Annotated in this window: 52 protein-coding genes, 1 tRNA gene and 3 pseudogenes (1 of these 56 cut by a window edge); 26 read left to right on the top strand and 30 right to left on the bottom strand. The window is 58.1% G+C overall.

The genetic code is table 11. The annotated features are described in order from the left end of the window. Window positions 1-79: 79 nt before the first annotated feature. Complete coding sequence (locus IPM39_23945) at window positions 80-1,063, bottom strand: glycosyltransferase family 2 protein (GenBank protein MBK8989083.1); 984 nt, start codon at window positions 1,061-1,063, stop codon at window positions 80-82. Between the two features lie 186 nt (window positions 1,064-1,249). Between IPM39_23945 and IPM39_23940 the strand changes: the two are divergent. Together IPM39_23940 and IPM39_23935 are read left to right on the top strand one after the other, a co-directional pair. Next, window positions 1,250-2,207, top strand: a pseudogene (locus IPM39_23940) (glycosyltransferase). An 83-nt stretch (window positions 2,208-2,290) separates the two neighbouring features. Next, window positions 2,291-3,079 carry a TIGR00266 family protein gene (locus IPM39_23935; GenBank protein ID MBK8989082.1) on the top strand — a complete coding sequence of 263 codons (789 nt, stop codon included), beginning with the start codon at window positions 2,291-2,293 and terminating at the stop codon, window positions 3,077-3,079. 96 nt (window positions 3,080-3,175) lie between these two features. Here IPM39_23935 and IPM39_23930 read toward each other — a convergent pair whose 3' ends face one another. From IPM39_23930 to IPM39_23910, 5 genes and pseudogenes are all read right to left on the bottom strand, one after another. Further along, window positions 3,176-3,409 carry a hypothetical protein gene (locus tag IPM39_23930; protein MBK8989081.1) on the bottom strand — a complete coding sequence of 78 codons (234 nt, stop codon included), beginning with the start codon at window positions 3,407-3,409 and terminating at the stop codon, window positions 3,176-3,178. Window positions 3,410-3,411: 2 nt separating this feature from the next. Then, a pseudogene (locus tag IPM39_23925) lies at window positions 3,412-3,644 on the bottom strand (hypothetical protein). Window positions 3,645-3,870: 226 nt separating this feature from the next. Further along, a complete protein-coding gene (locus IPM39_23920) occupies window positions 3,871-5,037 on the bottom strand; it encodes a hypothetical protein (GenBank protein MBK8989080.1) in 1,167 nt (388 codons plus the stop codon). Further along, window positions 5,034-6,668, bottom strand: coding sequence for a transglycosylase domain-containing protein (locus IPM39_23915; protein MBK8989079.1), 1,635 nt, complete (start codon window positions 6,666-6,668; stop codon window positions 5,034-5,036). Before IPM39_23915 ends, IPM39_23920 begins: the two co-directional genes overlap by 4 nt. A 283-nt stretch (window positions 6,669-6,951) precedes the next feature. Further along, a complete protein-coding gene (locus tag IPM39_23910; GenBank protein MBK8989078.1) occupies window positions 6,952-8,598 on the bottom strand; it encodes a LysM peptidoglycan-binding domain-containing protein in 1,647 nt (548 codons plus the stop codon). 201 nt (window positions 8,599-8,799) lie between these two features. Here IPM39_23910 and IPM39_23905 point away from each other — a divergent pair, with 201 nt between their 5' ends. Further along, a complete protein-coding gene (locus tag IPM39_23905) occupies window positions 8,800-9,297 on the top strand; it encodes a YbaK/EbsC family protein (GenBank protein ID MBK8989077.1) in 498 nt (165 codons plus the stop codon). A gap of 75 nt (window positions 9,298-9,372) precedes the next feature. Here the strand turns inward: IPM39_23905 and IPM39_23900 are convergent, their stop codons facing one another. Genes IPM39_23900 through IPM39_23885 form a run of 4 tightly spaced genes read right to left on the bottom strand, consistent with a single transcriptional unit; the run spans window position 9,373 to window position 13,254 of the window. Then, on the bottom strand, window positions 9,373-9,612 hold the full coding sequence (locus IPM39_23900; protein MBK8989076.1) for a type II toxin-antitoxin system HicA family toxin: 240 nt from the start codon (window positions 9,610-9,612) through the stop codon (window positions 9,373-9,375). Continuing rightward, window positions 9,609-9,815 carry a 2-oxoisovalerate dehydrogenase gene (locus IPM39_23895; protein MBK8989075.1) on the bottom strand — a complete coding sequence of 69 codons (207 nt, stop codon included), beginning with the start codon at window positions 9,813-9,815 and terminating at the stop codon, window positions 9,609-9,611. The genes IPM39_23900 and IPM39_23895 overlap by 4 nt, the downstream gene beginning before the upstream one ends. 43 nt (window positions 9,816-9,858) lie before the next feature. Continuing rightward, window positions 9,859-12,900, bottom strand: a complete 3,042-nt coding sequence (locus IPM39_23890; GenBank protein ID MBK8989074.1) for a transglycosylase domain-containing protein — start codon at window positions 12,898-12,900, stop codon at window positions 9,859-9,861. 9 nt (window positions 12,901-12,909) lie between these two features. Further along, window positions 12,910-13,254 carry a DUF2442 domain-containing protein gene (locus IPM39_23885; GenBank protein MBK8989073.1) on the bottom strand — a complete coding sequence of 115 codons (345 nt, stop codon included), beginning with the start codon at window positions 13,252-13,254 and terminating at the stop codon, window positions 12,910-12,912. A gap of 188 nt (window positions 13,255-13,442) precedes the next feature. On the opposite strand from IPM39_23885, the gene IPM39_23880 reads away from it, so the two are divergent. The 7 genes from IPM39_23880 to IPM39_23850 all read left to right on the top strand — a co-directional run bounded on the left by IPM39_23880 (window position 13,443) and on the right by IPM39_23850 (window position 18,657). After that, the gene (locus IPM39_23880; protein MBK8989072.1) at window positions 13,443-14,306 is read left to right on the top strand and encodes a 3-keto-5-aminohexanoate cleavage protein; all 864 of its coding nucleotides are present in this window, start codon (window positions 13,443-13,445) and stop codon (window positions 14,304-14,306) included. A gap of 139 nt (window positions 14,307-14,445) precedes the next feature. Continuing rightward, complete coding sequence (metF, locus tag IPM39_23875) at window positions 14,446-15,321, top strand: methylenetetrahydrofolate reductase [NAD(P)H] (protein MBK8989071.1); 876 nt, start codon at window positions 14,446-14,448, stop codon at window positions 15,319-15,321. 13 nt (window positions 15,322-15,334) lie between these two features. Further along, window positions 15,335-15,532 (top strand): hypothetical protein, encoded by a 198-nt coding sequence (locus tag IPM39_23870; protein MBK8989070.1) that lies wholly within the window; start codon window positions 15,335-15,337, stop codon window positions 15,530-15,532. Between the two features lie 90 nt (window positions 15,533-15,622). Continuing rightward, the gene (locus IPM39_23865; protein ID MBK8989069.1) at window positions 15,623-15,991 is read left to right on the top strand and encodes a hypothetical protein; all 369 of its coding nucleotides are present in this window, start codon (window positions 15,623-15,625) and stop codon (window positions 15,989-15,991) included. Window positions 15,992-16,006: 15 nt separating this feature from the next. Next, complete coding sequence (locus tag IPM39_23860) at window positions 16,007-16,489, top strand: hypothetical protein (protein ID MBK8989068.1); 483 nt, start codon at window positions 16,007-16,009, stop codon at window positions 16,487-16,489. 269 nt (window positions 16,490-16,758) lie between these two features. Next, window positions 16,759-18,372, top strand: coding sequence for a methylcrotonoyl-CoA carboxylase (locus tag IPM39_23855; GenBank protein ID MBK8989067.1), 1,614 nt, complete (start codon window positions 16,759-16,761; stop codon window positions 18,370-18,372). A 138-nt stretch (window positions 18,373-18,510) separates the two neighbouring features. Beyond that, window positions 18,511-18,657: a hypothetical protein gene (locus tag IPM39_23850; GenBank protein ID MBK8989066.1), complete on the top strand. Its 147-nt coding sequence runs from the start codon at window positions 18,511-18,513 to the stop codon at window positions 18,655-18,657. Window positions 18,658-18,812: 155 nt separating this feature from the next. On the opposite strand, the gene IPM39_23845 is transcribed toward IPM39_23850, so the two are convergent. The 5 genes from IPM39_23845 to IPM39_23825 form a co-directional block, all read right to left on the bottom strand. Next, entirely contained in the window at window positions 18,813-19,070 is a 258-nt protein-coding gene (locus IPM39_23845; GenBank protein ID MBK8989065.1) for a hypothetical protein, read from the bottom strand. Continuing rightward, window positions 19,060-19,341 (bottom strand): BrnT family toxin, encoded by a 282-nt coding sequence (locus IPM39_23840; protein MBK8989064.1) that lies wholly within the window; start codon window positions 19,339-19,341, stop codon window positions 19,060-19,062. The genes IPM39_23845 and IPM39_23840 overlap by 11 nt, the downstream gene beginning before the upstream one ends. A 156-nt stretch (window positions 19,342-19,497) precedes the next feature. Next, a complete protein-coding gene (locus tag IPM39_23835) occupies window positions 19,498-19,734 on the bottom strand; it encodes a pentapeptide repeat-containing protein (GenBank protein MBK8989063.1) in 237 nt (78 codons plus the stop codon). After that, window positions 19,735-20,733 (bottom strand): ISKra4 family transposase, encoded by a 999-nt coding sequence (locus IPM39_23830; protein ID MBK8989062.1) that lies wholly within the window; start codon window positions 20,731-20,733, stop codon window positions 19,735-19,737. Between the two features lie 454 nt (window positions 20,734-21,187). Beyond that, window positions 21,188-21,595 carry a pentapeptide repeat-containing protein gene (locus IPM39_23825; protein ID MBK8989061.1) on the bottom strand — a complete coding sequence of 136 codons (408 nt, stop codon included), beginning with the start codon at window positions 21,593-21,595 and terminating at the stop codon, window positions 21,188-21,190. A 227-nt stretch (window positions 21,596-21,822) separates the two neighbouring features. On the opposite strand from IPM39_23825, the gene IPM39_23820 reads away from it, so the two are divergent. The 8 genes from IPM39_23820 (at window position 21,823) to IPM39_23785 (ending at window position 29,302) form a co-directional block, all read left to right on the top strand. After that, the gene (locus IPM39_23820; protein MBK8989060.1) at window positions 21,823-22,839 is read left to right on the top strand and encodes a TIGR03617 family F420-dependent LLM class oxidoreductase; all 1,017 of its coding nucleotides are present in this window, start codon (window positions 21,823-21,825) and stop codon (window positions 22,837-22,839) included. Window positions 22,840-22,947: 108 nt separating this feature from the next. Then, window positions 22,948-23,325, top strand: a complete 378-nt coding sequence (mscL, locus tag IPM39_23815; protein ID MBK8989059.1) for a large-conductance mechanosensitive channel protein MscL — start codon at window positions 22,948-22,950, stop codon at window positions 23,323-23,325. Window positions 23,326-23,432: 107 nt separating this feature from the next. Continuing rightward, the gene (locus IPM39_23810) at window positions 23,433-24,596 is read left to right on the top strand and encodes an acyl-CoA dehydrogenase family protein (GenBank protein MBK8989058.1); all 1,164 of its coding nucleotides are present in this window, start codon (window positions 23,433-23,435) and stop codon (window positions 24,594-24,596) included. Window positions 24,597-24,667: 71 nt separating this feature from the next. Further along, on the top strand, window positions 24,668-25,459 hold the full coding sequence (locus tag IPM39_23805; protein MBK8989057.1) for an enoyl-CoA hydratase/isomerase family protein: 792 nt from the start codon (window positions 24,668-24,670) through the stop codon (window positions 25,457-25,459). A gap of 85 nt (window positions 25,460-25,544) precedes the next feature. Further along, the gene (locus IPM39_23800; protein ID MBK8989056.1) at window positions 25,545-26,507 is read left to right on the top strand and encodes a phosphotransferase; all 963 of its coding nucleotides are present in this window, start codon (window positions 25,545-25,547) and stop codon (window positions 26,505-26,507) included. Window positions 26,508-26,534: 27 nt separating this feature from the next. After that, window positions 26,535-26,804, top strand: a complete 270-nt coding sequence (locus IPM39_23795; GenBank protein MBK8989055.1) for a hypothetical protein — start codon at window positions 26,535-26,537, stop codon at window positions 26,802-26,804. Next, entirely contained in the window at window positions 26,791-27,177 is a 387-nt protein-coding gene (locus IPM39_23790) for a PIN domain-containing protein (protein MBK8989054.1), read from the top strand. Before IPM39_23795 ends, IPM39_23790 begins: the two co-directional genes overlap by 14 nt. A gap of 106 nt (window positions 27,178-27,283) precedes the next feature. Next, a complete protein-coding gene (locus tag IPM39_23785; GenBank protein MBK8989053.1) occupies window positions 27,284-29,302 on the top strand; it encodes an acetyl-CoA carboxylase biotin carboxylase subunit in 2,019 nt (672 codons plus the stop codon). A 16-nt stretch (window positions 29,303-29,318) separates the two neighbouring features. Here the strand turns inward: IPM39_23785 and IPM39_23780 are convergent, their stop codons facing one another. The 10 genes and pseudogenes from IPM39_23780 to IPM39_23735 all read right to left on the bottom strand — a co-directional run bounded on the left by IPM39_23780 (window position 29,319) and on the right by IPM39_23735 (window position 45,267). Then, window positions 29,319-29,690, bottom strand: a complete 372-nt coding sequence (locus tag IPM39_23780; protein MBK8989052.1) for a helix-turn-helix transcriptional regulator — start codon at window positions 29,688-29,690, stop codon at window positions 29,319-29,321. A gap of 2 nt (window positions 29,691-29,692) precedes the next feature. Further along, window positions 29,693-29,944, bottom strand: coding sequence for a type II toxin-antitoxin system RelE/ParE family toxin (locus tag IPM39_23775; GenBank protein MBK8989051.1), 252 nt, complete (start codon window positions 29,942-29,944; stop codon window positions 29,693-29,695). Window positions 29,945-30,166: 222 nt separating this feature from the next. Next, a complete protein-coding gene (locus IPM39_23770; GenBank protein MBK8989050.1) occupies window positions 30,167-30,667 on the bottom strand; it encodes a biotin/lipoyl-binding protein in 501 nt (166 codons plus the stop codon). Between the two features lie 41 nt (window positions 30,668-30,708). After that, entirely contained in the window at window positions 30,709-32,187 is a 1,479-nt protein-coding gene (locus IPM39_23765; protein ID MBK8989049.1) for a biotin carboxylase, read from the bottom strand. Between the two features lie 82 nt (window positions 32,188-32,269). After that, a complete protein-coding gene (locus IPM39_23760; protein MBK8989048.1) occupies window positions 32,270-33,805 on the bottom strand; it encodes an acyl-CoA carboxylase subunit beta in 1,536 nt (511 codons plus the stop codon). Between the two features lie 74 nt (window positions 33,806-33,879). After that, a complete protein-coding gene (locus IPM39_23755; protein ID MBK8989047.1) occupies window positions 33,880-34,644 on the bottom strand; it encodes a 4'-phosphopantetheinyl transferase superfamily protein in 765 nt (254 codons plus the stop codon). 87 nt (window positions 34,645-34,731) lie between these two features. Further along, on the bottom strand, window positions 34,732-38,199 hold the full coding sequence (locus tag IPM39_23750; protein MBK8989046.1) for an SDR family NAD(P)-dependent oxidoreductase: 3,468 nt from the start codon (window positions 38,197-38,199) through the stop codon (window positions 34,732-34,734). Between the two features lie 26 nt (window positions 38,200-38,225). Then, a pseudogene (locus IPM39_23745) lies at window positions 38,226-40,699 on the bottom strand (hypothetical protein). Between the two features lie 68 nt (window positions 40,700-40,767). After that, window positions 40,768-43,575, bottom strand: a complete 2,808-nt coding sequence (locus tag IPM39_23740; protein MBK8989045.1) for a type I polyketide synthase — start codon at window positions 43,573-43,575, stop codon at window positions 40,768-40,770. Between the two features lie 51 nt (window positions 43,576-43,626). Beyond that, window positions 43,627-45,267 (bottom strand): acyl-CoA dehydrogenase family protein, encoded by a 1,641-nt coding sequence (locus tag IPM39_23735; protein MBK8989044.1) that lies wholly within the window; start codon window positions 45,265-45,267, stop codon window positions 43,627-43,629. A 165-nt stretch (window positions 45,268-45,432) separates the two neighbouring features. Here IPM39_23735 and IPM39_23730 point away from each other — a divergent pair, with 165 nt between their 5' ends. Next, window positions 45,433-45,642, top strand: coding sequence for a hypothetical protein (locus IPM39_23730; protein MBK8989043.1), 210 nt, complete (start codon window positions 45,433-45,435; stop codon window positions 45,640-45,642). Between the two features lie 23 nt (window positions 45,643-45,665). Here the strand turns inward: IPM39_23730 and IPM39_23725 are convergent. From IPM39_23725 to IPM39_23705, 5 genes are all read right to left on the bottom strand, one after another. Further along, window positions 45,666-45,737: transfer RNA gene (locus IPM39_23725), tRNA-Arg, on the bottom strand. A 105-nt stretch (window positions 45,738-45,842) separates the two neighbouring features. After that, on the bottom strand, window positions 45,843-46,817 hold the full coding sequence (locus tag IPM39_23720) for an electron transfer flavoprotein subunit alpha/FixB family protein (GenBank protein MBK8989042.1): 975 nt from the start codon (window positions 46,815-46,817) through the stop codon (window positions 45,843-45,845). Then, a complete protein-coding gene (locus tag IPM39_23715; protein ID MBK8989041.1) occupies window positions 46,814-47,602 on the bottom strand; it encodes an electron transfer flavoprotein subunit beta/FixA family protein in 789 nt (262 codons plus the stop codon). Before IPM39_23715 ends, IPM39_23720 begins: the two co-directional genes overlap by 4 nt. Window positions 47,603-47,683: 81 nt before the next feature. Further along, entirely contained in the window at window positions 47,684-48,208 is a 525-nt protein-coding gene (locus IPM39_23710; protein ID MBK8989040.1) for a hypothetical protein, read from the bottom strand. Between the two features lie 49 nt (window positions 48,209-48,257). Continuing rightward, window positions 48,258-49,487 carry an acyl-CoA dehydrogenase family protein gene (locus IPM39_23705; GenBank protein MBK8989039.1) on the bottom strand — a complete coding sequence of 410 codons (1,230 nt, stop codon included), beginning with the start codon at window positions 49,485-49,487 and terminating at the stop codon, window positions 48,258-48,260. A gap of 841 nt (window positions 49,488-50,328) precedes the next feature. On the opposite strand from IPM39_23705, the gene IPM39_23700 reads away from it, so the two are divergent. The 7 genes from IPM39_23700 to IPM39_23670 form a co-directional block, all read left to right on the top strand. Next, entirely contained in the window at window positions 50,329-51,120 is a 792-nt protein-coding gene (locus IPM39_23700) for a TrmB family transcriptional regulator (protein MBK8989038.1), read from the top strand. A gap of 60 nt (window positions 51,121-51,180) precedes the next feature. After that, the gene (cadA, locus tag IPM39_23695) at window positions 51,181-53,175 is read left to right on the top strand and encodes a cadmium-translocating P-type ATPase (protein ID MBK8989037.1); all 1,995 of its coding nucleotides are present in this window, start codon (window positions 51,181-51,183) and stop codon (window positions 53,173-53,175) included. A 50-nt stretch (window positions 53,176-53,225) separates the two neighbouring features. Continuing rightward, window positions 53,226-54,074: a ribokinase gene (locus tag IPM39_23690; GenBank protein MBK8989036.1), complete on the top strand. Its 849-nt coding sequence runs from the start codon at window positions 53,226-53,228 to the stop codon at window positions 54,072-54,074. Window positions 54,075-54,095: 21 nt separating this feature from the next. Continuing rightward, on the top strand, window positions 54,096-54,881 hold the full coding sequence (locus IPM39_23685) for a ParA family protein (protein MBK8989035.1): 786 nt from the start codon (window positions 54,096-54,098) through the stop codon (window positions 54,879-54,881). Next, window positions 54,878-55,732 (top strand): ParB/RepB/Spo0J family partition protein, encoded by an 855-nt coding sequence (locus IPM39_23680; GenBank protein ID MBK8989034.1) that lies wholly within the window; start codon window positions 54,878-54,880, stop codon window positions 55,730-55,732. The genes IPM39_23685 and IPM39_23680 overlap by 4 nt, the downstream gene beginning before the upstream one ends. Before the next feature lie 63 nt (window positions 55,733-55,795). After that, entirely contained in the window at window positions 55,796-56,767 is a 972-nt protein-coding gene (locus tag IPM39_23675) for a hypothetical protein (protein MBK8989033.1), read from the top strand. Between the two features lie 154 nt (window positions 56,768-56,921). Continuing rightward, a protein-coding gene (locus IPM39_23670; protein ID MBK8989032.1) for an aminopeptidase P family protein crosses the window boundary here: on the top strand, window positions 56,922-57,660 show its 5' portion. The gene runs 452 nt beyond the window's last position; 739 of the gene's 1,191 nt are visible here — the first part of the coding sequence; the start codon lies at window positions 56,922-56,924; its stop codon lies off the right edge, out of view.

Here is a 57,660-nt window from a genome sequence, read left to right as displayed (position 1 = left end):
AGCAGCAGCGCTCCCGCCAGGAACGCCAACAGGGGCAGCCATCTCCCAGTCTCCCAGTCTCCCAGTCTCCCAGTCTTCTTCAACCTCGCCCCAACACTGTCTGCACGGTGTAAACGGGTTTGTCTTGTGTTTCGTAATAAGTGCGCACCATCAGTTCGGCCAGCAGACCCATCACCAGGAACTGCGTCCCCAGGATAACAAAGAGGATAGAGAGGAGCAGCAGCGGCCGTTCGCCAATTTCCATCGCCCGAAACCCGGCCCAACCGCCGGTCAGCCCGGCCCACAGCTTCAACGCAACCAGATAAAACAGCCCCAGCCCACCGATGCTGCCCAGCGGGATGCCCAGCGCGCCAAAAAAGTGCATCGGCCGGTCGCCGTAGCGGCGCAAAAACAGGATGGTAAAGAGGTCCAGCAGCACGCGAAAGGTGCGCGAGAGGCCATATTTAGCCTTACCGGCCACCCGGGGGCGATGGTTGACGGGCACTTCGGCCATGGTAAACCCGGCAAAATGGACCATTTCGGGGATGAAGCGATGCAGTTCGCCGTACAAGTGCAGTTCCGCGGCCACCTCAGCGCGGAACAGACGCAAAGAGCAGCCGCGGTCGTGCAGCGGCACCTTGGAAAAACGGGCGATGAGGCGGTTGGCAATGTAGGAAGGCACTTTGCGCAGCAAGAAGGCGTCCTGGCGATTTTGCCGCCAGCCGTTGACTACGTCGTACCCTTCGTCTAGTTTTGCCAGCAGGCGGGGGATGTCGGCCGGGTCGTTTTGCCGGTCGGCGTCCAGGGTGAGAATCAGCCGTCCCTGGGCGTAGGCGAATCCGGCGGCGAAAGCGGCCGTTTGCCCGTGATTACGACGAAAACGGACGACGACCACCCGCTCGTTTTCGGCGGTCAAAAGCTTCAGCGCGTCAAAACTGCCGTCGCTGCTGCCGTCGTCCACAAACACCACTTCATAATCCAGGGGCAGATCGGCTAAGGCGGCGCTGATTTCGGCTAGCAACGGCCGTACATTCTCCACCTCATTGTACACAGGTATAACTAGACTCAGCTCTTTAGTAGCCATAACTGCCTGATTCTAACACGCGCAAAAGCAAAGCAAAAACCAGAACCCTCGCCGCCACTTGGGGTTAAACAAAGAGAGTGTAAAATATAACGTGGTGCGTCATAGGATTTCGGATTTCGGATTTCGGATTTTGGAGTTGGTTATCCAACTACCAGATGATTCAACTAACAGACTACTCGACTAATAATGAACATTTCAGTTATTTGCACAGTAAAGAACGAAGGGGAGGCGATACGGCCGTTGCTCGACTCGCTCATCCACCAATCCCGCCCAGCCGACGAAGTGGTGATTTGTGATGGCGGCTCCAGCGACAACACCCTGGAAATCGTGGCTGAGTATAAAAACCTGGCTGCCGCTGAAGCTCATCGTCGCCCCCGGAGCCAACATCAGCGAAGGGCGCAACCGGGCCATCGCCACCGCCGCCGGGCCGATCATCGCCGCCACCGATGCCGGTGTTGTCCTCTCGCCTTATTGGTTGGAAGACCTGTGCCGCCCCATTCTGGAGCAGCGCGCGCCGGTGGTCAGTGGTTGGTTCGAGGCGGATCCCTTCACCGATTTTGAAGTGGTGATGGGGGCAACTGTCTTGCCACAGCGCAAAGATGTAGACCCGGCCAATTTTCTGCCTTCCAGCCGCTCGGTGGCCTTCCTAAAAAGCGCCTGGGCGGAGGTGGGCGGCTACCCGGAATGGCTGGATTACAGCGAAGATTTGATTTTTGACATGGCCCTGCGCGAGAAATATGGCGCGTTTCCGTTGGCGGATACGGCCGTTGCCTATTTCCGCCCCCGCAGCAGCCTGCGCGCCTTCTTCCGCCAATACTACAATTACGCCCGCGGCGATGGCAAAGCCAACCTCTGGGGCAAACGCCACCTCGTCCGTTATGCCACCTATCTGATTGGCCTGCCGTTTGTCCTCGGCCTCATCTGGCGCGAAAAGCGGGCCGGTTGGCTGCTGCTGCTGTTGGGGACCGGCGTCTACACCCGCCGCCCTGCCGAACGCCTGTGGACAGATACCTGGGGTTGGCGGCCGCCTGCGCGCCTGCGCGCCTTCGCCCTCATCCCCATCATCCGCCTGGTGGGCGACGCAGCCAAGATGCTCGGCTACCCGGTGGGTTTGTGGTGGCGGCTGCGCCAAAACAAAGCATGAAACCGATGACCAAAACATGCGTACAGAAGTGGGAACGGCCGTATACCATCATAATCCCTACTTAAGTCATAACAAGGAGCAACATGAAAAGTCACGTTGTAGATTTTAAGATTTTTGGCGATGATTTGCAGTTTGTCGAAATTGAATTGGACCCCCAGGAAACAGTGATCGCCGAAGCCGGGGCGATGATGTACATGGAAGATGGCGTCACGTTTGAAGCTAAAATGGGGGATGGTTCCAACCCTGGGCGCGGCTTTTTTGGCGCACTGGGCAGCGCCGCTAAACGGGCTGTCACCGGTGAATCGCTGTTTTTGACGCACTTCACCAACAATGGCCAGGGCAAAAGGCACGTCGCCTTTAGTTCGCCCTACCCCGGCAAAATTATGGCGATTGACCTGGACGAAGCCAACGGCGAGTTGATTTGTCAGAAGGATGCCTTTCTGGCGGCGGCGTTGGGCACAGAAATCAGCATCGCCTTTACCAAACGGTTGGGCGCGGGCTTTTTTGGCGGCGAAGGGTTTATTTTGCAGCGGCTGGTGGGTGATGGCCTGGTTTTCATCCACGCCGGCGGCACGATTGTCGAGAAGCGGCTGAATAACGAAAAGCTGATGGTGGATACGGGTTGTATCGTGGCCTTTGAGAAGACCATCAACTATGACATTCAGCGCGCCGGTAATTTAAAGTCTATGGTTTTTGGCGGCGAGGGGCTGTTCCTGGCGACGCTGCAAGGGACGGGGCGCGTGTGGGTGCAGTCGCTGCCGTTCTCGCGGTTGGCGGACCGGGTGCTGGCCCATGCGCCAGCGGCCGGCGGCCGGCAGACGGAGGAAGGCTCGGTGTTGGGCCGGACGTTTACGGATTTGTTGCAGAAGTAGGGCGTTTTGGGAAATTAACGCAGAAGCGCGCGGCGGCGCAGAGAGAGTTTCTCTGGGCTGCCGCGCTTTTTGTTTGGGTGGAACGGCCGTGAACCACTACACAACCGGCGCGGCAAAAACTGCGCGAACGGTATTGGGTGACAGTGTGACCGGGGTAAAGAAACTATCAGGATACAGGTAGTCTTCACCCGAATCATCAATGAGGCGCAAGTAACCATCTTGCGCCGCGTTTTCGTCTGGTAAGACTTGATAAATTTTGCGCAACTGCAAGTCATCAGCGCCATCGTTTTGGATGCAGATGACGTAGTTGTGTTTCTCTTGTTGTGCCATAATCAATCCAAATAGCGTTTGATTTTTAGCAATCGTTTGCCAATTCCATGCGCTTCATACCAATGAACTTCACGCGCCTTAGTTGCCCATTCGCCAACAGAACGTGAGCAGTGCCTTTCATTTTTCGCCAATTGCCAGCGCCATATCGTGTATTTAAAGTTTCACGATCGCGAATACCTGTGCCTTTTGCAATGACTTCTATGTTGGTTACTTCACCAAGGATTTCAAAATACATTGATTGCAGCGCTTGGCAGAGATGAAGACCTTATTGCACAGGTTCAGGCAACATCTTCATTGCCCTATTTATTATCAGTAGATCGAACTGATTTGGGAGCGCAGGCGTCTCGCCTGCCAATGCGGGCAAGATGCCCGCGCTCCGTTTCGATCTACTGATTATACATGAGAATCCGGAAAACGGCCGTGACTGTGAACGAATGTCCTTCATAAGCTCAGCATGACAGTTACTGCACCACCACCTGAATCGTGTGCGGCTCGCCGACGTAGTTGCTGTCTTGCACCACGATGAGGCGCAGCCAGTAACTGCCAGGGGCCAGCCCCTCCGCGTGCAGCATTTCCAGTGTGCCATTGACCACCGGCGTGTTATGCGTCTCGCCCAGCGTCAGCCAGTTGACGTTGTCGCCATCCGGCACACCCAACTCGATTTTGTAAAACTGCACCACGCCCGGGTCGAAATCGGCAGTGCCCAGAATGGGCAAAATGCCGTTCACCACAGCGCCGTTGGCCGGGCTGGTGATGCGCCAGACGGCCGTTACATTCGGGTCACGCGCTGCCAGCAATAGATCATCGGTACACACGGCCGTTGGCAAAATCGCCAGATTATTCGCCTGCGCCCACTCGTGGGCCGCCTTCAGGCTTTCCGGGTTACGCGGCGGCGTCAGGAAGACTTGCGGCAGGGCATTGGGCGGCAGTTGGGCGGCGTCCGACCCTGCGCCAATCTGGCAGAAAATCTGCGGCGGTGGCTGTTTGTTGTCCGCGCCATCGCTGACCTGAAAGGCTTCTGGCGGCAAAGGCGGTAGGGGGACGGCGGGCATCCGCAGCACGGCCGTTTCCAATTCCTCCCAGCGCACTACATTCGGATCAACCGTCGGCTCTATAACCGGATTTTGCGCCACCAGGAACCACTCCTCGCCGCTGCGTTGGCAGTCTACCATGCCCGGCGCGACGGAGGCGATAGCGCATAACGGCCGTTTCTCCAACCCAGATGGCGGCGTAAACTGCGTCGGGGCGGGCACGCCATTCACGTTTAGCGCCTCCAACAAGGCATAGTCGGCGTACACCGCTTGCATGAAGTCGCCCCACAACGGGGCCGCGCCCGTCAGACCGCTGATGTTGAGCATGGGGCTGTTATCGGTGTTGCCCGTCCAGACGCCGACCACCAGGCCGGGCGTGTAGCCCATCGTCCAATTGTCGCGGTAATCATTGGTGGTGCCGGTTTTGGCGGCGGCCGGGAAGGGCAGCGCCAGCGGGTTCTGGCTGCCCATCGCCGCGACGCGCGCCGCGTCGTCGTCCAAAATGTCGCTGATGAGGAAGGCGACGCGGGGATCCAGCACGGCGGCGGCTGCTGGCGGCTGATATTCGTACAACACCTCGCCACTGCTTTTGGTCACGCGCAGCACGGCCGTTGGCGGTACTTTGCTGCCACCGTTGGCAAAATAGCATACGCGCCGGTTAGCTCCAGCGGCGTCACTTCGCCGCCGCCCAGCGTCAGCGCCAGACCGTAATTGGAACTGTCGCCGGTCCAACTGCTGATGCCCATTTGCTGCGCGAATTCGATGAAGTGGGGCACGCCGATGTCTTGCAAGGCCAGCACGGCGGGCACGTTGTAGCTGTTGGCGAGGGCGGCTCGCAGACGCACGGGACCGTGGAAACGGCCGTCATAATTCAGCGGCGTGTAGCTGCTGCCATCAAACTGGGGGTACTCTACGGCCACATCCCACAGTATATCGGCGGCCGTCCAGGCTGGTTCGCCGCCATCGGGCAGGGGCGACAGGGCGGCGGCGTAAGTGAGTGGTTTGATGGAACTGCCAGGCTGCTGCGGCGAGAGGGTGACATTGACACGGCCGTCAATGTCATCATCGTGATAATCCACGCTGCCCAACATTGCCAGGATTTCGCCGGTGGCTGGTTTCAGGGCGACCAGGGCGGCATTGTTGAGATTGTGCTGGGGGCCAACGGCGTCCACGTGCTGCCGCGCCAACTGCTCGGCCAGCCGTTGGTAACGCAAATCGAGCGTCGTGGTCACTTGCAGGCCGCCGTTGGCGACCGCTTCCGCGCCAAACTGTTCCTCCAGCAGCTGCCGGGCGTAAACGGCAAAATGGGGCGCGTTCAGACTGACTTCTTGCGGCGCGAAGGTGAGCGGTTCCCGGTAGGCGTCTTCGGCCTGAGTTTGGTTGATGACGCCATCGCCGACCATGAGGTTGAGGATGAGCCACTGCCGCTCTTTGGCCCCTTCCAGGTTGGTGAATGGGTCCAACTCCACCGGGCTTTGTGGCAGCCCGGCCAACAGCGTCGCCTCGCCGATTGTCAGGCTGGCGGCCGCTTTGCCGAAGTAGGTTTGGGCGGCGGCTTCTGCGCCGTAGGCCAGGTTGCCGTAGTAGATTTCGTTGAGGTACATCGCCAAAATCTCATCCTTGCTGTATTTCTGGTCCATGATCCAGGCCAGGATGATCTCTTTGGCTTTGCGGTTGTAGGAAACGGCCGTGCGCTCGTCGTAATCAAACACGATGTGGCGGACGATTTGTTGGGTGATGGTGCTGCCGCCAACGGGACGGCCGTCGGGGTTTTTGTAGTTGGCAATCAGAGCGGCAGCCAAAGCGGGGATGTCCAGCCCGGTGTTTTGGTAAAACGAGTCATCTTCCACCGAAATGGTGGCGGCAATCAGCGCCGGGGGCATTTGCGTCAGCGGGATTTCTGTCCGTTTCCCTTCGCCAAAAAATTCCCACAGCAGGGCGCCATTGCGGTCGAAGATGCGCGTCGTCTCAAATATGTCGCGCTCACGGGCAGTGTCTAACTTGGCAATGCCTGCCTCAATTTCGCGTGAGAGATTGCTGTAGACCAGTGTCCCGGCCACCACAATGCCGCCAAAGACAAGGACGGCCAGCAGCAAAACAGACACAATCGCCGCCTGACCCAAACAGCCCAGGCAGCCCCTTTTTTTACGCGGCGGCGCTGGTGGGGTATAGGGCGCTGCTGGTCGAAATTCGACAGGTCCGGTGGGCTGATCATCACGATATGTCATTGTTGTTTCCCTCAAAAATCAAATTGATTGTTATGCGTCAGGCGTGAAACGTTTGGGCAGCGGCGCTTGTTCCCCCTTTCTCTCCCGTTATAGGAACGAGATTTGTCCAATCTTCCTTACTTAGTTTACCTCCTCAGGCGGGTTTAAACTTGGCGGTTGGCTGACGCCATCCGCACGCAAAGGACACGGGAATGAAAAACGCGCCCGAAGGCGCGTGTTCCGTGTTCCGTGTCCCGTGTTCCGTTACCGAACACGGAATACTGGATACTGATTACTGAAATCCTCACCCACGACGCAGCAAATAGACCCCCGCCCCAGCGAGCAGCACCAGGAAGGCGGCGATGATGAGAATAATGCCGCTCATGTTAGCCAGGAAACCGCCGGATTGCTCGGCCGCGGCGTTGGTTGTATCAGCGGCGGCGGGTACGGCCGTTGCTTCGCTTGTGGTCAGGCTGGCGTCGGCTATCGCGTCGGCTGTTGTTGGTGGTGCGGTGGTCAGGCCAAAGCTGACCGGGATGATCACGCCATCCGTTACGGCGACCGCCCAACTTTCCGGTGTCGTGGTCTGATAGCCGGCCGGCGGGTATGCCTGTACCTGATAGGTTTCGTTGTTCAGGTTCTCGAAGCAGTAGAGCGGGTTGACGCCATCGGTGACGTAAGAGGCGACGTTTTTGCCGCCCTGGAAGACGCTGATGGCCACGTTGGACATCAAGGGCTCGGCGTCGAGATCGCGCTGGCCGTCGCTGTTGGCGTCTTCAAAGGCAGTCACGCAGATACCGTTGGCGGTATTGGCGTTGCTGACGGTGTTGAGGGCGGTGTCGCTGGTAACGGCCGTCTCTTCCGGTTCGGCCGTCGCTTCAGCGGCTTCCGCTTCTGCGGTTGGCTCCTCTTCTACCGGTTCTGGGGTGGGTGTGGGCGGCGTCTGGTTAGGCGGCACGATGATGAGTTCGTCGCCAGGGTTGATGAAGGTAGGGTTGTTGTTGAGGTCTTGAATGGCCTTCACCGCCGCTTCGGCCGAGAGTCCCATGACTCCGGCGTATTGGATCGCCAATCCCCAAAAAGAATCGCCACTTTGCACGGTGTGGACCACAGCGCCATCGGCGCGGGGGGTGGGTGTGGGCGGCGGCGTGGCTGTTGGCCCGGCCGGCTGCGCCACAGCCGCGCTGCCAGACGTTGTCCCGCCAGAAGCGGGCGGCGCAGTGACGGAATTGTCGCGTTCATCTAATGCCAGCATCGCCAGTCCATCCATGAAAAAGCCGTTGTTGATGTACGGGTCTTTAGAGGCCATCTCAATCCAGATGGTCATGTTCGGGCTGGTGGCGGTGAAATCGTGCAGGAAAACGGGGTACGCCTGATAAAAAGGCTGAATGTTGCCGGCCGTCCACCAGCCGCTGTATTGGATGGCCGACTCGTTGCGCCAGCCCGCGCCAACGGCGCTGGTCCCAATGCGTACCTGGCCGGAGTCCAGTTTACCAGGCGCTTGTTTGCCACCCTCATAAGATTCAACAATATCTATGAAAATGGGGATCGCCAGACGGTAGCGGCGGCCAACTTCCAGGCCAGAAACGTCTTGCGACAACCCGGCATACAGCGGCGCCCAACCTTTGAAGATCTTTAGCGCGTAAGAGCCATCACGAAAAAACAGGGTTTGTTCGTTAAGCGGGGCGTCTTTGATGTTCCAGACGACGGTCTCTGGGCGGGCGGCGTTGCCATTGGAACCGGCAAACGGCTGTCCATCCAGCCAGTGCATTCGCCAGCCGTTGGGGACGGTGATTTCAGAGATGCCGTCCTGGTTGTAGTGTCCGCCTTCAAAACCGGGATTGGTGAGTAGGTTGGTTTGCTGCGCGGCGGCCTGGGAAGACGGCCGTACCGCAGCGGCGACCACCAGGACAAACAGGGCGCTAAACAGCGCCAAATAGCTACGTTTCATCTTTTATTACCTCCACGGGATACGGTTGCTGCCTTTCCCGTTCTTGCCTCTTCTCTCATGCCTTACTACTTACTGCAGCCTATCACGAGCAACTTACAAAAATATAGCGCAATGCGTCATTGCGCTAGAGACAGGCACGGATTGTAACATAGCGCTCATGAAACAACAATTGGGCGGACGGCCGTTGAGTTGGCGGCCCTGTTGATGATCGGTACAATGGCTTTCATGGACAACATCCCTCCCGTCTCGCACGCCCTGGCCGCGCTGGGCATTCCCCATCGTGTGTTTCGTCATCCCGGCCCAGTGGCGTCGTTGGAGCAAGCCGCCGCCGAGCGCGGGCAAGAGCCAGGCCAGATCATCCGCAGCCTTGTGTTTCGCCTGTCGGCGGAGAGTTTTGTGATGGTGCTGATGGCCGGTCCGCAGCAAATTGATTGGAAAACGCTGCGCCGCTACCTGGGCGAAAAGCGGCTGACGACGGCCAGCGAAGAAGAAGTGATGCGTGTCACCGGTTATGAACGGGGCGCGGTGGCTCCCTTTGGCTTGCCCCAACCGCTGCGCATCCTGGCCGACGCCAGCATTTATGCTTACGAAGAAATGTCTATTGGCTCCGGCGAGCGGGGTGTGACGGTGATATTAGGACGAGACGATTTGCGTCGGGCGTTGGGGGACGTGGAGATGGTGAAATTTGGGGATGGGTAGGTGCGGGCACGGCCGTGCCGCCTCCCATTTTCCCACCACTACTGCGCCAACTTCGCACTCGCCAGCCGATTCAGGTCACAACAAAGCGTCAAGCAATTCATCTCTGCTCATATCCAAATGCTGCGCCACGTCGCGCAAAATGGCATTCAGGGTTCCGATGCGCAATGGACGATGGCGCGGGATGGTAATGTGATGTTCACCATTGCGCGTGGTGGTCAGGCGAATATGGCTGCCTACTTGCCGGGTAATCTCATAATCGAACGGCCGTAACAACTTCGCCAGTTTATCTCCATCCAGATCGCGCGGCAGGTTCACGCCGGAATAACCTCGTCCCGAACCATGTGCAGACGAATCAGTTTGGGGCGGTCTGCCGGTTCAAAGTGGCAGCTAACAGCTTCCTGAATCATGCTTTTCAGTTCATCCCAGCTATCGGCGTCTGTAAAAATCGAATGATCCAACGCCCGCGCTGTATAGCCCCCGTCCACATCTTCTTCGACGAGAAAGATAATTTCGGTCATCAGTCACTTTCCTTCAACAAGTCTGGCAACATTATAGCAGATGTCAGCGCGCCACCAGACAGACGGGCACGGCCGTTGCCTCCCCCCTGTTCCCCGCCGCATCAAAAGCTACCACCCGGAATGTATGGCAGCCGGGGCCGGGAATGGCCCATTTCTTGGTGAAGGGCGGCACGGTGCTGATGGCAAACGGCGCCTCCGCGCCGCCCACGTAAAACTCCACCCGGTCTACCGATAAATCGTCGCTCACCTGCGCCTGCACAATCACCCATTCCTCGTCGGTGAAGATTTGTTGATTGGGCAGAGGGAAGAGGATTTCGGCCGTCGGCGGCTCGTTGTCTATGGTCACATGCACGCTGGTTTCGGCGAAGCTGCCATCGTCCCGCACAACGGTCAGCAGCAAGGTGTAGAGGCCGCTCAGGTCGCTGGTGTCCCACACGCCTAACACATCATCGTTCTTCGGTTCGGTCACGGTGTCGGCGATGGTTTGCAGCGCGGTGGGCGTCAGGCCGGGGAAATAGGCCAGCCGGTAATGGGCAAAATCGTCGCTGCGGGCGGTGCCGGTGATGGTGAGCCGGCCGGTAACATAAGCGAAGCTGGCCGGGCTGCTAATGGCGACATCGCGGGTGGGCACGGCCGTATCCACAATCGTGTCATACTCCGTTGGCGGCTGCTCGATCTCATTCTCGCGCACCCAGTCGGCCGCTGCTTCCGGGTAGACGCGGTAAACGCGATTTTCTATCAGCTCCGGCGGCGTGTACAGCGTCGCCAGCCGCCCCGTCTCCCGGTTCACGGCAAACTCCTGGTAGATATTGTCGTAGACCGTCGGCTGCGTGCCGGCAATGAACAGTTCAGACACAGTGGGGCACAAACGGGTGGGCAGCAGGCCAGAGATATTGCACACGGCCATTTCCACAAAGCCCGACGGCCGTTGCCAGATTTCCACCGCCTCCCCTTGCAGCGCCCAACTCATCAACGCCCGCCAGATAGGCGCCGCCCCCTTGCTGCCCGGCAAATTGCTCATCGGCGAATTGTCCGTATTACCCACCCAAACGCCCGTCACCAACTGCGGCGTGTACCCCACCGCCCAACCATCGCGGTAATCGTTGGTTGTGCCGGTTTTCACGGCCGCCGGGCGATTGTCTGGCAGTTCCAGGGCGTTGGGGCAGCCAAAACCGGCGCAGCGCGCCCGTCGGTCGGAGAGAATATCGTTCATCAGATAGGCCAACTGCGGCGTCAGGATTTCGCGGCGCTGCGGCTGATTGTATTCGTACAGCACATTGCCCTGCCGGTCCTCCACGCGCAAAATCAGCACCGGGTCCAGCGTGCGATAGCCCAGCCGTTGTTCGGCTTCCGGGCGCGGCTGGCCGACCATGACGCCCATGTTGTCCATCACCGAATAGGCGTATACCATGTCCAGCAGCGTCACTTCACCGCCGCCCAATGTCAGCGACAGGCCGTAGGCGTTGGCCCCTTTGTCCAGGGTGGTAATGCCCAGGTTGTGGGCGGTGCGGATCACTTTATCCACGCCGACCCAACTGGTGGCCTGCACGGCCGGCACGTTGTAACTGTTGCCCAACGCTTCGCGCAGGCGGATGGGGCCGTGGAACTGACGGTCGTAGTTTTGCGGCACGTAGGGCACACCGTTGTAGGGCGTGCCAAAATCAGTCTCCACGTCCAGCATCATTGTCGCCGCGGTGTAGCCCTGGCTGAGGGCTGTCAGATAGGTGAACGGTTTGAAGGCGCTGCCCGGTTGGCGCAGGCCGTCTACGGCCACGTTAAACGAGCCATCAATGCTGGCGTCCCAATAATTACGGCTGCCAACCATCGCCTTGATTTCGGCCGTGCGCGGGTCCATCATCACGACGGCCACGTTGTTGACTTTGTGGTCCACGCCCACATCGGCGGTGTTGAGGGGCAGCAAATAGCTCAACGCCGGGCAGTTGTCCCGCTCGTCGGCGGGCAGACCGCCGCCCAAATCGCCCGATAAGCGGCCGACTTGCGCCCGCGCCACACATTCCGCCTGCCGCTGCATGGTTAAATCCAGGGTGGTGTAAACGCGCAGTCCACCGCCCAATACCAACGCCGGGCCAAACATCGCTTCCAACTGCTGCCGCACCTCCAGGGCAAAATGGGGGGCGATGATGTCGAAGCGCGCTTCCGGCGCTTCGACCAACTGCAGCGGCGCCAGTTTGGCCGCCGCCGCTTCTTCGCTGCTGATGTAGCCTTCGCGGGCCAGGGCGTCTAGCACCACTTCTTGCCGCGTTTTGGCGGCGACGGGGTTATTGATGGGGTTGAGGGCGGGCGATTGGGGAATGGCGGCGAGCATGGCTGCTTCGGGCAGGGTAAGCTGCGCGGCCGTTTTGGCGAAGTAAACCCGCGCCGCCGCCTCGATGCCGTAGGCCAGGTTGCCGTAGAAGTTGGTATTCAGATACCACTCCAACACTTGTTCTTTGGTGTAGGTGTTGGCGGCGCGATGGGCCAGCAGCAGTTCTTCTATCTTGCGTTGGTAATCGTCCAGGCTTACTTGGTCGCCCACCGTGCGGCGCTCTGGCTCGATGAGGTTGTTTTTGACAACTTGTTGGGTGATGGAGGAGCCACCCTGCACGCCGCCGCCTTCGAGCACATATTCGTAGAAAGCGCGGCCAATGCCTTGCAAGTCGTAGCCGGGATTGGTCCAGAAGGTTTTGTCTTCGATGGCGATGGTGGCGTCTACCAGGGCTTGCGGCGTCTGGTCCAGCTTGATCCACTGCCGGTCGCCGCCAAGAGGGTCTATGATCTCATAGATGAGGATGAGGTCGCGGGTTCCACCAGCTTTTTCGTCGCCCCAGGCGTAGATTTTGCTGGTCTCGAAGGTGTCGCTTTGGGTTTGGCCCAGGGCTTCCAGTTGGGTGAAGTCGGGCAGGTCTTGGGTGAAGTAAGCGTAGACGGCCGTTGCCGCCCCCACCGTACCCACCAAACCAAACATCATCACCAACAAACCAACCAACAGCAGCAAACCGGCTGTCTTCAAGACAGCCTGCCCGCTGCGCTGCCGCCGCCGCTGCCGCCGGGCGCGCCAATGAATGACCTGGGTTGTTTTAGGCATGGATGTAACTTACCGCTTATCTATTAACCAAAAAAAGCAATAATAATAGCCAGCGGGTCTTTTAACAAGCTTATCTAACCAGCGCTGTAAAGACCGCTGGCTTTCCCCAGAACGCCGCCCCAAAAGCAGCCCTTCAATGCTGATGTCCTCATCCAGAAGCGGCCAATGAATGCCGACCCCATCACCGATCCATTCCCAGTTTTGCCGTTCTTGAGCCGTGCCGTGCCACAAACGCGGATACCAGATGAGAGGAATGGAAAGGGAACGGCCGTCCACCAAATCAACCGTCAAAAAATCTTCGCTGATTGACACATTGGAGGCTTTTACTTGTAGTTCAGCCACTAAAGTATTCATCCCATCTCCTGCCTTGTCTTGGCATATCATCGGCTATTATACACGACAGTAAAAAGCAACGGCCGTTCCACCCCAAAATCTTATAAACAGGCCGCATCGCAATCATAGCCAGCGCCACCAAAACGTGAAATAATAGAAATGTAGCTCATTCACCATCCATAATTCATAATTCCCCAGGGAGGTAGCCCATGACCGATAAAGTAATCATCACCGCCGCCCTTACCGGCGTTTTAGCCACCCGGCAGCAGTCGCCATACATCCCATACACGCCTGACGAAATCGCCGCTGAAGCCCGCCGCTGTGTCGAGGCGGGCGCGAGCATCGTCCACATCCACGCCCGACAGGACAATGGGATGCCGGCGTATGACGTGGAGACGTATGCCCGCATTGACGAAGCGGTTAAGGCGCAGTGCCCCGACGTTATCATCAACTATTCCACCGGGGCCATCGGCCTGGAGCGGGAGACGCGCGTCCACCAGGTGCGCGCCCTGAAGCCAGACATGGCTGCCCTGAACATGGGTTCGATGAATTACGCCATTTACTCGCGTAAAGCGAAGGTGTTTTATCATGACCATGTTTTTGCCAATCCGTTTAAGGACATCCAATATTTTCTGGAGGCGATGAACGAGGCGGGCACACGGCCGGAGATGGAATGTTTTGATACGGGCCACATCAACAATGCACGGCCGTTGATTGACATGGGGGTCTTGCAGCCGCCGTATCAGTTCAGCCTGGTGATGGGCGTGCTGGGTGGCATCCCCGCCAGCACGAAGAATTTGCTGCATCAGGTGGAGCAGCTGCCGGACAATTCGTTCTGGCAGGTGATTGGCATTGGCGCGAAGCAGTGGGCGCTGGTGGCGGCGGCGCTGACGTTGGGCGGCAACGTGCGCGTGGGGCTGGAAGATAATCTATACCTGCCCAATGGCGAATTGGCAAAATCGAGCGCGGAAGGGGTGGAAACGGCCGTTACCCTCGCCCACCTCACCGGCGTGCCCATCGCCACCATCGCCGAAGCGCGGGCAACTTTGCAGCTGCCGGTAAAAGCGGGTTGAACGGCGATAAGCAGTAAACGACAAAAGTCTCTGAGATGTTTGTCGTTTTGTTGTACAAATGGGCACGGCCGTTTCTGTTATAATCACCTCAGACCATTGGCAGCGCCAGAATAAACGGTCCCCACAAGAGGTTGTTACCATGAATGCGATGCAAAAATTAGACGCGCACCTGCCCACCCTTTCTTGCGAATACTTTCCGCCGCGCAATCCGGCCGGCTGGAGCGCCCTGTACGCCACGCTGTCCAGCGCCCACGACATCGGCCTCGATTTCGTCTCCGTCACCTATGGCGCGGGCGGCTCTACCCGGCAAAAAACAGTCAGCCTGGTGGAACGTATCCAGAGCGAACTACATATAGACACCATGGCCCACCTGACCTGCGCCGGTCATTCCCGCGCCGAGCTGGAAGCGATTCTGAATGAATTGCAGGTGGCCGGGATTCCGGCGGTGATGGCTCTGCGCGGCGACCCGCCCCGTGGCAGCCAGGACTTTGTGCAGCATCCCGATGGCTTCCGCCACGCCAGCGACCTGATTGACTTTATGCAGCGCCGCTACACCTTCAAAATTGGCTGCGCCTGTTACCCGGAAGGGCATACAGAATCGGCCAGCGTGCAGCAAGACATTACCTATTTGAAGCTGAAGCAGGACTGCGGCGCCGATTTTGCCGTGACGCAGTTGTTTTTCGACAACGACTATTTTTTCCGCTTCCGCGATGATGCCCGCCGCGCCGGTGTGACCATTCCGATTATCGCCGGGCTGATGCCGGTGACATCTACCGCCCAGTTTGACCGCTTTAAATCGTTGAGCGGCTGCACCATTCCCGACCGGTTGGTTGAGTTTCTTCAGGTGGACAGCAGTGAAGAGGTGGTGCAGCGCGGGATTGAGTATGGGCTGGCGCAGTCTGAAGAACTGCTGAACGGCGGCGTGGACGGCATTCATCTGTACACGCTGAACAAATCCCACTCGTCGGCGGCGATTATTGCCGGGCTGAGGGAGAACGGCCGTTTAAGCCTTTAGCGCCAAAATATTCATGGACCCACAACATGACGAAGCGAATCCTGTCGTTTTGTTAACCGGTAATGTCTGGCACATTGTTGAACACAGTCGGCGCTCGGCGGCGGGGTTGTGCGGGCAGGCCATCCATGAGCGCCGCGCCCATGCCCGGCTGAAGCAGGTGGGCGAGGCGAATGTATGCGCCCGCTGTTTGCAGTTGTTTAAGGGAGAGTAGACGGCGGTTTGGTTAGTTTGCCAGTTTGTGGGTTGGACTTCCAACAACCTATCAAACTATCAAACCAACCAACATTCTTCGGGGGATAACATGAGCAAACACAGCACCGCAATTCGCATTGTGCGCTGGGCAGCGCGTATTGGGAGTTTGCTGAGTCTGGCTTTTATCGGGATGTTCGTCGTTGGGGAACTGTTTAACCCGACAGGCCCGATGCCGACGCCGACGGAATGGCTGGGTCTGGCTTTTTTCCCGATGGGCGTGCTGATTGGACTTGGGTCAGGCTGGTGGCATGAAGGCGTGGGCGGTGCAACGGCCGTTCTCAGCCTCATCGCTTTCTACGTGTGGAATTGGGTCGTCAGCGGCAGCCTGGCGGGTGGTCCTTTTTTCTTGCTGCTGACAACCCCGGCGTTTTTATACCTGTTTGTCTGGCAGCAGACGCGCTGGCAGACTGAAAACTAGAGACTGGAGTAACTTGTGACCCGTCAACGCGCTACGGCCGTTTCCTGGCAAATCAAACCGATGCCCGCCGCTCATAAAGAGCTGGCGCTGACGGGCGGCTATTCAGCCGAAGAATATGACCGCATCCGTTGGGGGTTTATCCCGCAGGAGCAGCAGGACAAGTGGTTTATTTATCTGGAAGGCGACTGGCTGCATTTTCATCGCAGTTGGACGGGTTCGTGCATTTTCCAATTGCAACTCTTGCCCGTAGACGGGCATTATGAAGCCGCCAAAGCCATTGTGAACCGCGACCCGGCGCAGTACCGCACGACCGACGATGAGCAAGACGCGCGGCTTATCGCGCATCTGATTGATGATTTGCTCTTGGGGCGTTTTTCTGTCTTGCCGCTGCCGGACCACCTTTCGCCGGAAGACCAGCAGCGTTACCAGAAGGATGTGACGGGCAAACGAGGGTTGGGCGGGTTGAGATTAGATGTGCGGAACGGCCGTAAGCCGTAAGCCGTGTTCCGTGTGCGACATTCCGAAATCCGGCGTGGTTCAAGATTGTGAAAATGTCCTTTACAAATGAGACGTGTCATGCTGAGCGGAGTCTGCGGAGCGAAGCATCCCCTTTGACTTGCGCGACCAAAGCAGGGGGGGATTCTTCGCTCCGAAGACTCCGCTCAGAATGACAATTCGCAGACTAATTTGTAAAGGACAACTTTGGCTTTTTGAACCATGCCCGAAATCCGAAATCCCAAATCCGAAATCTCTGGAGGAGCCTTATCATGACCAGACTTGATTCACATCTCAATACCCGCAGCGAAGAATACACCGCCAACCACGCCGCCATGCAGAAATTGGTAGACCAACTCAACCAACGCCTGGCCGTCATTCGCGCCGGGGGCGGGCCACGCGGCGCAGACAAATTCCGCGAACTGGGCAAACTGCTGCCCCGCGAACGGCTGGAACTGCTGCTCGACCCCGGCACACCCTTTCTAGAACTCTCCCCCCTGGCCGCCTACGGCATGTACAACGATGAATCGCCCGCCGCCTCCAACATTATCGGCATCGGCGTCGTCAGCGGCGTAGAGAGCATGATCTTCGTTAACGACGCCACGGTCAAAGGCGGGGCCGTCTACCCCATGACCCTGCACAAAACCCTGCGCGGCCAAACCATCGCCGAAGAAAACCGCCTGCCCTCCATCGCCCTCGTCGAATCGGCCGGGGCCAATCTGCTGCATCAGGACGAAATTTTTATTCTCGGCGGGCGCAGCTTCGCCAATCAGGCGCGCATGTCGGCGCAGCGCATCTCACAAATCTCCCTGGTCTTTGGCAGTTCCACCGCGGGCGGCGCTTACGTGCCGGGCATGAGCGATTACGTGGTGATGGTGCGCAAACAGGCCACCGTTTATCTCGGCGGCCCGCCATTGGTTAAAATGGCGACCGGTGAAGTGGTGGACGATGAAACGCTTGGCGGGGCCGACATGCACGCCCAGATTTCCGGCGTCAGCGACTACACCGCCGAAAACGACGCCGACGCCCTGCGCATCGGCCGGCTCATCATGCAGCAGCTGCAGCAGCCCAAACCAACACCCAACCTGGCCCGCCGCCAATCCCCCGAACCCCCCGCCTACGATCCCGACGAATTACTCGGCGTCATCCCCGCCGACGCCAAAATCCCCTACGACATCCGCGAAGTCATCGCCCGCATCGTGGACGGTTCACGCTTCCTGGAGTTCAAGCGGGATTATGGCACGTCGCTGGTGGTCGGCCACGCCGCCATTAACGGCTGGCCGGTGGGCCTTATCGCCAACAACGGCATTCTCTTCTCTGAGGAGGCCAACAAAGCGGCGCAGTTCATCCAATTGTGCAATCAACAGCGCACACCCCTCATCTACTTACAAAACATCACCGGCTTCATGGTGGGCACAAAGTATGAACGCGAAGGCATCATTAAACATGGCAGCAAGATGATCAACGCCGTCGCCACCTCCACCGTGCCGCAGTTTACGGTCATCGTCGGCGGCTCGTATGGCGCGGGCAACTATGCCATGTGCGGCCGCGCCTATGACCCCCGCTTCCTCTGGACCTGGCCGAACAGCCGTATCGCCGTCATGGGCGGCGAACAGGCGGCGGGCGTGCTCGCCATCGTGCAAGAGGAACGGGCGCGCAAGAAAGGCGTGGAACCGGACCAGAACGCCATCCAGATGATGCAGATGATGACGCGCCAGAAATTTGAGCAGGAATCGTCGCCCTATTACGCCACAGCCCGCCTCTGGGACGACGGCATCATTGATCCGCGTGATACGCGGCAGGCGCTCAGCGTGGGCCTGTCGGTCGCCAACAATGTGGATTATGTGACCCCCGGCCAGCCGCATTATGGGGTGTTTCGGATGTAGAGAGATTGGAGATTAGAGATTGGAGATGGCGCCATCTCCAATCTCCAATCTCCTCCCTCTTCCCACATGACGAATGGCATAGGTTGGGTTACAATTGGCGCGTCTTTGTGAAAACCAGATCAACCGGAAGGGATAACCATGGAAGAGGAAGAAGGGCAGGACCAATCCATTAACTACGTACTGGCGTTTATCATGCTCTTTGCGGTGGTATTGTCGTGCGGTGTGTTGTCGTTTTTGTTTGTATTAATTTCAGGTATTTTGGGATTGACGTTGGGCGGCGGGTAACGGCCGTTGTTCCCCACATCATGATTGGTATTTGCAACCCTCTGCATGGCAGGGGGTTTTTTGTTTGGCATCTCTCATGAAATGAAACGCTGCCACCGGATGGTACGCCATGTACTGGCAACGATGGCGCTGCAACTGTAATCAAGAAGGTGGGTTTAGAAGGGAACGGCCGTTAACTTCTCTTGAATCCACAAATTAACCAAAGTCTCGACAGAAACGCCGTTGGCTTGCGCTCGTTGTTCCAGCTCTTTTGCCAAAGCCGCAGCAACCGCAACAACAGTGATATGGTCATCTGGTGAGTATTCAAACTCAACGATACGAGTAGTGTGATCTGCCACGCTTGCCACATCCCAATACGCGGAAGCTTCCGTAACTGTCATATCTTCAGGAATGTTTTGTCTTTTATCGGCCATACTGTTTGCGTTCCTTCTTATCCATATCACGAGCGCTAATAATCAGTGCCTTCCACCCTGCTTTCCGTATAAAGATCACTGTCACATATCGTCCTGAATCTGTTTGACCATAGGCAGAATACACGTTTTCTCCATCAACCTTGCCACGCTCCAAATAACGATATTCTGGCGTGTTTTTGAAAACCTCTTCAACTTCTTCGGGCTGTATATTGTGCTTCCAGTCGAGTTTCTCAATAATGGCTTTCAGCCAGATAAGCCCCGTTATTCTTATGGTCATAATTTCATTATAACAGATATACAGTTGGGCATCCTAGCACCAGTTTTCAGTCATCAGTCATCAGTTTTCAGTGGGCGCTACCTCTGGCGAACGCCCACTGAAAACTGGATACTGGCTTCTGGACATTGATACTAGCCCGATTTTTACGTCTTACTCCCGCAGCACAATATCCAATCCCTTCAGCAAGGCCACCGCCTCCGGCAAAGAGAACTTCGTCTTCTTCAACCAGTTTTGCTTCACGTCTATGGCGTAATGAGTCGCGTCGTTAAAATCGGCCTGCGTCAGGTCGCAGTTCACAAAGCGGCTGCCGCTTAAATCCGCGCCGGTAAAGACCGCGCCGGTCAGGTCAACGTCGGTGAAGTCCGCTTCTCTAACGATGGGGCGCATCTACGACTTGGGGGAGGCCAAAGCAGAAGGGAAAAAAGCATCAAAACGGCCGTTAACCCAATACAAACGCAAATGAAGCAAATGGTTGAAGCCGTCTTCGCTCCAGCGCATGCCGACACCCTTGAATCGTTGCTGAATCAACCACTTGCAGGTACTTTCAACCAGGCCGCTGCCAATGGGTAATCCAGCCTGCTTTAATTTGTCGTACTGGATGTGCTCCCGGTGTTTATCGAGATAATTGTACAGTTTGGTCAAGGCTTGTTGCGCGGATTCTGGCAAACCGGGTACGGCGAGAGCTGCCTGAATATCGGCCAAAACCGCGTCTTGCTGACCATGTCGCAAGCGGTGGCGGGCCTGATGGAACCACGTTTTGGCCTGACTTGTGCGGCCATCCAGCCACACCTTGACCCCGGACCAAAGATTTTGGGTTGCGTGGTAGAAATCTAAAACCCCAGTGGCCGAGGCGCTAAAGCGTTCGGCAAACAAACGCCAAAAGCCCCGCCCGCCATCGCTTAACCAGACAACGCGGGGCGCTCCCTTGATGTCTTGTTTGCGCGCTTCCAGCCACATCCGCTCGGATAAGTCGTCCACATCACCCAAAACAGCCGTCACGCGGTGGTGATGCAAGCGGCTCATCGTCTGGCCCGCGCGGGTGATATGCTTGCCTAAACGGGCAAAGATGGCGACCTTGATTTCGCGCCATACTGTTTTGCCCGCCGCTGTCTTGGCTTGGGGGCGAAAGGGAACCATCACCCCGTCAGCGCCCATCAGGAGAGTTTCCGCGGCAAGGGTCGCGCTCAACGCTTCCGCCTCTGGCTCATTCCCCAGTTTCAACGCCGCTAACTCGGCCACCAAATGGTTCATCATCTCTTCTCCAGTCACCTGAACCCACTCCCAGATACTTTGCGGCGTGACGATGACCTGGCTCAATTCTTTTAACAACATGGCTGCGGTTTCAAAGGGCACAAAAATGGCTGTCAAGCAAGCTATCCGCCGCAAACCATCATCGCTTTTTGATTGGGCTTTAATCCCAGCGCCTCATCCAATGGCGCTACCTGACCAATGGCACATCGCTTAGGACAGCGTCCCAGTCGGCGCTGCCAGCGAATGAGACCAATGATGCTCTTGACTTCCCGAGGGGCAAAGCCTTTGCTCTGCAACTTCCGGCCACATATTTGACAATGACCCCACTCTGTTGGGGCTTGGGCTCTGCTATTCAAGGTTTCTTCCACCAGACTCACTGCCAGAATGCGCGATAATTGCCAGGCGAGCAGGATCATTAGAGCGTGGCTGCATCGCCCATCTCATCAACTATTTTTGGCATTCTGGTTTCGCTTCACGTATAGTTTCCATTAAACACGACATTGTTCTAGGCGATCCTTTCGGGTTTGTGATGATTCTTCGAAAGTTTAACCTAAAAATAATGTCGTGTTAGTTTCCTCCCCTAAGTTCTTTATGCGCCCCTAACGATGCACTCGGTCATGCGCAGTTGCGGCAGTTTGAGGCCGCTGAAGAAGCTGTAGCTGAGCGTACAGGCGTGGAAGGAGAACGGCCGTTTCAGACCAAATTTCGCCCACCGCGCCAGCGTCCAATCAATGCCCACCAGCTTACACGCGGCAAAGTGCGTCCCGGCAAAGCTCGTGTTCGGTACTTTCGCCAGGCTCAAGTCGCACCGTTCAAAGGCACAATCGTCAAAAACACACTCACGGAAAACCACTTCACGGAACACGCCATCACGAAAACGGCAAGACACAAACGTTTTGCCGCAAATTTCCTGGCCCTCATAATGGAACCCGCTAAAGGTTTCGTCGGTGTACTCGGCAGCCGCCGCGTCTGTTAGTGTTGGACGATGATCATTCATCCCTAAATTGTGCGCCAGATTGGGCTAATCTTCAAGGTCGCATCATCTAAGCCGCTCTGCCAATGCAGCCAAATTCCCACAAACACTCGTTCGACAAATGAAAAAAACTCTATTACACTAATCACTCGAAGTGGCCATTGGTCACACGCCGGTCTTTCATCTAGGGAATCGGATCCATCCGCAGTCCGAAATCCACAATCCGAAATATTTCATTGAGGAGGCATAGGTTGAAATTCGACGTCACCTTACTGTCATTTGAGTTGAGCCAGATGGCGGCCTACACGCAAGCGGCCGAATCGTTGGGCTTCGACGGCTTCTGGCTGGCCGAAACCAAAGGCGATCCCTTCCTGGGTCTGACATTGGCCGCCGAACATTCGCAGCAGATGAGCCTGGGTACGGCCATTGCGGTGGCCTTCCCGCGCAGTCCAGCGACAACGGCTTATATCGCCTGGGATCTGGCGCGGTTTAGTAACGGCCGTTTCATCCTCGGCCTCGGTTCGCAAGTGAAGGCCCACAACGTGCTGCGCTATGGCGTGAAGTGGGAAAAGCCCATCAAGAAGATGCGCGAAACCATTCGCGCCATTCGCACCCTCTGGGACTGCTGGCAAAACGACAAACCGCTGGACTACGTGGGCGAGTTCTTCAAATTGCAGCTCATGACGCCCTTTTTCAACCCTGGCCCCATCGCCCACCCGAACATTCCCATCTACGTCTCGGCCGTTAACGAACAAATGCTGCAACTGGCCGGGGAAGAGTGTGATGGGGTGCATCTGCACGCCTTACACAGCGTGCGTTACATTGAAGAATTTGCCCTGCCGCACATTGAAGCGGGCCTGACGAAACGGGGGAAAGGGCGAGAGGAATTTGGGGTGGTAACGGCCGTGTTCGCCATCCCCACCGACGATCCCACCTACGCCGCCTGGGCCGCAGCCTACGCCAGACAGCAAATCTCCTTTTACCTCAGCACGCCCGCCTACCGCGTCGTCGCCGACCTGCACGGCTGGCAAGACGTAGCCACCCAACTCAGCCAGATGGCCCGCAGCAATCAGTGGGCCGCCATGCCCACCCTCATCAACGACGACATCCTGGACACCCTGGCCGTCACCGGAACCTGGGCGGAACTGCCCGGCGTCATCCGGCGCAAATACGGCAATCTACTCGACCGCGTCGGCTACTACCTGCCCTTCACCCCCGGCGAAAACGACGCCGGCTGGCAGGCCACCATCGCCGGCTTCAAAAAATAGAGTTGTCAAATCTCTAAGATTTGACAACTCTACGCCGTTTCATTCGTGGTGGCTGGTTAGCCACGCCTGATGCAGTCTCCTTTTACTATAAATTTTTACGGAGGAACGATGTTAAAAGAATTCAAGACATTTATTAGCAAAGGCAACGTGATTGACCTGGCCGTGGCCGTCATTTTGGGCGGCGCATTTGGCGCCATCGTCAAATCATTGGTAGACGACCTGATTATGCCGCTCATCGGCATTCTGTTAGGTGGCGTCAACTTCTCGGCTCTCACCATTCAAGTTGGCGATGCCGTGCTCACCTATGGCAACTTCATCCAGGCCATCATCAACTTCCTGGTCATCGCTTTCGCCCTTTTCCTCATCATCCGCGCCGCCAACAAAGCCAAAAAGAAAGAAGAAGCCGCCCCCGCCGCCCCACCGGCCCCCTCCGCCGAAGAAAAACTGTTGGCCGAAATCCGCGATTTACTGAAAGAAAAGAAGTAGTTGGTTGGTTGGTTGGTAGACAAACTAACCAACTAACCAACCCAACCAACCACTTCCCACTTCACCATTCACAATTCATACTTCACCCGGGAGTCCCTATGTCATCTATTTATTTTAACGCCGAACACGATGCGTTCCGCCAGATGGTGCGCAAATTTGTCGAGACCGAAATCAACCCCCACATCGAAGAATGGGAAACGGCCGGTATCTTCCCTGCCCACGAGTTGTTCAAAAAAATGGGCAGTCTGGGACTGCTCGGCCTCACCTATCCAGAAGAATATGGCGGCGGCGAGGTGGATTACTGGTATCAAACGATCCTCTTGGAGGAAATTGGCCGAGCCGATGCCGCCGGGCCGCCGTTGGGCATTGCGGTACATACCGACATGGCCACCCCCGCCCTGGCCGAGAATGGCTCCGACGCCTTAAAGCGCGAATTTTTGGCTCCGGCCATCGCTGGCGATCTGGTTTCAGCGGTAGCCATCAGCGAACCAGGCGCCGGTTCCGACGTCGCGGCCATCAAAACCTGGGCGCGGCGCGATGGCGGCGATTACCTGATCAACGGCTCCAAAATGTGGATCACCAACGGTACGCAGGCCGATTTTCTCTGCCTGCTGGCCCGTACCAGCGACGAGAGAGGCTTTCGCGGCATGTCGCTCTTTATCGTGCCTACCGCTTTGCCCGGCTTCAGCGTCAGCAAGAAGCTGGATAAATTAGGCCACCGCAGCAGCGACACCGGCATTCTGGCCTTCGACGACGTGCGTGTGCCGGAAGCGTATCGGATTGGGCCGGAAGGCATGGGCTTTATCTTACAAATGCGCCAGTTCCAGCGCGAACGGCTGGCGGGGTCGCTCATGGGCGTCAGCGGCATGGAAAAGATGATCCGCCAGACCATCGCCTACTGCCGCGAGCGGGAAACGTTCGGCCAGCCGCTCATTGACAACCAGTACATCCACTTCCGCATCGCCGAATTGCTGACAGAAGTCGAGGCGCTGCGCCAGCTTGCCTACCACTGCGTGCGCCTCTACATCGCCGGGGAAGACGTGACCAAAGAGGTCTCGATGGCAAAACTGAAAGGCGGCCGTCTCTCCCGCGAGGTGGCCGATAGCTGCCTGCAATTCCACGGCGGCATGGGCTACGTGGAAGAATACCCGATGGCCCGCTACTTCCGCGACGCCCGCCTCATGTCCATCGGCGGCGGCGCAGACGAAATCATGCTGGGCATCATCGCCAAGTATGAGGATATGTTGCCGCGCCGTAAGAAGAGCAGTTGATAGTTGATAGTTGTTAGTGGATAGTCCACTTCTTCACTAACAACTCCCAACTCCCAACTAACAACTAAACCATGTACGAAACCCTGGAAATTACGCAAACAGGCAGTGTGGCCTTTGTGAACTTAAATCGGCCGGAGGCGCGGAATGCGATGAACCGGCAGATGGTGCAGGATTTATTCGATTATTTCGCGTCTATCCGTGAGGATCGGGCGGTGCGGGTGGTGGTGATTGGGGCCAACGGCCGTATCTTTTGCGCCGGTGGTGACATCAAAGAGATGCAGGCCGGCTTCACCGAGGATGAGGCGACGCAGGTGGCCTACGTGGGGGTATTTGATGAGATGCTTATGGCCGTTGCCACCGCCCCGCAAGTCACCATCGCCAAAATCCACGGCAGCGTGCTGGGTGGCGGCGTCGGTCTCATCTGCGTCACCGACATCGCCATTGCCGTCGCCGACGCCAGCCTGGGGCTGCCCGAAGTGCGCCTGGGACTCGTCCCGGCCGTCATTTCGCCCTATGTGGTGGCGCGGGTGGGGTTGGCGCGGGCGCGCCAGCTTATGCTCACCGGCGCGCGCCTGAGTGGCGTTGAAGCCGCCGCCGTTGGCCTCGTGACGACGGCCGTGCAACCTGATACACTAGACGAAGCCGTGCGGGAACAGGTCAACGCGGTCCTCCAGGCATCACCGCAAGCCCTGGCTGCCTGCAAAGCGCTGCTCTTTACCGTTAGCGAAAAACCCCCGGCGGAAACGGCCGTCGCCCGCGTCCAACTGCTCCACCACCTGCGCACCAGCCCGGAAGGACAGGAAGGGATGCTGGCTTTTATGAAGAAACGGCCGTCGAACTGGGTGGAGAGAATTGAGGAATAGTAATCAGTAATCAGTGTTCAGTACCCAGTATTCAGTCTGAACACTGAACACTGGATACTGACAACTGACAATCGGAGGAACCCAAGTGTCACACATTCGCGTCGTTCGTTCATTTGTCGCCGGACCGGCCCTGGCCGAACTCATTAACCAGGAATACGACTTAGGTGGCGTGGCCGCCTGTAAACTGTTCAGCAAAATGCTGCGTACCCAGGACAACGATCATTACAAAGTGATGGTCGGCGACCGTAAATACGTTGTCCGTGTCTACCAGTTAGGCGACCACCTGCGCCGTCAGGAATCGGATTATGAATATGAACTGGACTGGCTGAACTTCCTGAGAGAAGAAGGACTGCCAGTGTCTTACCCGATTCGGCGGCGAGACGGCCGTTTCCTGGGCAGCCTCAACGCCCCCGAAGGCCAGCGCTACTACGCCCTTTTCAGCTTTGCCCCCGGCGCGCCGATGAAGATGGACAACGAAGAACAGCTCTTTACTTTAGGCGCCCATATGGCAAAAATCCATGTTGTCTCCAATAAATACCACTCGCCTTACGAACGGCAGAAAATGGACCTGGACTTCCTGGTAGATCGTCCCATCGCCCGCATCAAACGCGCCTGGGACAACAACCAAGACCAGGCGGATGATCTCGATTTGCTCATCACTTCCGCTGAAGAAGCGCGGCAAGAAATTGTGGACATCATCAACAATCCCGAACACACAGCCGATGGCTGGGGGCCAATTGGCGGTGATTTCCACAGCACCAACACCTTCTTCACCGACGATATGTCGCCCACGTTCTTTAACTTCGACCTGTGCGGCCCTGGCTGGCGCGCCTACGACATCGCCGCCTTCTTGCAAAACACCGACCTGATCAACATCTCCGAGAGCCTGACGGATGCTTTTTTTGGCGGGTATTATTCGCAACGGCCGTTATCCAACAACGAACACGCCGCCATCTCACCCCTGCTCACCATCCGCCGTGTCTGGCTCATCGGCACCTTCGCCCGCAACGACGTGCCCGTGGGCTACTCGTTCATCGCCCCGGCGTAACGCCATCTGGCGCACCTGGAGGAGTATATGACTACCGTAAAAATCAGAAAAAAGCAGATTCTAGAGGCTTTGGAGAACCTGAACGAGAGCCGTTGGGAAGAAGTGCTGGACTTTATCGGCTACTTACAAACAAGACCGATTACCTCTACTTTGCCAGTCCTGGCTGACGACTTGCTGCACTCTGAATTAATCGGCGTCTGGGAAGAGCGTGAAGACATCCAAGACAGCCTGACGTTTGCCCGTGATTTACGACGACAGGCCGAGCATAGAAACTATCCTGGTCATGCTGCTACTTGATACCGATGTCATGATTGACTTGATGCGCCGTTATCACCCGGCCCTCGCCTGGTTGCAGGAAGCGGCCGTCGTACCGATTGCCTTGCCCGGGCTTGTCGCCATGGAATTGATCCAGGGTTGTCGCCGTCGTGATGAGCAACAGCGAATAGAGAATGGCCTGCGCCAGTATCCACTTTATTGGCCGACCCAAACCGATTGCGCTCGCGCCCTGGCTGATTTTTCCAATTTCCGTTTGAGCAACGGTTTGGGGCTTTTGGATGCGCTGATTGCTGAAACGGCCATTGGTCTGGACGTTCCATTAGTTACCTTCAACGAAAAACATTACCGGATCATTTCTAATTTGCAAACCATCCAGCCATACAATCGGCTTTAAACCGTTGTTTGGTAGTTGGCTGGATTCCAACTAACCAACCAATCAATTTCTCCAAAGAAGCTTATCAGTTATCTGCAAAGCAACTTTGTCATTCAAGGGGGAATCCATGATTACATCCATTCTCATCGCCAATCGCGGCGAAATCGCCTGCCGCATTATCCGCACGTGCCGCCAATTGGGCATTCGCACCATCGCCGTCTATTCCGACGCCGATGAGGGGGCGCGTCACGTCCGGCTGGCCGACGAGGCCGTCCACATCGGCGCGGCCCCGGCCGGCGAATCCTACCTGGCGATGGACAAAATCATCGCCGCCGCCCACCGCGCCCAGGCTGACGCCATCCACCCCGGCTTTGGCTTCCTGGCCGAAAACGCGGCTTTCGCCCAGGCCGTCGCCGACGCCGGACTGATCTTCATCGGCCCGTCCCCGGCGGCGATGGCGGCGATGGGCAACAAGCGGGCGGCCAAAGAGCTGGTAACGGCCGCAGGCGTACCGACTGTCCCCGGGTATGGCGGCGCTGATCAGTCCGACGGCCGTTTACAACAAGAAGCAGCGCGCATTGGCTACCCGATATTGGTGAAGGCAGCGGCCGGCGGCGGCGGCAAAGGGATGCGCGCCGTGGCCGACCCGGCTCATCTGGACGACGCCCTGGCTTCCGCCCGGCGCGAAGCGCAGCAGGCGTTTGGCTCCGATGAACTGCTGCTGGAAAAGCTGCTGGTACAGCCGCGCCATATCGAATTTCAGGTGATGGGCGATACACACGGCAATGTTGTCCATCTGGGCGAGCGGGAATGTTCCATCCAACGCCGCCATCAAAAAGTCATTGAGGAGACGCCCTCCCCGGCCCTCACGCCAGAACTGCGGGAAAGGATGGGGGCAACGGCCGTTGCTGCCGCCCAATCCGTCCAGTACACCAACGCCGGGACGGTGGAAATGCTGCTAGACGCCGCGGGCAATTTCTACTTTTTGGAGATGAACACCCGCCTGCAAGTGGAGCATCCCGTCACCGAAATGGTCACCGGGCTGGATTTGGTAGAATGGCAGATTAAAGTGGCCGAAGGCCAGCCGCTGCCGCTGACGCAGGCGAAAATCACGCTGCGCGGCCACGCCATCGAAGCCCGCGTCTACGCCGAAAACCCGGCCAACGACTTTCTGCCGGTAACGGGTGAAATTTTGCTCTGGCGCGAGCCAACTGGCGATGGCGTGCGTGTGGACAGCGGCCTGCTGCCGCAGGACGCTGTCTCCATCCATTACGACCCGATGCTGGCGAAGGTGATTGCGCATGGAGAGGATCGGGCAGCGGCCGTGCGCCGCCTGCTCCGCGCCCTGGAAACCACCACCCTACTGGGTCTGACAACCAATCTCCCCTTTCTGCAAGACATTTTGCGCCACCCCGCCTTCCAATCCGGCGATCTACACACCGGCTTCATCGGCCAACATCTGGCGGAGTGGCAGCCGCCCACTGGCGATGTGGAATTGGCCCTGCTGGCGGCCGCCAGCGCCCAAACCCTTCGCCAGCCACAAACCGTCACCAGCACGACGTTCTGGCGCAACAATCCCAATGCGCCGCAGCGTTATCGGTATACCGTGAACCGTGATCCATTGGTCGTGAACCGTGAAGTGGTTGAGGTGCAGCTTATGCCGCAGCCGCGGCAGGCGAATCGTTTCCAGGCCAAAATCCACATGGGCGACTCTTCTACGGATTACGAATTACGGATGACGGCTTACGGAATACAGAATTCGGAACACGATATGCTGACGCTAACGGTCAACGGCCGTCGCCAAACCCTCCCCCTCATCCTCACCGCCAGCCGGGTCTGGGTACACACCCGCACCGGGGTGGTGGATTTAGAAATCGTGCCCTTGCTGCCCAAACCCCACCCTTCGGCCGAGGCCGGCGGTTCGCTGCGCGCGCCGATGCCCGGCTCGGTGTTGGCTGTGCTGGTGCGGGTGGGCGACCGGGTGACGGAGGGGCAGCCGTTGATGAAGTTGGAAGCGATGAAGATGGAACACACCATCCGCACCGCCGCCGATGGCATTGTCGAGGCGATTTATTTCCGCCCCGGTGACACGGTGGAGGCGGAGGCGCAGTTGTTGAAGATTCGGGACGTGGGCGAAGGGGAGTAAGAGGGGAGAACGGCCGTTACGACACAATGTCTTCTAAGTCTACACGCAGGGCTGTGGCAATCTGCAACAACACATCCACCGAACCAGTCCGCTGGCCGGTTTCGATTTGCGATAAGTAAGATTTGCTGATACCGGCGGCGACGGCCAATTGTTGTTGCGTCAGGCCACGATATTCACGCCACACTTTCGTTGGGTTGGCTCCCTCCAAAATGGCGAAAGTAATTTCCCCTGGAATCAATTCTTCGCCCTGAGCGATAGCTCTTTTGGCCGCATCATAGTCGAGAATATCTTGCAGCATCTGCGCATCTTCTACTAACTGCAAGTAGGTTTCATAGGGCAACACCGCCCACTCCGGTTCTTCGTTTTTCTGAATGATTTGCACAGTCATTCCTACACACTCCCACGAGGTCCGATTTTTAACACCAGGACGACCAACTCGTCGTCTATTACATCGTAAATCACTCGCCAGTCGCCTACCCGGAGGCGATACCCCTCTCTATTCTGCAATTTAGTGACGTTGTTGTGGTTGGCGTAGGGGTTTTTCGCCAGCAACGACAGCTTTTCAGCAAGAAGCTGTGCTGCCGGGCGAGGCAGCTTTCTTAAGGTTTTGTCAGCCTGCTTTGTGAAAACAATGCGGTACACGAGACTGTGTTAGCATAACGGGAACGAAATTTCAAATGGCCGATTGCAAAATGCAAACCGCAATCGGCCATTTGCAAACCACAAGCTGATCTTGATATGGAATGACGGCTAAAAGCAAAACGTCACGGCCGTTCCCAAACGGCCGTGACGCCTGCATCGTCGCCAAAAAGTTACCCGCCCAAAGGCGGAAATAACAACCAACAGAATACGGTATACGGCCGTTTACCCAATCTCCACCAATACCTGCTCGCGCAATACCGTCTGATTTATCTCCACTGGCAGCGCCGTAACCACCCCGGCGCGTGGGGCGCGAATCTCATTTTCCATCTTCATCGCTTCCAGAATGAGCAGCGGTTCACCCACTTCCACGTTTTGTCCTTTGCTCACCATGACGCGGGTGATCAGGCCGGGGATGGGCGCTTTGACACGGCCGTCGCTGCTGCCAACCGGCGGCACGGCTGCGCCAACCATATCGCGCACTTCCAGTGTGTGCAAACCACCATAGGCTTTAATCCAGTCCAGTTTAGGGTGGAAAGTTACTTCATACGGACGGCCGTCTACCACCATCCACTCCATCTCCAAAAACGCCGCTGCTAATTCTGGAATGCGCACCGTAACCGGCTGCCCATTCACCTTCAGCGTAAACGTCTCTTCGTTTTGCGGAAATACACTGGCTTCAATTTCATACATCTGATCGTCAATCGTGACGGCTAATTTATGCATCAAACCCTCTCTTCCAGGCAGCAGCTCATAGCTAACAGCTATTACTCTGGCAATCTCCGGCTGTCCTGATGCCAGGCGTTTAAGGCGCGTGGCGGCACACTGGGGCGGAACATCTGGTTGCGCCGCACATACAACATGGCCGCAATCACCGCCAGGTCGCTAAAGTAAGATTCGCGCTGTGGTTCACAGGTGAATTCGGTGGTAAGTAGATTTGTGTCATAACGGCCGTGTGCAAACGCCTCCGAACACAACACATGCTGCAACAGCGGCAGATTGGTGGGTGTGCCCACCAACTGGAAATCTTCCACTGCCCGCCGCACCCGCGCCAGACATTGTTCCCGGTCTTCACCCCAAACTGTCAGTTTGGCGATCAACGAATCATACTTGGCCGGGACATCACATTCTGAATACACGTAGGTATCCACCCGCACTTCAGGGCCGCCCGGCAGCCGTACCCGCCGCATCTGGCCAGGGCTGGGCAGCCGCCGCCAGGGGTCCTCGGCATGAATCCGGCACAAAATCGCCCATCCGTCCAGCCGCACATCGGCTTGCGTCTGTCCCAACGGCTCGCCGGCCGCAATGCGAATTTGTTCACGCACCAGGTCCAGACGTGTCACCATCTCCGTCAGTGGATGTTCCACCTGAATACGCGCTTTAATCTCGGTAAAATAAAAGTTCCCGTCGCCATCCACCAGAAACTCCACCGTGCCGGCGTTTTCATAATGGAACAGCCGGGCAATGCCAACGGCCGCTGCCCAGATTCTTTCGCGCAAAGCCTGTGTCAGGCAGGGCGCCGGGGCTTCCTCCACCACTTTGCGGCTGCTGTATTGCAGCGAGCCTTCCCGCTCGCCCAGGTGGATAATGTTGCCTTGTTTGTCAGCCAAAATCTGCACGCCAATCTGGTGCGCGGGCAAGATCGCCTTCTCCAGATAGACGCGCCGGTTGCCATACAGCGCCTGCGACTCCATTTGCGCCCGCTCCACCGTTGCTTCCAAATAAAGGGGGCTTTTTAACAGCCGCTCGGCCAACCCACGCCCGCCGCTGCACGATTTCACCACCAGCGGATAACCAATCATCTCCGCGGCTACTTCTAGCGCCTTAAAATCTCCTTCATCGAAGGAGACGGGCGCGTAATCTACCACCGGGAAACCGGCAGCGCGCGCTTTGGCCAGGGCTTCAATTTTATTGCGCAGGGTGTGCAAAACGGCCGTACCCGGCCCCACAAACACAATCCCCGCCGCCCCACACGCCGCCACAAAATCTGGCTCTTCCGCCAGATAGCCATAACCAGGGTGGATTGCCTCAGCTCCAACCTCCTGGGCAATACGCAAAATTGCTTCCTGATCCAAAAATCCCCTGGGCGAATCCAATAACACACATTCGTCAGCAATACGCACATGCCGCGAACCCTGGTCTGGCGCCTCATACAACGCAATGGCATACAAACCCATCTCGCGGCAGGTCATAATAATCCGGGTCGCAATTTCGCCACGATTGGCGATCAAAATCTTCTTGAACATACATGCTCCTCGTTGGTCGGTTGGTTAGTTTGCGGGCTAACCAACTATCAACTCCCAACTCCCAACTATCCACTCCCCACCACTACATCGGCGAAATCCCGTGCTTCCGCGGCACATGCCGTTCGCGTTTAGACAAAGAGACTTCCAGAGCGCGGATCAAGATGCGTCGGGTGTCTTTTGGCTCGATCACCTCGTCAATCAGACCCCGCGACGCGGCGACGTAAGGATTGTTGAAATTGCGTTCGTAGTTGTCTACCAATTTCTCTCGTTCCGCTTTGGAATCCTGCGCCGCCTTCAGTTCGCGCCGGAAAAGGATGTTCACCGCCCCTTCCGCGCCCATCACAGCGATCTCGGCATTGGGCCAGGCGTAGAGCAAATCGCCGCGCAGCCCTTTGCTGCTCATCACGCAGTATGCGCCACCATAACTTTTACGCAAAATAACCATCAGCTTGGGCACAGTCGCCTCGCTGTAAGCGTAAATCATGCGCGCCCCATTGCGGATGATGCCGCCATACTCCTGATCGGTACCGGGCAAGAAGCCGGGCACATCTTGCAGTGTCAGGATTGGGATATTGTAAGCGTCGCAAATGCGAATGAAGTGGGCCGTCTTAATGGAGGCCTTGATGTCTATGCAGCCCGCCAGAACCATCGGCTGATTGGCGACGATGCCGATCACCCAGCCATTGAGCCGGGCAAAACCAACCACCATATTCTCAGCCCACAACTGATGGACTTCAAAAAATGCGCCATCATCTACAATACTATGAATGACTTGATGCACGTCATACGGTTTATGGGGATCGGTCGGGACGATGGTTTCCAGTTCCGGGCAGCGCCGGTTGGGATCATCTACCGGCGGGATGTAGGGCGGGTCTTCTTTGTTGTTGGAGGGCAAATAGCTGAGAAGCTGCCGTGTGCGGTTCAGGCAGGCGCGATCATCGGGGGTAAGAAAGTGGCAAACGCCGCTTTCGTGGCTGTGGATCAGGCCGCCGCCCAGGTCTTCCAGGCTGACGTTCTCTTGCATGACTGATTTGACCACGTCTGGGCCGGTGATGAACATGAAGCTGTTTTGGGTCATGAACACAAAATCGGTGAGCGCAGGGGAGTAAACAGCGCCACCAGCGCACGGCCCCATGATGAGGGAGAGTTGGGGAATCACGCCAGAGGCTTCGCAGTTGGCGTCGAAGATACGGGCGTAGCCGCCGAGGCTGTCCACGCCTTCCTGGATGCGCGCGCCGCCGGAATCGTTGAGGGCGATGAAGGGTGCGCCATATTGCAGCGCCATGCGCATCGCTTTGACGATTTTGTTGGCGTGCATTTCACCCAACGACCCACCCATGACGGAGACATCTTGGGCGGCGATGAAGACGTGACGGCCGTTTATCAACCCGAAACCGGTCACCACGCCATCGCCATAGCGGGACTCTTTTCCGCCCAGATAGGTCTCAAACCGGGGCAGCACCAACGAATCTATCTCCTCAAACGTGCCGGGGTCAAACAACAGGTCAATGCGTTCGCGGGCCGTCAGTCGCCCTTTGCTGTGCTGCCGTTCAGCTTCTTCCTCTGTGCCCAGAGCTATCGTCTTCCGCTGACGCAAATCCTGTAGATAATCATCCATTTCTCGAACCATAATAGCTGCTCCTCTCGTTTGGAGTTGTTAACAGATTTGTTTGTTGGCCGGCGTTCAGCCAACTATCCACCCTCTTCCTCGACCACCAATGTCAACACAAAATTTTCCCAGGTGCGCCACCAACCGCTGAACTGGGGAGCCGGTTGGGGCAAACGGCCGTTATCGCAGCGCACCACAAACGGCGTCCAGGCAGACGGCCGTTGCGCCACCGGTTCAATCAGACATTCCACAGAACAGGTGTCCACCGTCAACCCCAGGTGCAGCGCTTTTAAGACCGCTTCTTTGGCGCTCCACACGGCCGTTACCAACACATCACGCATCGCTTCATCGGCCGCCTGGGCCACCAGCGCCTGCTCCGCCGCCGTGAAATAATCGGCCACAAACACCGGCGAGCGCTGCTCCACCCACTCAATATCCGCGCCAATGGGCCAATGCGGCCGTTCCACCACCGCGCAAAACGCATGACCATGCGCATGGCTGATAGACAAAGTCAAAAACGCCTGCAGATTGTCAATAGACGACTGCCCGTTGTCGGTGGACCATTGACCATTAACCATTGACAATTGACCATTAACAACCGGGTCGCCCTTGCTGCCGTTGCGTATTTCAATCGCTGGCAGCGCCAACGTCTGCGCCAGATGCTCCTGGACAATGCTCTGAATCAGGCGCTTGGCCGTCCAGCGGCCCAACAGCCAGTCCCGCCGCCGCTTCTCCGTCTTCAGCGTCGCCAACTTGGCCTGCTCGCCAGGATGCAGCACGCCGCCTAACGGCGCGCCAACCTGGAAGTCTGGTGAATGATCTGAAGATTGGACCAGCCAATGAATCATGAGAATTGTGAAGTTTGAATTATGATGTTTGTATTGTGAATTGTCTGATACTTCACAATTCACAATTCTTCATTCACAATTCACAATTTAGCCGGGTCTGGCGACGGTGCGGTACTGCCGCAGAGCCACGTAGACCTGACCAGTTTCGTCCACCACCTGCACATCGAAATGTTCGCCATCGGCCGTGTTTAGCAGAGCATACAACCGCCGTCCGGCCGCTTCTTCCGGCTGGCGATAGGCAGTGACAGAGGCAAAGCCGAGCGGGAAGCCCATCGCGTTTTGCGTTTCCAGGTTCCACAGCGCCGCCAGTTGGAAGCACAACTCCACCAGGCGCGGGGCCAGCAGCGTTTTGGCGTCGGCTGGATGGGTGTTGGGCGGCAGATTGTCGGCCATCAGGCCAACGGCCGTCATCCCCTCCACCTTGGCCCCGGCCAACACCTGATAGGCCGGTCCGTGGAAGAACACTTTGTAAATCTCGCTCGCCGTTGTCGGCAAACTGCCCACCGCTGGCGGCGTAAAGGTGATGGCGGGCGTCGTCGGCGCGGCCGTCGCCAGCCAGACGTTGGCGGCAAAGTGCTGCTGTTCGCGCTGCGGCAAGCCTTCCCGCGCCGGTGGCGTAATCGAGCGCAAGGTAGTCGCGGCCACCAGTTGCCCGTCACCGGCCGGGCTGATGATGGCGTTCAGGTGCAGTGTGCGCGGCTCGTTGCGGAAGAACTTAAACGCGCCAGACATCTGTTCATCGGTAACGGCCGTTACTGCATACCCCGGAACCAACACCGTCGCCAACTCAGCCAGCGCTTCCGTGGCCATCACGCCGGGCAGCCAGGGCGTGCCCTCGTCTGGCGCATGGTCAAACAAAAATGGCTGCACCGCCGGGTCCAGCGTCGTCTCCACCTGCAACCCGCCATACAACTTCGCCGCTTTCACCTCACCAATCATCAGTAACTCTGCGCCTTTGCGCCTCTGCGTTAAAAACTCTTCTGCCTTCGCCAAATCCAGGCCGCCCGTCTCGTCATACTCGGCGGCCATCATACCCAGCGCGCCGCCCACGACAATCTCACCCCTGAAGGCACCGGCCACCAGTTCGCGGCGCACGGTTGGCACGCCCGCCTCTGGCGGCAGCATGTCTATCCCGGCCATTGCCATAATCTTGGGCAGCGAGCCGCGCGAAGCCATGCCGATGCCGCCCCAGGCCGTCCAATCTATGGCGATGCCTTTGGTGTCTGGCCGGGTGGTACGCAGGCTGCTGGTAAGCTTGCACAACAGGTCGTTGGCGGCGCTGTAGTCGGTCTGGCCGTTGTTGCCAAAGCGGCCGGCCACCGAGCTAAAGACCACCGTCGCGCCGATGGGCAGCCCTTTGGCGGCGTTCAGCAAGCTAAAGAAGCCATCGGCTTTGATGTCGTAGACCAGGTTGAATTGTTCGGCCGGTTTGTCCGGCAGAATTTTGCTGATTTCGATGCCGCCGGCGTGGACCAGCACGTCTATACGGCCGTATCGCTGGCGCACATCTTCAATCACGGCCGTTACCGCCGCCCCATCCAGCAAATTCACGCTGTGATAATGGGCCGCACCGCCGGCCGCTTCTACCGTTTCGATGGTTCGCAGCGCTGCCTCGTCCCGCTCGATGGTCATCAGTTTTTTCTCGATGGCCGCCGGTGTGGGGCGCTCCCCGGCCGCTTTCATTTCCTCAATCAACTCCTGCTTCAACGCCTCTTTATCGCTGCGGAACAGGGCGATACGCCGGTCGTCCCGACGTGGTTCGGCCACCAAATCCAGCAGGTAAAACGCGCCGCCGCTGTTGGCCGCCAGATCGGCGATGATTTCACTGGTAATGCCGCCGGCCGCGCCCGTCACCACAAACACGGTGTCGCGGCCCAGGGCCAGACCCGTTGAACCGTCGGCCGCCGGTTTTTCCACAAATGTCACCGTGAAACGCTGATCGTCCACGTAGCCCACTTCCACCACGCCAGGGTCGCTCAGGGTTTCGGCGATGAGCAGGTCGGCCGGCTGCGCCGTTTTGCGGCTGGCTTCAAAGTCCACAGCCTTCACCAACACGTCGGGGCGTTCTCGTTTGTAGGCTTTGCTGAAGCCGGTCACGCCGCCGCCCAACGGAGCCGACGCGCCTTCCGGCCCGTAGCCATGCAGCCCGCCCATGCGCGTCGCCGCCACCAGGAAGGTCCCCGGCGCGTTGACTGCTTCGTAGAGGGCGCGCATGGTGGCGTAGAGATTCTTGACGCGCACGCGGTTTAACTCGCGCCACGTCGCCAGGTCCATCTCGTCGATGGCCGGTTCTGCGTCCAGCGCGGGCAGCCAATAGACGCCCTGCACCGGCCCCTCGGCCAGCCAGATTGCCAACTGCTTTTCTACCAGGTCGGTCGCTTTGTTGGCTTCCAGGCTCAGCACCGTGACGCCTAATTTGCGCAGACGGCCGGTGAGGGATTTGCCGACGCCGCCTTCGTCGCTGGCGACCATGACCCGGCTGGTTTCATCTAACACCACGCCGGTGGCTTTGCACAGGGCGAGCGACGGCCGTAACACGGCCGTTGCCACCCGGCGCGGCATCATGTCGGCGTCTTCCAGGCGGTAGGCGGATGTGGGGGCGAGGGGATGGGCAACCTGCGGTTGCTGCGGTGGGGGGGTGACAAGGGCTTGCGCCGCTGGCGGCTGGCTAACAACTTCCGGCTGAGAGCCAACAGCCAAATCCGGCCGCATTTCGCGCACAAACTCGATCACCCGTTCCAGGGTGTTGTAAGCCCGCAGGTTCAGGTCGTCGCGGCGCGGGATGTCGAAGGTTTGGCGGATAGCAGCGAAGGTTTCCGCCTGTTTCACCGTGTCAATGCCCAGGTCGGCTTCCATGTCCAGGTCCAGTTCCAGCATGTCTTCCGGGTAGCCAGTTTGCTCGGCCACCAGGGCGAGGACCTGGCTGGCGATGGAATTGGCAGAGGGGGAGAGCGGGAGAGCGGGCGAGGGGGAGACGGGGGCGCTTGCTGCTGGCGATCCGCTGCTCGCTGCTGGCGATTCGCTGCTTGCTGCCAAATCCGGTCGCATTTCGCGGACGAAGCCTACCACCTTTTCCAGGGTGTTGTAGGCGCGCAGGTTCAGGTCGCTGCGCGCCGGGATGGCAAAGGTTTCCCGAATGGCGGCAAAAGTTTCCGCCTGTTTCACCGTGTCAATGCCCAGGTCGGCTTCCATGTCCAGGTCCATCTCCAGCATGTCTTCCGGGTAGCCCGTTTGCTCGGCCACCAGGGCGAGGACCTGGCTGGCGATGGAATCAGCAGAGGAAGAGGGGGAGAGCGGGAGAGCGGGCGAGGGGGAGACGGGGGCGCTTGCTACTGGCGACTCGCTGCTCGCTGCTGGCGATTCGCTGCTTGCTGCCAAATCCGGCCGCATTTCGCGGACGAAGCCCACCACCTTTTCCAGGGTGTTGTAGGCGCGCAGGTTCAAATCGCTGCGCGCCGGGATGCTAAACTCTTCGCGGATGGCGGCGAAGGTTTCGGCCTGCTTCACGGTGTCGATGCCCAGGTCGGCTTCCAGGTCCAGGTCAAGCTCCAGCATGTCCTCCGGGTAGCCGGTTTGCTCGGCTACCAGGGAGAGACCTGGCTGGTAATGGAATCTGTGGAAGGAGACTGGGAGACTGGGAGACTGGGAGAGGGGGAGACGGCCGTACTCCCTGCGGGCGGCTGGTTCACAGTTTCCAGCTGAGAGCTAACAGCCAAATCCGGCCGCATTTCCTTCACGAAGCCGACGACTTTTTCCAGGGTGTTGTAAGACCGCAGATTCAAATCGCTGCGCGCCGGGATGCTAAACTCTTCACGGATGGCAGCAAAGGTTTCCGCCTGCTTCACCGTGTCAATACCCAGGTCGGCTTCCATGTCCAGGTCCAGGTCCAGCATGTCTTCGGGGTAGCCGGTTTGCGCGGCTACCAGCGAGAGGACCTGGCTGGTGATGGAATCCGTGGAAGGAGACTGGGAGACTGGGAGACTGGGAGAGGGGGAGACGGCCGTACTCACCACTGGCTGCTGGCTGCTGGCTATTGGTTTCACCGGTTCGGGGGCGGGTTCGATTTTGGGTGTGGGCAGGGGTGCGGGTGGCTCCACTTTGGCAGCCGCTGCGGACGGGGCATTGGCGGGGGCGGGCGGTTGGCGACGGGGGGCGCCGGGGCAGTTGGCGTCAGCGCCATACGCGCCGGGGCCTGTGCGGTGGCCGCGCCGTCGCCGGCCAGGGCGCGCAGCGTGGGACCTGTGCCCACCTGCCAGCGGTTGGCGGCCGGTGAGCGCGGCGGCGCGCCATCGGCCTTGATGCGCAGTACCCGCTGCACCACTTCTGTCTCGGCTGTATCGTAGCCGCTGATGTCGGCCAGCCAGCGCTGGTAGAGCGGCTTGTTGTCGGTGCGGTCCAGGCCGCCGGGGATGCGCCGCGTCAGGGTCATGGCGATTTGCGAGCCAAAACCGGCCGCCAGATGGATGGCGTACTGCACCGGATAGCGGCCGCCACGGCTTAAATTCAACGGTCCCAGGTCGGGGTCTACCACTTTAAAGTTGGGCACAGGCGGCACAATGCCATATTCCAAAATTTTGACGGCGATTACGTCTTCCACACCCACGCCCATCGGGTGGCCGGTGAAGCCTTTGGTATTCGCCATGATGATTTCGTTGGCTGCGTCGCCAAAGGTTTGGCGCAGGGCCGTTACTTCGGCGGCAGCGCTGCCGCCACGGGCCGGGGTGTATGTTTCGTGGGACATGAAGACGGTTTGCGGAGCCATGGCGTAACGGTTCAGGCCAAAGCGGCGCTCGGCGGCCGTCACCAGATTGTTCATGACCAGGGAGATGTGGTCTACATCCAGCCGGGTTCCGTGGAAGGCGCTGTTGCTGGTTTCGCTGCTGAGCAGTTCCACAATGCCGCGCATCCCGCGCTCGCGCACGGCGTCTTCGCTTTCCACCACCAGGGCGCAGGCGCCCATGCCCAGGATGGTGCCGTGGCGGCGCAGATCGAAGGGCAGGGCCGCCTCTTCTACCCGATCCTGGGTGGTGGCTGCGCCGACGGCCAGGAAACCGGCGCCCACCCACTCCATCAGGTTATCGCCGGTGACATTATCCGCCCCCAAGACGATGACGCGGCGGCAACGGCCGTTGCGAATCCAATCCTCGGCCATGGCCACGCCCTGCGCTGTGCTGGCGCAGGCCGCATTGACGTGGGTGTTGGGGCCGCGCGCGCCAATGTATTGGGCGAACTGGCTGTGCCCCATCGCCAAAATGCGGAACAAAAAGCGGCGGTCAAAGACATAGGGTTCCCGCTCTAACTCGGCGCGTAATTCGCCGATGCGCCGGTTGATTTCGGCCATCGTGCCGCCGTCGGTGGTGTAGCGGCGCAAATCTTCTAAGGCTTCCAACTGGCTGCGCCGGTTCATAAACGTGTAATAGCGCGTCATTTCGTCGGCAAAACGGTCGCCGCCGGGGAAGGCGCTGGCAAAAATCACGCCGGTTTCGTCGCGCAGGGCTTCTGGCAGCTTCCAATCCAGCGGCAGATACTTGCCGGTGGTGGTTTTTTTGTAGGTCATCGCCAGGGGGATACCCGCTTCGCGCAAGGCATCCAGCCCGGCAGCCATTGCCAATTGGCTGGTGATGTCCAGCGCCTCGATCAGCTTGCCATCTACGCCATATTCCGCTTCCAGGTCGAAGCTGCCCGGGCGGCCGGCCAGTTTAATCACTTCCGACGGGTCGTCTATGGTGGCAAAGCTGCCAGAGCCATCGGCCGCTTTGACAATGCGGGTGATGCGCTTGTTGACCATCATCTTCCGGAAACGTTCCGGGATGAGGTCTACGAACTGCTCGCCTTGCAGGATGCGCAGGGCGTTGTCGGGGTCCATCACCGCTTTTTCGGCGCCGGGCAGCCCCAATCCCGTGCCGCTGATGATAACCGAACCGGTAGGCACGGCGTTGCGGTCGTAGACGGTGTTGGTTGATTGGCTGGTTTGTTGGAGAGCCTGGGCCAAAAGCTGGCCCAAGGCTTCCAGATTGGCTGGCGGATTGCCGGCCGGTGTGCCGTTTTGATTCATGTCCTCTTTCCTGCCTTCTGGCGCTGCCGCCGGTTCACTCTTCACTGTCAACTCCCCACTACCAACTATCAACTCCCCCCTTTCACTGCCACCTGCCCACCATACCCGGCGGCATACAAGCCGCAGAGCGCCTGGTTAAACGTTGGCAGCGTGCCTTGTTTGGGGTGATTGGTCATCAGAGCGAGGACATCTTCTTTGTCGCCAAAAATGTCGTTGACGAAGCCGCGCAGGGCGCGTTTGGGGCCAACTTCGACAAAGGTACGCACGCCCTCGGCGTACAACGTCTCTAAGCCTTTCACCCACTGCACGGGCGAGGCGATCTGTTTTTGCAGAATGTCTTTGATGTCGTTTACGGCCGTTGGGTACACTTCCCCCGTCACATTCGCCACCAGGGGCAAGGTGGGCGGGCGGATGTCCAGCCGGTCTAGCACCTGGCGCAGCGGGATGCTGGCCGGGGCGACGATGCTGGTGTGGAAGGCGTGGCTGACGGGGATGAGCATGGCCCGGTAGCCTTGGGCCTCAAATTGGGCGACGGCTTGTTCAACGGCCGTGCTCGCCCCGCCAATGACGCATTGGCTTTTGCTGTTGATGTTGGCTGGGACCACGTAGCCATCCATCTGGCGCAAAATCTCTTCGACCACCTCATACGGGGCCAAAACGGCGGCCATTTTGCCATTGTCCGGCACGTCCAGGTTCGCCATTTCGCTGCCGCGGGCTGCGGCCGCTTCCAGGGCATGGGCAAAGGGCATAATCCCGGCGGCGATGAGGGCGGCATATTCGCCCAGCGAATGACCCATCACCATATCTGGTTTGAAGCCGTAATCGGCCAACAGCGCCATCACCGCCATGTCCAGCGTCAGCATGGCCGGCTGGCAAATTTCGGTTTGCATCAGGTCGAAGTTGGCCTGCATCACTGCGCCCTGGTCGGCGGAATTGACAAAGATGTAGTCAGTCAGTGGTTTGCCGAGGATGGGTTTCATCACCGCGTCGGCTTCTGCAAATACATTGGCGACGGTGGGCGACAGTTCGGCCAGCTCGCGCCCCATGTTGACATATTGGCTGCCCTGGCCGGGGAAAAGGAAGGCGATTTTGCCCGCAGGTTGTCCGCTGCCACGGAAAATGCCCTGAGCTTGCATCGCTTTCCAGGCCTGCGGATTGTCGAAGCTCATTACTTTGCGCGCTTTGTGCAGGCGGTCCAGCAGCTCGTCGTGGTCGCCGTAATCAATGATGAGGCGTTCGGCGGATTGGATCACGGCCGTGTCTGGCAAAGCGGCCGTTGGTGGCGTCCAGCCGTTTTTCGCCCGTTCCAGCGCTTCATCCAATTTTTGTTGCAAGGCCAGCGGCGTGGCCTCGCCCAGGGCAAAAATGCCACGCACCGGGGCCGTTGCGGCGGCTGGTGCGCCGTTGCTGGCGGTGGTAGTTTGGGGAACGGCCGTGCTGGCAAACACCTTGCTCTTTTGTGCCAACATGCCGGGTATATACTCCTCCAGAACCACATGGAAATTGGTGCCGCCAAAACCATAGGCGCTAACGCCGCAGCGGCGCGGCGTCCCGTTGGGCGCAGCCCATTCCCGCGCCTCATGGTTGGGGTAAAACGGCGTGCGGCTGAAATCTATGTTAGGGTTGGTTTTTTCGGCGTTCAGGGTGGGCGGCAAAATTTTGTGGTAGACGGCCAGCGCCGCTTTCAACAGACCGGCCGCCCCCGCCCCGGCCTTCAGGTGGCCGATGTTGCTCTTGGCCGAACCGATGGCGATGCTGCCGCGGGCTGCGCCGCCAAACACTTTCGCCAGGCTTTCCACCTCCACCACATCGCCGACGCGGGTGGACGTACCGTGCGCTTCCACCAGTGTGGCCGTAGCCGGGTCTAACCCGGCGATTTCCCAGGCGCGGGCAATGGCTAACTCCTGACCGATGGGATTGGGGGCAGTGATTCCTTTGCCTTTGCCGTCGCTGCTGCCGCCTACGCCGCGAATCACGGCGTAAATTTTGTCGCCGCTGCGCTCAGCGTCGGCCAGCCGCTTGAGCAGGAACGCGCCCGCACCTTCGCCCATCACAAAGCCATCGGCGCCATCGCCAAACGGCCGGCTGCCGGTGGCGCTGAGGGCGCCGATTTTGCAGAATTTGACGAAGGAGGGCGCGCCCATGTTGCGGTCTACACCGCCGCCAATGGCGGCATCTATTTGATGTTCGGCCAACATATCAATAGCCGCCTTGATGGCCGCGAAACTGGAGGCACAGGCGGCGTCGGTGATGAAGTTAGGGCCGCGCAGGTTCAGCAGGTTGGCGACACGGCCGGAAACGATGTTCGCCAATTCGCCGGGCATGGAATCTTCGGTAATGGCCGGGATGCGCTGGTCAATGACGCCGTGCCATTCGGCGATGATTTGTTGCCGCAGGTCGGCTGACAAATTGTTAAAGGCAGTCGAGGCTTGTAAGGCGTTGGCAAATTCGGGGAAGACGATACGGTTTTGGGTAATGTAATGGAGTTCGCCGCCCATGGCTGTGCCCAGGATAACGGCCGTGCGCTCGGTGGGTAACGGCCGTTCCGGGTAACCATAATCGGCCAGCGCTTCGGCGGCAATCGTCACCGCCCACTGCTGCGATTCGTCCATTGCCGCCGCCACTTTGGGCGGCATACGGAACTGCTTCCAATCAAATTGATAGCCGCGCACCCAACCGCCGATCTTGCTGTACGTCTTGTCTGGCGCATACGGGTCCGGGTCGTAATAAAACGCCGGGTCCCACCGCTCCGGCGGCACGTCGGTGATGCTGTACCGCTTGTTCACAATATTCTGCCAAAAAGCCGGCGCATTCGGCGCGTCTGGCAAAACAGCCCCTAATCCCACAATCGCAATGGCTCTATCCGCTGAATCCATGTTTCACCCCTGGAGGAGGACATTCACAATTCATCATTCACCGTTCACAATTCACAATTTAAATGCTTTGTTTAGCGCTTCGGCTGCCTGGTCCATGTCTTCCAGCAAGCCGGTTTGCGCCTGATAAATACCCGGCAGGTTCAAAGAATTTGCCAGGTTGGGATCGGTTTGTCCCGCGCCGATGGCCCAACGCAGGCCGTCGGTGGCTACTTTGAGAGCGGCGTCACGGCCGTGAATGCGGGCCAACGCCTGCCGCGCTGGGATGTCCAGGTTGATGGCTGTGGTTGGCTTGTCCACCACACGCTCGGCGAAGATAGCGGCCGTTTCCGCATAGGCAATCAACTCGCCCAGCCGGAACAACATATGCTGCTGCCGCGTCAGCCGGTCCAGGCGGCAGCGCTCCAAAATCACCGAGAGGGCGCGCAGAGACAGTGCGGCGTAATTGGCCCCATTGTTGGGCTGCGTTTTGTGCAGAGCGTCCAAACGGTCGGCCCAGTCGTTGTAAAAGGCCATACGCGACTTCAGATGAAGCTGCCAACGGTCGCGGGCGATGGTCCATTCCATAATTTCCGACGTGCCCTCGTAAATGGTGGTAATGCGCACATCGCGCTTAATTTTTTCCACCATGTATTCTTTGGTATAGCCATAACCGCCATGGGCCTGAATGGCGTCTTCGGCCGCCTTGTTGCCCGCTTCCGTCGCCATGTATTTGGCAATGGCCCCCTCTGTTTGCAGCCCGTGCCCACCATCTTCGCCGTCCAACCGTTCGGCGACCCATTCGATGTAGCTGCGAGCCGCTTCCAGCCGGACGGCGTTGGGCACGATGAGCTTGTGGGTATAACCCTGTTTTTCACTGAGGGGCGCGCCGCCCTGAATGCGTTCCTGCGAGTAGCGGATGGCGCGGCGCAGCGCTTCCCAGCCCGCGCCCATACCAAACGCGCCCACCATCAGGCGGGTGTAGCCAAAAACAGCCTGGGCCTGGGCCAACCCCTGCCCTTCTACACCGCCGATCAAGCGGTCGGCCGGCACATATACGTCTTCCAGAAAGAGAGCGGCCGTATTGCTGGCGCGAATGCCATGTTTGTCTTCCGGCTTGCCTTTGGTGAAGCCGGGGGCGTCTTTGTCTACCACAAACCAGGTCGGACCGCCGGGAGCCAGGGCCAAAATGGTGTACAGGTCGGCCACTGCCCCGTTGCTGATCCACTGCTTTTGGCCGCTGATTTTATAGCCCACAACTGCGCCATTTTCTTCCACCGGCACAGCTTTGGTGGTCAACGCTGCCAGATCGCTGCCGGCCTGTGGTTCGGTGGCCCCATAAGCCATCAGCAGCGCTTCTTCGGCAATACGCCCCATCCAGAGTGCTTTTTGTTCTGCTGTACCTCCCACGCGAATTGGGTCGGAACCCAGAAAGGTCGCCAGAACCCCGGTAGCCACACCCAGATCAATGGAAGCCATCAGCTCGGAGACGCGGTAAATGTCGTATGCGCCGCCACCCAAACCTTCGTATTGTTCAGGAATAAAAATAAGGTGCAATCCTAGCTGGGAGGGATCATTCAATTCTTGTAGAACTTCGTGCGGGAACTGATCTTCATGATCCAATTTGAGCAAATAGTCGGGCGTTAGTTTGCGCTCGGCATACTTTTTCAGTGTATCCAGAATCATGTCGCGGGTCTCTTGATCTAAACCGGCCATACAAATCTCCTCAAATAACGGTCTGTCTGTTTTATCAAATCGGCGCGTCCACCCTGACAGTTAATACCAGTATTGGCCTATCATCGTATGAACGTGCGCCTTCTTAAACGCTGTGTCTACAGTGGCGGCAGAGCCATACAAACAAAAAGCACCCCTAGACAAACCGTGTCTAAAGATGCTCCCCATGAGTTTAGAATTTCTGATTTTGGCTCAAAACTGAGTGAATTGTATTACAAGCAACTGGTGCTGAAGAATGACAAATGTAATGTATTCTTTGTGAAAAATAGTACAAATGTAACGGCTGGCTTGCTTCAAAACAACATTGACTGGCAAATTGTGGAGAAGGTTTATCAATCACAAAAAAGCCATACCTGAGTTAAATCGCATTGTTTTAGGAATGCCCCTGCCAGGACTCGAACCTGGGCTTCCGGCTTCGGAGGCCGACGCTCTATCCTCTGAGCTACAGGGGCAATATGCGGATGAGATTCTGCCACAGGGGAGGCTAAATGTCAAACTGGCGAGAAACAAACGAAACTCCAGGGGTTTTCTCAAACCCCTGGAGTTTGACGGACATGTTAACTGAGTTTTTTCTTGAATTCGGCCGACAGCGCCGGCAGTACCTCAAAGAGATCGCCGACGATGCCATACCGCGCCAGCTTGAAGATAGGCGCTTCCGGGTCTTTATTGATGGCGACAATGACTTTGGAGCCGCGCATACCGGCCTGGTGCTGGATGGCGCCGCTGATGCCATTGGCGATGTAGAGGTCTGGGCTGACGGTTTTACCGGTCTGGCCGACCTGATGCTCGTAAGGAATCCAACCGGCGTCTACGGCCGCGCGTGAAGCGCCCAGAGCCGCGCCTAACGTATTGGCCAGTTCGCGTACTGGGGCGAAGCCCTCCGGCCCGCCCACGCCGCGCCCGCCGCTGACGATGATGCTGGCGTCGGTGAGGCTGACGCCGCCTTCTTTGGCGGCAAAGCCGGTGACTTTAGCCGGGATGTTGGCTTCGCTAACGGCCGTGTTTACCCATTCCGCGCTGCCGCTGCCGCCCGTAGACTCAGCCTGGGGGAAGGCACGGTTGCGCAAGGTGATGACTTGCGTGCCCGTCGTCACAAAGACGGTGGAGAGCAGCTTGCCGGCGTAGACCGGGCGTGTCACTTTAACCCGGTCGCCGTCCACGGCCAGGTCTGTGCCATCGGCCACCAGACCGGCGTCCAGGTCGGCGGCGACCCAGGCGGCCAGGTCACGGCCACGAGTGGACGCCCCGGCGATGATGACGCTGGGCTGGCGTTCTTGGGCCAGTTTGGCCGCCAATGCGCCCGCCGCTTCGACGCGGAAGGGGGATAAAGTTGCATCGTCTGCGCCTAAGACGGCGTCCGCGCCTAAATCGAAGGCGGCTGCAGCAACAGCGGCAACGTCGTGCCCAAACACCAGGGCGGTGAGGGTTTCGCCTAAGCCATCGGCTACAATGCGGGCCGCGGCCAATGCTTCTTTGGCAATTGTGGCAATTTCGCCATGATTATTTTCGATGAAGACCCATACGCCGCTCATATCACTTTCTCCTCAAACAACTTGGCGACCAACCTGGCCGCTTTCTCTTGTGCGTTGGCGCCCTCGATGATTTCCACGCTGCCTTCGCGGGCAGGCAAAGCGTAGACGTGCGACCAATCTACCTTGCTGCCCACGCTGGAAACGCCCAAGTCGCTGGCGCCCCAGGTGGGGATGGTGGCCCGGCTGGCTTTGCGGATGCCCATGAAGGAGGGGTAGCGGGGTTCGTTGATCTCTTTGACGGTGCTGATGACCACGGGCAGGGAGGCGGTGACGGTTTCTTTGCCATCATCGAGCAGGCGTTCGACGGTGATCTGGCCGCCGCCGATGGCGGTGATGGCCGAGACAAAGGTGAGCGGCGTCCAGCCGAGTTTGCGGGCGGTTTGCACGGCCGTTTGCCCCGTATCCCCATCAATGGCTGATTTACCGAACAGGGCCACTTGCACGTCGCCAATTTTGTGGATGGCGGCGGCCAGCACCCTGGCCGTGCCCAGACTGTCTGCGCCAGAGAAGGCTGCGTCTGATAGCAAAATGGCTTCGGTACACCCCATCGCCAGCGCCGTCTTCAAGGCTTCCTGGCTTTCGTCGCCGCCCATGGTGAGGGCGATAACGTCGGATGCGCCATGATTTTCCTTCAGGCGGATACCTTCCTCGATTGAATACTCATCCCAGGGATTAACCACGTTGGGCTTGCCACCGGGATCGTCCCAGCTCACGCTGCCGTCTGGTTTAACCGTCAGATCGGCGGTGGTGCTGGGGGTTTGTTTGGTACAAACGACAACCTTCATATAGCTACCTCCAGATAAATTGTGAATTGTGAATTGTGAATTGTGAAGTTCAGAAATCGTTCGCCCTTCAACATTCGCAATTCACAATTCGTAGTCCATTAACAATGGCTGATTTAATGCGCGAAAACGCTCGTAGAACGTCTCGTTGGTAAACGTAAAGGTGGTGGCGCGCCAGGAAAAGGTGATGATCTGGGCAGATTGGCGGATGGCTTGTTTGGCGGGTAGGGCTTTTTGGCGGGCGAGATGGCGGGAGAGGCGGAGTACGGCCGTTCCCACCCCCAGGCCTACAATCAAACCAATCAACAAACGCAGCCACAAGGCCAGCCCGGCCGGCGTAAGCAGCAGCCCGAGGAGAAGCAGGGTAACGGCCGTTGCCCCTGCTCCCACCCAGCCCAGTTTTTCCAACCGCTCCTCTTCGCCAGATTTGTGGGCCAACTCCTGAGCGCAGTCAGCGCACACCGGTACGTCTATCTGACGGGTGAGACGGCCGTGCTGCTTTTGCAGGCGCATGGGCATGACCCCCGGTTGGGCGCAGTGGACGCATAAGCCGGGGAAGCGGACGGTTTCGTCGGGACGTAGTTTGAGTTTTAGAGTCCGGTCTGTCATCTTAAAATAGTGGTTGTCGGGCAGCAATCAGTTCACGAGCAACAACCATTCATGGCTCACTCTGCCAGAATGCCTCATCGTAAGCGGGTAGTTCGCAGCGCAGCGGCTTGTCTTGCCGCTGGCCGAAGGCATACGCAGCCTGCATCAGTTGGTGAATTTCGCTGGTCCCTTCGTAAATGATGGCGCCGCGGCTGTTGCGTAAATATCGTTCCACGTCGTATTCGTCAGAAAAGCCATAGGCGCCATGCACCTGAATGGCTTCATGGGCCGCCTTGAAAGAATGGTCGGTGGCGTACCACTTGGCCATAGAAACTTCGCGGGTGTTGCGGCTGCCCTGGTTCTTGAGCCAGCCCACTTTCAGATACAGCAGGCGCGACACGTCGTACCACTGCTGCATCCAGGCGATTTTTTGTTGGATAAGTTGGTAATCAGCAATCGGACGGCCGAAGGTTTCCCGTTCCTGGGCGTAGTGGATGGAGGCTTCTAAACAGGCGCGGGTGAGGCCGGTTGCGCCGGAGGCGACGGTGTAACGGCCGTTATCCAGGCAGCTCATGGCAATCTTAAAACCCTCGCCTTCTTCGCCGATGCGGTTGGCCGCCGGCACGCGCACATCCTGGCAGTTCACCCAACCGGTGGACCCGGCGCGCACGCCCAATTTGCCGTGAATATCGCCGGTAGTCACGCCCGGCATGTCGCTCTCGACCATAAACGCGGTCAGGCCGGCATGGGATGGTCTGGCGTCTGGATCGGTCTTGGCCACCCAAAGAACGTGGTGGGCTTTAGTCGCCAGACTAATCCACATCTTCTCGCCGTTGATGATGTAGTCGGCGTTCGCTGCTCCGCCATCTTTGCGCGCAGTAGAGCGCATTCCAGCCACGTCGGAACCGGCGCCCGGCTCGGTGAGGCCAAAAGCGGCATATTTTTCGCCGCGCGCCTGGGGCGCCAGGAAGCGCTGTTTTTGCTCTTCTGTGCCCCATTGCAGCACACCCATGCTGTTCAGCCCCATGTGGACGGACATGGCGACGCGCAGGGTGGTATCTATGCGTTCTAATTCTTCGCAGACCAGGCCAAGAGTCACATAATCATAACCTTGACCCCCATAGCGGACGGGAATGTTGATGCCCAAAATACCCAGTTCCGCCATGCGCGGCAGAGCGGTTGGGTTCATGCTTTGCTGCCGATCATATTCTTTGATGGTGGGCAGGATTTCTTTTTCGCCAAATTCGCGGACCATGGCCGCGGCTTGTTGCTGTTCTTCGGTCAGGGAGAGGTCTAGCATGTTCTGGTTCTCGCGGGTTCAGGTTCAGGTTTAGCAGTTACTGTTTGCAGCATCATTATAACGGGAGGGAGGAGGGGATGCAACATGACGCAGTGCGACATAAAAGAGAGCGCGATCTGCCCAATCGCCGATAGATACTTGACAAGGTGACATCTGACAAGGTGACATCTGACAGGGTGACATCTGACAAGACGGCATCTGACAAGGTGGCAAAAATGGACATGGTTCGTCGAGCGGAACATCTTCTTTACAAATTCAGACTGAATTGTCATTCCTTCGGCGTTGCTCAGGACAAGGTCTGAGCAACGCCGAAGGAATGACACGCTTTTTTGTTAAATTTGTAAAGCCCATATCGCCTGAATTGAACCATGCCCAAAAATGTTAGATGATGGCCTTTGCGGGTGTAGTTGTCCAGAATGGTCTTTTTCCGCGGTTGTAGGGCGATTTGGAAAATCGCCCAGTAAACGATTTGGAAAATCGTTCTACAAATTGGGCGATGATTTCTCTGGATACTGATAATACTGGCAGCGATGCCGGTTGACTGACAAAACTCACATTCAGCCCAATTGGCAGCGGATTGGCAGGATTCACGGATTCGTTTTTCTCGACTACCCTCATTCGCAAATCCTGGAAATCCGTGTTCTGCGACCTCTAAAAATAGGATTTGTCAGTCAATCAGGGGAGCGATGTTTCGTAATCTGTGAACCAAACGCCACTTTTTCCCTCACCCAATTCTTACATACGTCTATTGACGCATTTCGTTTAGTTGTTTAGAATATCGCTATTAGTCATTCTAAAAACAACTAATCCCATAACGAGACCCTGTTATTCTGAGAGAACAATGGATTTACGAACAGATTTATTGAAGATCGGCTTTACCGAATACGAAGCGAAGGTGTATCTGGCGCTGCTGCGCGAACATCCGGCGACAGGTTATCAACTCAGCAAAGAGTCGGGTGTGCCCCGTTCGATGGTGTATGAGGCGTTGAAGCGGCTGCACGGCCGTGGCGCGGCCTTAGAAACGGTAGAGGGTCGGACGACATTGTACCGCCCCCTGCCACCCGAACTGCTGTTGGAACAGCACGCGGCCGATCATCGGCGGCTGCTGCAAGAGTTAGGCCAGGGGCTAACGGCGCTGTACACGGAGACGACCGATAACCGGGTGTGGACCATCAGTGGGCGCACGGCCGTTCTTGCTTACGCCAGCCACCTTATTCATCAGGCCCAAACCGAACTTTTCCTGGTCCTCACCGACGGCGACCTGGCCGCGCTGCAGAACGACGTTTGCGCTGCCAGCGAACGCGGCCTGTTGGTGAGCAGTCTGCTCACCGGCAGTAGTACGCTCAACTGCGGCCGAGTGGCCTATCATCCACCGCTGGAAAGCGAATTACAGGGCATCACGGCTACCCTGCTGGTACAGGCCGACAATGCCGAAGTCCTCATTGCCAGCGCCAGCCCTCGGCATGAAACAATGGCAACCATTACCCGTAACCAGGATTTGGTACTCATTGCCCGGCAGTTTGTGTGGATGGAGATGTTTACGCAGCGTATTTATGCCCGCCTGGGCGCCGACCTGCTGGAACGTCTGGACCCCGAAGACCGCGAAATCTTCGCCAGCCTGAGCGCACATTAAAATTAGACTTGGCGGATTTTTGGCATCCTGCCAGGTCTTGGATGATACAAGGAATGCATAATGACTGAAGATACCATTGAATTAAGCCGGGGGAATGTGGTGGGGGAAACGGCCGTTTCTCCCACCGCCTGGCAAAAACTACAAGAAAAATTCCCGGCGCAGCAGGTGGAACTTGTTTTCACCGTTATCACCTTCATCACCATGATGAGCGGTCTGGCGGCCGAATTTTTGGACGCGCCGAGATGGGTCGCCCATCTGTTTTATGCTGTCGCCTACTTCACCGGCGGTTCGTTTGGTTTGATGGCCGGCCTGCAATCGCTGCGCAAGCTGACCATTGACGTAGACTTGCTGATGGTCCTGGCGGCTATTGGCGCGGCGCTGGTGGGCGCGCCGTTTGAAGGGGCAATGCTGCTCTTCCTCTTTTCGCTGTCCAATGTGCTGCAAAGCTACGCCATGGACCGCACACGCAACGCCATCCGCGCGCTCATGGCCCTGCGTCCGGCGGAGGCCACTGTGCGCCGTGATGGCGAGATGGTGACGCTGCCCATTGAAGAAGTCAGCGTTGGTGATTTGATGATTGTGAAACCGGGAGAGCGGCTGGCGTTAGACGGCCGTATCCGCGAAGGGCGCAGCAGCCTGGACCAGGCAGCCATCACCGGCGAATCTATCCCTGTCGCCAAAGAGTCGGGCGACATGGTGTTGGCCGGCAGCATCAACCAACGTGGCGGCCTGGAGGTGGAGGTGACACGGCTGGCGCAGGATACAACCCTGGCGAAACTGATCAAAATGGTCGAGGAGGCGCAGGGGCAAAAGGCGCCCACACAGCGCTTCATCGAAAAGGCAGAGCAGTATTATGCTCTGGGGGTGATTGTGATGACGGCCGTTGCCATCCTCCTGCCCCTGGTTCTGTTCAACGAACCGTTCAACACCACCTTTTACCGGGCCATGACGTTGATGGTGGCGGCGTCGCCGTGCGCCATCGTTATCAGCACGCCGGCGACGGTGCTGTCGGCCATTGGCAATGGGGCGCGGCGCGGCGTGTTGTTTAAGGGCGGCGTTTACGTGGAGCAAGCGGCAGGCATTAAAGTGTTGGCCTTCGACAAAACTGGCACGCTGACAGAAGGCAAACCCCGCGTCACCAACGTGACAGTTTGCGACGACTGCTGGGCCGGCGACGAAAACGACCTGCTGCGGTTGGTAGCCTCGGTGGAAAGCAAATCGGAGCATCCGCTGGCGCAGGCCATCGTTACCGCGGCGCAGGAGCGCGGCATCGCTTTGTCTGAAGTGACCGATTTCCACTCGGAAACAGGGCTGGGGGTATTGGCGGCCGTCGAAAACCGGCAGGTGGCGGTGGGCAATTTGCGCTACTTTGCCAATTGGGAGATAGATGGATTGGAAACGGCCGTAGATGCCCTGGACCGTTTCCAGGATGAGGGCAAAACGACGGTTTTGGTGGCCGATGTGACGGAAAACGGCCGTCGCGCCCACATTCTTGGCGTCTTAGCGATTGCCGACATCTTGCGTCCCAACGTATCCCAGACCATTCGCCGCATCAAAGCCGCCGGGGTGGAGCGCGTGGTCATGCTGACCGGCGACAACGAGCGGGTGGCGGCGGCCATCGCCCAACAGTCTGGTGTGGACGCCTATCACGCCGAGCTGCTGCCGCAAGACAAAATGCGCCTGCTGAAAGAGCTGGCCGAGCAGTATGGCCCGGTGGCGATGGTCGGCGATGGGGTAAACGACGCCCCGGCGCTGGCGGCGGCCGACATCGGCATTGCCATGGGCGCGGCGGGCACGGATGTGGCCCTGGAAACGGCCGACATCGTGCTGATGAGCGACGACCTGGGCAAAATCCCTTACGTCATCGGCCTCAGCCGCCGCACACGCAAGACGCTGGTGCAAAACCTGGCTTTCGCCATCGGCATGATTTTGCTGCTGATTGGGGCGGTGTTGGGCGTGGGGCTGGCCCTGCCGCTGAGCGTGATTGGGCACGAAGGCAGCACAGTGTTGGTGTCGTTGAATGGGCTGCGCTTGTTGGGCTATAAAGGCGAGTAACGGCCGTACCTTTCGCTCTCCCCGGTGCTATATGCTAGAATTTGCCCGGCATGACACACATAGATTACCTGGCAATTGGGCACATCAGCCAAGACCTGACGGCGGACGGACCAACGGTGGGCGGCACGGTTTCGTTTTCGGGGCGGCTGGCGCAGGCGATGGGCTGCTGCACGGCCGTTCTGACCAGCAGCGGCGCTGACTTTGCCTGGCAGCCTTATTTGGCCGGTATTCACTTGCACACCATCCCGGCGGCGCAAACCACGACCTTTGAGAACGTGTACACGGCGAACGGCCGTATGCAAACCCTGCACGCCCAGGCTGCGCCCCTCCTCCCCGGCCACGTGCCGGCGGATTGGCAGCGACCGGACATTGTCCACCTGGCCCCTATTGCCAACGAAATTGACCCGGCGATGATCCATCTGTTCAGTAACAGCCTGGTTGGGCTGACGCCGCAGGGTTGGATGCGCCGCTGGGGGGCCGACGGCCGTGTGTATGCCACCGACTGGCCCGATGCGCGTGAATTTTTGCCGCTGGCGGCGGCCGTTATCCTGAGCCATGAAGATTTACGCGATGAGGCGCAGTTGGCCCAATACCGCGCCTGGTCGCACCTGCTGGTGGTGACAAAAGGATACGATGGCTGCACCATCTATTTTGAAGACGAAATCCGCCACATCCCGGCCCGCCGCGCCCTGGAAGTAAACGCCACCGGCGCGGGCGATATATTCGCCACCGCCTTCCTCATCCGCCTGCACCAGACGGGCGGAAATCCCTGGGAAGCCGGCCGATTTGCCAACGACATCGCCGCCTGTTCGGTGGAATTAGATGGGCTGGAGGCCAAATTGGCCGGCATCCAGGCGCTCAGCAAAACCCTGAGGGTTTCCGAAAACCGTCAGGGTTGAATGGTTTCGACAAGGTTTTTTATGACCAAGATTTATGCCATCGTGAATCAAAAAGGGGGCGTGGGCAAAACGACCACGGTGATCAATTTGTGCGCCTATCTGGCCGGCAGCGGTCGGCGCACGCTGATGGTGGACATTGATCCCCAGGCCAACGCCACGTCCGGCATTGGCGTGAATAAATCGTCGCTGGACAAATCCATCTACGATTTGCTGTTGGAAGAAGCCTCGGTGGATGAAGTGCGCGTGGAGCGGGCCGAGTTCAAGCTGGATATTGTGCCCTCCAGCCCGGCGCTTTCCGGGGCAGAAGTGGAATTGGTGAACGCCATCGGGCGGGAATATCGGCTGCAAAAGGCGCTGGATGGGCTGAACGGCCGTTACGATTACATCCTCATAGATTGTCCGCCCAGCCTCAGCCTGCTCACCGTTAACGCCCTCACCGCTGCCCGCGACGGGGTGATCATCCCGGTGCAGTGCGAATATCTGGCCCTGGAAGGGCTGTCTCAGTTAACGCAAACTGTCGAGTTGGTGCGCAAATATCTCAATCCGGCGCTGACTATTCGCGGGTTGATCATGACGATGTATGACGGCCGTACCAACCTGAGCCGCCAGGTGGTGGAAGAAGTGCGTAAATTTTTCCCTGGCAAGGTGTTTCGCACCATTGTACCGCGCAACGTGCGCCTGAGCGAAGCGCCCAGCTATGGGCAGCCGATCAACATTTACGCGCCCACGTCTCCCGGCGCGCTGGCCTACCAGGTGTTAACGGCCGAAATCCTCAAAGGGGACCAGGTAAAGGAAACGACGGCATGAGCAAAAGACAAGGATTGGGTCGTGGTTTAAGCGCACTGATTCCCACGGCAGATACGGCCGTATCCAATGACGATATACGGTTGATCCCGGTAACGGCCGTGATTCCCAACCCCCACCAACCGCGTTCTACCTTCGACGAGACCCAACTGGCCGAACTGGCCGCTTCCATCACCGAGCATGGCCTCATCCAACCGCTGGTCGTCACCCAGCAAGACGGCCAATACATCCTCATCGCCGGCGAACGCCGCTGGCGCGCCGCCCAGTTGGCCGGTCTGGAACAGCTTCCGGCCATCGTTAAAGAAGCTACCCCCCAGGCCATGCTGGAACTGGCGATCATCGAAAACATCCAGCGCGCCGACCTGAACGCTCTGGAAGAAGCTTACGCCTACCAGCAGCTTATGGATGAATTCGGCCTGACCCAGGAAGAAGTCGCCAAACGGGTGGGTAAGGGGCGCTCGACTGTGGCGAACCTGGTGCGGCTGCTGACTCTGCCAACGGCCGTGCAGCAGGCAGTAAGTGATGGGCAGATCAGTGGGGCGCACGGCCGTGCGCTCCTCCCGCTGCCCACGCCAGAAATGCAAACCAACGCCATGAAGCAAATCATCAAACTCGGCCTCAACGTGCGGCAGACAGAACAACACGTTAAAAATCTCCTGGCAGAACAAAAGCCGCAGCCCAAACCAAAGAAATCGCTGCCACCAGAACTGGTCGATCTGCAAAACCAGTTTGAGCATTCACTGGGCACGCGCGTCATTATCAACAAACAGCGCAAAGGCGGCCAGGTCATCATCCATTACTATTCCGACGAAGATCTGCAATCGATCTATAAAGCTATTGCTGGCGAAGAGTAATTCGCCCCATTCATCCTCTGTCCATCTGTTCTCCCCGCCACCGCTTTATGCTACACTACTCACATGAGCGAGACGGACAACCCGCTAAAAGTGCTCATCACTGAATTCAGCGAAGCGTTCGCCACCTGGTTGTTGGCTACGCCGGTGCAGCGCGTGCGCCCGCTGAACGTTGAGTTTGCCGCCAGCCCCGGCCGCAGCGACCTGCTCTTCGAGGTGATTGATGCCGCAGGACACATCATCTATCTGCACATTGAATTACAAGGACGGCGCAGCCATGAACCAATGCCCCTGCGCGTATTGGATTACCTGGCCCGGATTGTACGACGAGATATAGGTCTGCCAGACAAAGAAAATGCCCCGCGACTGGTGAGCGTGGTTATCTACGTCGGCGAAGGCGCCGGCCGCGGTGATAGCGGCATGTACCAGATATACGGATTGGGCGACGAGGTGACACTGCGTTGGCAGTATCAGCCGCTGCGCCTGTGGGAAATGCCGGCGGAACGCTTGTTTGAACTGGGTAATCCCGCCTTTCTGGCTCTCATTGGACAAACACGCTTGGCCGATGCTTCAACAATACTGCCACAAGCGCTATCGGTCATACGCACCGCGACAACAGCAGAAGAAAAGGATCGCCTGTTAACCGCATTGGTCAGCTTGCTCCAGACCAGGGAGATAATACAAATGGTAGAGAAACTGTTAGAAGAAAGTGAAACACTGTTATTCGATACCCCTTATTTGCTTCGAATGCGAGAATTGGGCTTGAAAGAAGGCCGTGAAGAAGGCCGTGAAGAAGGCCGCGAAGAAGGCCGTGAAGAAGGTATGGAAATTGGCGTATTAATTGGTTTGCGAGAGGCCTTGCTAGATAGCGTCGTGCGCCGCTTTGACCCGTCAGCTTCTTCTTACCGTCGCCTGAGCCGCTATTTGGAAAGTGTTACCGACCGGTATCAGTTACAGCAGATGTTGTTTATGTTGTTTGAGGCGGATAACATGGAGACGTTTATGAGTCAGCTTGACGACGATCCCAACAACATCTAGCTGCGCTGCTTAAGGTCAGGACCTGGCAGATTTTCGCAAACCGGTCAGGTCTTGATGGAGTTGTATCTTTTACGATCTCTTATCGTCCCAATGCTCACCAAACAATGAGGAACGGCCGTAAGACGGCCGTTCCTATCCTCTCACCAGAACACCTATGAACAACTTACCCCTCATCCAAGAAAAACTGGCCCAGGCCACCGCCATCCTCAACGAATTGAACGTGGATACCTGGCTTACCTTTGTGCGCGAGACCAGCCTTCAGCCCGACCCGGCCCTGGAACTTATCGCCGACGTGGACGTGACCTGGAAGACGGCCTTTATCGTCCACCGCTCCGGCGGACACGTTTGCATCATCGGTCACTTTGATGCTGTCAACGTGGAAAACCTGGGCCTTTATGACGTGATTCCCTACCACCAGGGCATCAGCCAACCGCTGCGCGATGCGCTGGCGGCTTTGGACCCGGCGCAAATTGCCATCAACTATTCCGAAAACGATGTGGCCGCCGACGGCCTGAGCCTGGGCATGTACCGTTCCCTGCAAACCATTCTGGCCGGTACGCCCTATGCTGACCGCCTGATTTCCGCCGAACAAATCATTGCTGCGCTGCGCGGCCGCAAGAGCCTGGCCGAGATCGAGCGAGTACGCCAGGCTATCATGACGACTGAGGCGTTGTTTGACGAAGTAGAGCAGTTTGTCCGACCAGGGATGACGCAGCGAGAAATTGCTGAATTTGTACACGGCCGTATCTCAGCCCTTAACCTCGGCTATGCCTGGCCCAAGCCATTTAACCCCATCGTCACCTGCGGGCCGGAATCCGCTTCCGGCCACGCCGCGCCCGGCGAGGTAGTGTTGCAAAAAGGCCATACCCTGCACATGGACCTGGGCGTGAAAC

The sequence above is a fragment of the Candidatus Leptovillus gracilis genome (assembly GCA_016716065.1).
Classification (GTDB): Bacteria; Chloroflexota; Anaerolineae; order Promineifilales; family Promineifilaceae; genus Leptovillus; species Leptovillus gracilis.
This window is presented reverse-complemented; position numbering and strand designations above follow the sequence as displayed.

Bases quoted from the DNA above. Each gene is read 5' to 3' on its own strand.
- IPM39_23945 (MBK8989083.1), bottom strand. From the start codon at position 1,063: ATGGCTACTAAAGAGCTGAGTCTAGTTATACCTGTGTACAATGAGGTG.
- IPM39_23935 (MBK8989082.1), top strand. From the start codon at position 2,291: ATGAAAAGTCACGTTGTAGATTTTAAGATTTTTGGCGATGATTTGCAG.
- IPM39_23930 (MBK8989081.1), bottom strand. From the start codon at position 3,409: ATGGCACAACAAGAGAAACACAACTACGTCATCTGCATCCAAAACGAT.
- IPM39_23915 (MBK8989079.1), bottom strand. From the start codon at position 6,668: ATGACATATCGTGATGATCAGCCCACCGGACCTGTCGAATTTCGACCA.
- IPM39_23910 (MBK8989078.1), bottom strand. From the start codon at position 8,598: ATGAAACGTAGCTATTTGGCGCTGTTTAGCGCCCTGTTTGTCCTGGTG.
- IPM39_23895 (MBK8989075.1), bottom strand. From the start codon at position 9,815: ATGACCGAAATTATCTTTCTCGTCGAAGAAGATGTGGACGGGGGCTAT.
- IPM39_23890 (MBK8989074.1), bottom strand. From the start codon at position 12,900: ATGCCTAAAACAACCCAGGTCATTCATTGGCGCGCCCGGCGGCAGCGG.
- IPM39_23885 (MBK8989073.1), bottom strand. From the start codon at position 13,254: ATGAATACTTTAGTGGCTGAACTACAAGTAAAAGCCTCCAATGTGTCA.
- IPM39_23880 (MBK8989072.1), top strand. From the start codon at position 13,443: ATGACCGATAAAGTAATCATCACCGCCGCCCTTACCGGCGTTTTAGCC.
- metF (MBK8989071.1), top strand. From the start codon at position 14,446: ATGAATGCGATGCAAAAATTAGACGCGCACCTGCCCACCCTTTCTTGC.
- IPM39_23870 (MBK8989070.1), top strand. From the start codon at position 15,335: ATGGACCCACAACATGACGAAGCGAATCCTGTCGTTTTGTTAACCGGT.
- IPM39_23865 (MBK8989069.1), top strand. From the start codon at position 15,623: ATGAGCAAACACAGCACCGCAATTCGCATTGTGCGCTGGGCAGCGCGT.
- IPM39_23855 (MBK8989067.1), top strand. From the start codon at position 16,759: ATGACCAGACTTGATTCACATCTCAATACCCGCAGCGAAGAATACACC.
- IPM39_23850 (MBK8989066.1), top strand. From the start codon at position 18,511: ATGGAAGAGGAAGAAGGGCAGGACCAATCCATTAACTACGTACTGGCG.
- IPM39_23845 (MBK8989065.1), bottom strand. From the start codon at position 19,070: ATGGCCGATAAAAGACAAAACATTCCTGAAGATATGACAGTTACGGAA.
- IPM39_23835 (MBK8989063.1), bottom strand. From the start codon at position 19,734: ATGCGCCCCATCGTTAGAGAAGCGGACTTCACCGACGTTGACCTGACC.
- IPM39_23825 (MBK8989061.1), bottom strand. From the start codon at position 21,595: ATGAATGATCATCGTCCAACACTAACAGACGCGGCGGCTGCCGAGTAC.
- mscL (MBK8989059.1), top strand. From the start codon at position 22,948: ATGTTAAAAGAATTCAAGACATTTATTAGCAAAGGCAACGTGATTGAC.
- IPM39_23805 (MBK8989057.1), top strand. From the start codon at position 24,668: ATGTACGAAACCCTGGAAATTACGCAAACAGGCAGTGTGGCCTTTGTG.
- IPM39_23795 (MBK8989055.1), top strand. From the start codon at position 26,535: ATGACTACCGTAAAAATCAGAAAAAAGCAGATTCTAGAGGCTTTGGAG.
- IPM39_23790 (MBK8989054.1), top strand. From the start codon at position 26,791: ATGCTGCTACTTGATACCGATGTCATGATTGACTTGATGCGCCGTTAT.
- IPM39_23785 (MBK8989053.1), top strand. From the start codon at position 27,284: ATGATTACATCCATTCTCATCGCCAATCGCGGCGAAATCGCCTGCCGC.
- IPM39_23780 (MBK8989052.1), bottom strand. From the start codon at position 29,690: ATGACTGTGCAAATCATTCAGAAAAACGAAGAACCGGAGTGGGCGGTG.
- IPM39_23770 (MBK8989050.1), bottom strand. From the start codon at position 30,667: ATGCATAAATTAGCCGTCACGATTGACGATCAGATGTATGAAATTGAA.
- IPM39_23765 (MBK8989049.1), bottom strand. From the start codon at position 32,187: ATGTTCAAGAAGATTTTGATCGCCAATCGTGGCGAAATTGCGACCCGG.
- IPM39_23760 (MBK8989048.1), bottom strand. From the start codon at position 33,805: ATGGATGATTATCTACAGGATTTGCGTCAGCGGAAGACGATAGCTCTG.
- IPM39_23755 (MBK8989047.1), bottom strand. From the start codon at position 34,644: ATGATTCATTGGCTGGTCCAATCTTCAGATCATTCACCAGACTTCCAG.
- IPM39_23750 (MBK8989046.1), bottom strand. From the start codon at position 38,199: ATGCTGGAGCTTGACCTGGACCTGGAAGCCGACCTGGGCATCGACACC.
- IPM39_23740 (MBK8989045.1), bottom strand. From the start codon at position 43,575: ATGGATTCAGCGGATAGAGCCATTGCGATTGTGGGATTAGGGGCTGTT.
- IPM39_23735 (MBK8989044.1), bottom strand. From the start codon at position 45,267: ATGGCCGGTTTAGATCAAGAGACCCGCGACATGATTCTGGATACACTG.
- IPM39_23720 (MBK8989042.1), bottom strand. From the start codon at position 46,817: ATGAGCGGCGTATGGGTCTTCATCGAAAATAATCATGGCGAAATTGCC.
- IPM39_23715 (MBK8989041.1), bottom strand. From the start codon at position 47,602: ATGAAGGTTGTCGTTTGTACCAAACAAACCCCCAGCACCACCGCCGAT.
- IPM39_23710 (MBK8989040.1), bottom strand. From the start codon at position 48,208: ATGACAGACCGGACTCTAAAACTCAAACTACGTCCCGACGAAACCGTC.
- IPM39_23705 (MBK8989039.1), bottom strand. From the start codon at position 49,487: ATGCTAGACCTCTCCCTGACCGAAGAACAGCAACAAGCCGCGGCCATG.
- IPM39_23700 (MBK8989038.1), top strand. From the start codon at position 50,329: ATGGATTTACGAACAGATTTATTGAAGATCGGCTTTACCGAATACGAA.
- cadA (MBK8989037.1), top strand. From the start codon at position 51,181: ATGACTGAAGATACCATTGAATTAAGCCGGGGGAATGTGGTGGGGGAA.
- IPM39_23690 (MBK8989036.1), top strand. From the start codon at position 53,226: ATGACACACATAGATTACCTGGCAATTGGGCACATCAGCCAAGACCTG.
- IPM39_23685 (MBK8989035.1), top strand. From the start codon at position 54,096: ATGACCAAGATTTATGCCATCGTGAATCAAAAAGGGGGCGTGGGCAAA.
- IPM39_23680 (MBK8989034.1), top strand. From the start codon at position 54,878: ATGAGCAAAAGACAAGGATTGGGTCGTGGTTTAAGCGCACTGATTCCC.
- IPM39_23675 (MBK8989033.1), top strand. From the start codon at position 55,796: ATGAGCGAGACGGACAACCCGCTAAAAGTGCTCATCACTGAATTCAGC.